This is a genomic window from Haliscomenobacter sp. (genome assembly GCF_033763495.1).
Lineage (GTDB): Bacteria > Bacteroidota > Bacteroidia > Chitinophagales > Saprospiraceae > Haliscomenobacter.
The window spans coordinates 1-42,692 of record NZ_JANRKL010000004.1 but is presented as its reverse complement, the minus strand read 5'-3'; the positions used below and the strand labels follow the sequence as shown (position 1 = coordinate 42,692).

Here is a 42,692-nt window from a genome sequence, read left to right as displayed (position 1 = left end):
GCCATTTACGGTGCGGATAAGTATTTTGAACGCCGCAAATTTCCTCCTGGTCAGCACGGTGCCATGCGTAAGCGCCGTCAACGTTCTGATTATGCAGTTCAGTTAGCCGAAAAACAAAAGGCTAAATATATCTATGGTGTTCTGGAGCGTCAGTTCCGTGGCACTTTTGAAAGAGCTACTGCCAAGCACGGGGTAACCGGTGAATGGCTACTCAAATTGCTTGAAGCTCGTTTGGACAACGTGGTTTACCGCCTCGGTTTGGCTCGCACCCGCAGCGGAGCGCGTCAATTGGTCAGCCACAAACACATTCTGGTTAACGGTATCCTTTCCAATAGCCCATCACACCAATTGCGTCCTGGTGATGTAGTTTCGGTGCGTGGTAAGTCTCAGGGAATGGATGTTATCCGTGACAGTGTTGCCAACCGCAGCCCAGAATCACGCAGATTTACCTGGTTGGAGTTCAACCCTGATAAACTCGAAGGACGTTTCATTGAGTACCCTACTCGGGATGTAATTCCCGAAAAGATCAACGAACAGCTGATCGTCGAATTGTACTCTAAGTAATCGCAACGTTTAGGTGCTTAAAGGTTTTATTTTATAGCTGGAGAATGAACAATTCGAGGGTATAAAATAAAGCCTTTAGGTGCTTCAACATACTTTGTTTGGAGATCAACGTTGGAAGACGTTCTGACGTGTAGAGACCGGTCAATTCATCCTTCTCAAAGTCCATTATCCGCATATGAGCATTCTTAATTTCCAGAAGCCGGACAAGATCGTAATGCAAAAAGCCAACGATTTTGAAGGTCTTTTTGAGTTTAAACCCCTTGAACCAGGCTTCGGTCAAACTGTAGGTAACTCCCTTCGCCGGGTGTTGCTCTCTTCCCTGGAAGGCTATGCAATTTCTGCAGTGCGCGTCGCTGGTGTCGATCATGAGTTCGGTACCATTCGTGGCGTTGTAGAAGATGTAGTGGAGATCATCCTGAACCTCAAGCAAGTTCGCCTGAAGAAAATGATGGGTGACGAAGACATCAGCACTGAAAAAATCTACCTGACCATCAATGGTAAGGAGGAGTTCCGCGCTGGTGACATCGAAGACCACACCAACGTTTTCCGGGTGATGAACCCTGAATTGTTGTTGTGCACCATGGAGCCATTTGTCAACCTGGAGGTGGAATTAACCATCACCAAGGGCCGTGGCTACGTTCCTGCCGACGACAACCTGCCTAAAGATGCACCCATCGGCGTTATTCCGGTTGATGCCATCTACACCCCGATCAAAAATGTGGCTTACCGCATCGAGAACACGCGGGTTGGGCAACGTACCGACTACGAAAAGTTGACCATTGAGGTGAAAACGGACGGAACCATCCACCCCGAAGACGCCATCAAGGAAGCTTCCCGTATCCTGATCCAGCACCTGATGCTGATCACCGATGAAAACATCACCTTCGATGACGCTTCCAGCCGCGAAGACAACATTGTGGACGAGCACATCCTCCACATGCGCAAGCTGCTGAAAACTTCACTAGAAGATTTGGACCTGTCCGTTCGTGCGTACAACTGTCTCAAAGCTGCCAAGATCAACACCCTGGCCGAATTGGTACACTACGATACCCACGAGTTGCTCAAGTTCCGCAACTTTGGTAAGAAGTCTTTGGTGGAAATCGAAGAACTCCTCCAGGAAAAGGGACTCACCTTCGGCATGGACCTGTCCAAGTACAAACTTGACGAAGAGTAAAGAAAAGATTGTGTGTTTGGGTGTGATCGTGTGGGTGTGAGCCCCGCTGCCTGAGCTACTACCTTCGACCTTAAACTTTGGCAACCCACGGTTTTAACCGTGGGAGCCCACCCACAGAATCAACCCATGGCTTTAGCCGTGGGCTACAGTGTGGGAGCCTACACCACCCTTGCTTTAGACCTGGGAGTGTAGTGGGAGCCTACATACATCACCACTCCATGACTCAGTCGTGGAACCTTGCAATAACCGTCGCTTCCCGCGATCGTGTTGCGAAGACAAGAACTCAATAAAATGAGACACGGAAAAAAACACAACCACCTTGGCCGTAAGGCCGAGCACCGTCAGGCTCTGTTGATGAACCTGAGCATCGCGCTGATCACACACAAGCGCATCACCACTACTTTGGCCAAGGCAAAAGCACTGCGGGTGCATTTGGAGCCGCTGGTAACCAAAGCCAAAGACGACTCTACCCACAACCGCCGCGTAGTGTTCAGCTACCTCCAGAACAAGGAGGCGATCAAGGAGTTGTTTGATGTAATCGGCCCAAAGGTTGGCGACCGCCCCGGTGGTTACCTGCGCATCATCAAGATTGGCTTCCGTCGCAGTGACGCATCAGACATGGCGATCATCGAGTTCGTAGACTTCAACGAATTGTACAACCCAGGTGCTGAGGCTAAAGCGGATGGCAAACGCCGTCGCCGTGGTCGTGGTGGCAAAGGTAAAACTGAGGCTGCTCCTGCTGCTACAAGTACCACCACCGAAGTTGTTGAAACAACGGAAGAAGTTGCTGAAGAAGCAGAAGATAAGGAATAAACCAGACCAATACGGATTATTCAGAAAAGGGCGATGCCAGGGGAAACTTGGTGTCGCCTTTTTTGTTTGGGGAAAGGGAAAAGTGACCTTCCGGACAGGAGGCACTAATCGATATATTTTTACTCTTGTGGCCAATTGTAAGTCGCCGCCCCCGAAAAAAAAACCATCAATCTTTCATTTTTCCTCCCCTTTTTCCCCATCAATCATTAATTTTGCACCCAAATTAAAGCAATGGAAGAGAAGTTCAGTAAAGAACCCAACTATACCCCCGCGATTCTATTACTGGAAGATGGTACCGTTTACCACGGGAAGGCTGCCGGAAAAATTGGCACCACCACCGGCGAAATCTGCTTCAACACTGGAATGACGGGCTACCAGGAAATTTTTACCGATCCTTCTTACTTCGGTCAATTGTTGGTGACCACCAATGCACACATTGGCAACTACGGCACCAAATCCAGCGAAGTAGAGTCGGGCAGCATCAAAATTGCCGGGCTCATTTGCAAAAACTTCACTGTACAATATTCCCGCGATCAAGCAGACGACGATATCCAGGACTATTTCGAAAAAGAAGGTCTTGTAGGCATCTCCGACGTAGATACCCGCGCAATAGTGCGGCACATCCGCCACAAAGGTGCCATGAATGCCATTATTTCTTCTGAAATTTTGGATATTGCAGAGTTGAAAAAAATGTTGGCAAAAGTGCCTTCTATGGATGGACTGGAGTTGGCCTCCAAAGTAAGCACTACTGAGCCATACTACGTTGGTGATCCCAATGCCAAGCACAAAGTGGCAGTATTGGACTTTGGCACCAAACGCAACATCCTGGAATGTATGTCCGAACGTGGGTGCTACCTCAAGGTTTTTCCCGCCAAAACCACTTTGCCTGAACTACAGGAATTCAATCCAGACGGTTTCTTCTTTTCCAATGGCCCTGGCGACCCCGCTGCAATGGATTATGCCATCACCACTGCCAAGGAAATTCTGAAGCAGGAAAAACCCATTTTCGGGATTTGTTTGGGTCACCAATTGTTGGCACTGGCACTGGACATCCCTACCTACAAGATGTTCAATGGCCATCGGGGCATCAATCATCCCGTGAAAAACCTGCTGACCGGACATTGTGAGATCACCAGCCAGAATCACGGCTTTGGGGTGGATCCACAGGCAATCCGGGACAAGGAAGCTACCGTAGAAGTGACCCACATCAACCTCAATGATGATACCATCGAAGGGATTCGGGTGAAGGGAAAAAAAGCCTTTTCGGTACAGTACCACCCAGAGGCAGCCCCTGGACCACACGATGCACGTTACCTGTTTGATGATTTTATCAAACTGATGGAATAGAAGATATAAACACAAACACCTGCCGGATGGCTATAAGCCCCAATGGCTTCTAAAAACTTCGGCACACCTTTTTCACCAAACAACACAAGGACTTATGAGTACCATTGTTGATGTTCACGCCCGGCAGATTCTCGACTCCCGCGGCAACCCAACGGTAGAAGTGGAAGTAACCACCGAAGACGGTTATTTTGGCCGCGCTGCCGTTCCATCCGGTGCTTCAACGGGCAAACACGAAGCTGTAGAGCTTCGCGACAATGACAAAAGCCAGTACCTTGGCAAAAGTGTAAACAAGGCAGTTAGCAACGTAATAGAAGAAATTGCGGATGAACTGATTGGTTTGGATGCAACCGAGCAAGTTTACATCGATAAACTGCTCATCGAGCTGGACGGTACCGAAAATAAAAGCAAACTGGGTGCCAACGCCATTTTAGGGGTATCTCTGGCCGTTGCCAAAGCCGCCGCTGAAGCTTGCGGCCAACCGCTGTATCGCTACATCGGTGGGGTAAATGCCAGCACTCTCCCTGTGCCGATGATGAACATCCTCAATGGTGGTTCACATGCCGACAACAGCATCGACTTTCAGGAGTTCATGATCATGCCGATTGGTGCACCTACCTTCTCTGAGGCACTGCGTTGGGGAGCCGAAGTGTTCCACAACCTGAAAACGGTACTCAAGAAAAACGGCTACTCTACCAACGTAGGTGATGAAGGTGGTTTTGCCCCCAACATCAAGTCAAACGAAGAGGCCATTGAAATTGTACTGAAGTCGATTGAAGTAGCCGGCTACCGCCCCGGCGAAGACATCGTGATTGCGATGGATGCTGCCGCTTCCGAATTCTACAACGAAGAAGAAAAAGTATACCATTTCCACAAATCCAGCGGCGACAAGTTGACCTCATCCGAAATGGTGGGTTACTGGAAAAGCTGGGTGGACAAATACCCGATTGTATCCATCGAAGACGGTTTGGCTGAAGACGACTGGGATACCTGGGTGGAAATGACCAGAGTATTGGGTAGCCGCCTGCAAATTGTAGGTGACGACTTCTTTGTAACCAACACCAAGCGCCTGCGCGAAGGCATCGCCAAAAATGCCGCCAACTCGATTTTGATCAAAGTCAACCAGATTGGTTCTTTGACTGAAACCATCCAGGCGGTAGATTTGGCCACCCGCAATGCATATACTTCCGTCATGAGCCACCGCTCTGGCGAAACCGAAGATACTACCATTGCCGATTTGGCCGTTGCATTGAATACAGGCCAGATCAAAACGGGCTCCATGTCGCGCTCTGACCGGATCGCTAAATACAACCAGCTCCTGCGTATTGAGGAGGAATTGGCGGAAGCAGCGATCTATCCTGGTGCGGGTATTTTCCGTTGGCGGTAGGGGCAACCCATTAAAACCTGAAAATTCATGAGTGCTAATCCAATCCAACCCTTCATCAACCTGATTCCGGCTCCATTTCGGAACCGATATATCTTGTTGTTGACAGTTTTTTTCTTTTGGATGATCTTCATCGACAAACACGATGTGATCACACAATGGAGATTGCAAAAAACCAAGGATAAGTTGGAGCAGGACAAGGAATACTACGCCAAAAAAATTCAGGAGGCTGAGCGGCAACGCAAAAACCTTCAGAAAAACGGTGAGCAGTTTGCCCGGGAGAAGTACTACATGAAGAAGGAAGGGGAAGATGTATTCATCATTGAAGAAGAAAAATAAATAGCAAGGGATTCAGTTTAACCCTATTCGGTCCCTGAGCGAAGCCGAAGTGCCGAATAGGTTAAACTGAATCTCCCAAACACTTAATCACATGTCGGTTCTCGTTAATAAGAATTCCCGGATCATTGTACAGGGGTTCACGGGCAAGGAGGGTACTTTCCATGCCACACAAATGTTGGAGTACAAGACCAACCTGATTGGCGGAGTTACTCCGGGTAAAGGTGGAACAACACATTTGGACAAACCCGTTTGGGATACCGTTGACCAAGCGGTAAAGCAAGGGGGAGCCGACGTATCGGTGATTTTTGTACCACCTGCATTTGCGGCAGATGCCATTATGGAAGCTGCTGACGCGGGTATCAAAGTCATCATCTGTATTACGGAAGGGATTCCGGTACAGGATATGGTGAAAGTAAAGGCCTACATCGCCAACCGCGATTGCCGTCTGATCGGACCAAACTGCCCTGGGGTAATCACTCCTGATGAAGCCAAATGTGGCATCATGCCTGGCTTTATTCACAAAAAAGGAACCATTGGTATTGTTTCCCGTTCTGGTACCTTGACCTATGAAGCGGTAGATCAAGTGACCAAAGCTGGCCTGGGCCAGTCAACCTGTATTGGAATCGGTGGCGACCCCATCGTAGGTACTTCTACCAAGGAAGCGGTTGAATTGCTGATGAACGACCCCGAAACCGAAGCCATCATCATGATTGGTGAAATTGGTGGGGGCATGGAAGCTGAAGCTGCCCGCTACGTGAAAAAATATGGCACCAAGCCTGTAGTAGGATTCATCGCGGGGCAAACTGCACCCAAAGGCCGGAAAATGGGCCACGCGGGAGCCATCATCGGCGGCGCTGATGATACTGCTGAAGCCAAAATGAAAATTATGGAAGAGTGTGGGATTCATGTGGTGCATTCACCAGCAGATCTGGGAAGTACCGTGTTGAAAGCACTGGGAAGATAGTAAAAGAGCACAGTTGGGGTAGAGGTGTGATGCATCGCATCTTTACCCCATACTACCAAAAATTTTCTCCATCGGCATTTCGATTCCCAGTACCTCATCTCTTAACATCCCTTCCTTTACAAAAATGGCCAAATCTGGAGTTGCATTTTCCTCTGGAAGCTCAAAGGTCAACTCTGGAAAAACCTCATACTGTTCTGCATATTGGTTTGACCAAAATACGGTCAGGCGTCTTTGCAAAAGGGAATGAATCTTATTCGGCATAGGTTTTCCACGTTCCAGTTCATACTCCGACTTGCTTTCCATTCCTATCGCGGCGGTCATAATTCAACATTTTCTATAAGTATAGTTCTTTTGGTCGATTTTTAAAATTTTTTATTGAATTTTATTTGCTGCATTTAGCCTCTTTTCTTGGGTTAGCTTCCTTATCTTCACCCCGTTAAAGACCGTCCAAATTCAACCTACATGAGTCAAAAACGCCAAGGCTCTGCCCTCACTTTCATTTTCATCACTATGCTCATCGACGTTACTGGTCTGGGCATCATCATACCGGTTTTGCCCAAACTCATTATGGAGTTGAGCGGCGAAGGCTTGAGTTCAGCCGCTCGTTATGGGGGCTGGATGATTTTTGCCTATGCTTCCATGCAATTTATTTTTTCTCCAATTTTGGGGGGATTGAGTGATCAGTACGGGCGTAGACCAGTGCTGTTGTTTTCCTTGTTGGGCTTTGGGATTGACTATATCGTGCTGGGTTTGGCTCCAACTCTGGGCTGGTTGTTTTTGGGGAGGATTATTGCAGGGATTACCGGAGCAAGCTTCACTACGGCGGGCGCCTATATTGCCGATGTAAGCCCGCCCGAAAAACGGGCCCAAAACTTTGGATTGATTGGTGCTGCATTTGGTTTGGGCTTCATTTTGGGGCCTGTATTGGGAGGCTTTTTGGGAGAATATGGTGCAAGAGTCCCTTTCTTTGTATCGGCAGGGCTAACCCTGATTAACTGGTTGTACGGTTATTTTGTATTGCCTGAATCACTCTTGCCCGAAAACCGCCGCCCCTTTGAATGGTCCCGTTCCAATCCGGTCAACTCTTTGCTGAATTTGCGGCGTTACCCCATTGTACTTGGATTGGTTTTTCCCAATGTGTTGATCATGATTGCGGGTTTTGCCACCCAAAGTACCTGGACTTTTTACTGTATGGATAAATTTGGATGGACCGAAAAAATGGTGGGCCTTTCGCTGGGCTTTGTAGGGATCATGGCTGCTTTGGTGCAAGGTGGGCTTACCCGGGCCATCATCCCAAAGTTGGGCAATTACCGATCAATTTCGGTAGGTTTAATCTTGTACTGTATTGGTTTTGTGTTGTATGCCATAGCCAACCAAGGCTGGATGATGTTTGCAGTTACCGCTCTCGCTTCTTTGGGGGGGATTGCGATGCCTGCTTTGCAGGGGGTGATGTCGAACCAGGTTCCGATGAATGAACAGGGTGAATTGCGTGGTGCACTCACCAGTGTGATGAGTTTAACCTCGGTAGTCGGACCTTTGATTATGACCCAATTGTTTGGCTATTTTACTTCCCCAGTAGCCCCATTCCAATTACCTGCCGCCCCTTTTTGGTTAGGAGCAATCCTTGTTTTTTTTAGCTGGTTGCTGATTGTTAACGGTTTACGTGGGCTGAAAATTTAAACAATTGCTGATTCCATGAATTGTAAAAACCATTTCAAATTATTGTTGCTATTGGTTCTTGCCTTTATTAGCCACAATTATTCATAACTATGCAACGCATTCCTTCTATCTATTTTGGCCCCAGTGAATTGGGGGGGCGTGGAGTTTTTTCAACTGAACCCATCCAGGCTGATTCGCTGATTGAAATTTGTCCGGTTATTGCCTGCCCCAAGGAAGACTTGCCAGTTATCCACAAAACTTTCCTACATGATTACTATTTTTTGTGGGGTGAAAATGACGATGAGTGTGCAATTGCTCTAGGCTTTGGCTCACTGTACAACCATTCACGGCATTCAAATGCCCGGTATTGGTGTGACCCAGACAATGACATTATTGAAATTTGGAGCATTAGGGACATCGAAGCAGGGGAGGAGATTACCGTGAATTACAATGGGGACCCAGAAATCCAGGATCCGGTATGGTTTGAAGAGGGGGGAAGTAGTGAACCACCCGCTGCGATCAGCTAAACATATAAGTTTTAGCTGATCGCCAAAAAAAAGTTGTGGAGCTCCGGCAATACTATCACCGTGCCCCACAATACTTCATATCGAATGCGATAAAAAGTCGCATCCTTAACCCTAATTTCAGGTAAAACCTGTTATTCTTACTGTCTTTCACCCCCCAAGAGGGCTGAATTACAAAATAGTCAAAACTTTGGATTTGCGGAAAATCCCCATTTCATTTTGGGTACTCAGTTGGTAGGCATAAACACTACTCGGCAGCCCTTTCCGCTCCAAGAAGCATAGCCTAGTAATTTACCCCAACACCTCCAATTGTTTTGAAATCCAGGAGCGATAGGACAATGGAGCGTTGCTTTCTATCAATTTTTGAATGTCCTGGAGAATGGCATCTCGTTCCTCTTTATGGACTTTACTTTGTAACAAGAAAAGTTTGGAGGCGACAATTCGAAAATTTTGGTGTTGAGTAGCTCTATCTTCACTCATACGATTGCTTTCGATCAATCGTTGACAAAATTTCTTTAGGTTGTCAATGTTTCGCTCTAGTTCATCGACGGTATCGCCGTCTTTTTGTTTCATTAGCATGATGTCGTAACTGAGCATGACCCTCAATTCTTTGGCGCGTAAATCGTATTTAAGGCTTTTTTTGGAATTCAAAGGAAAAGCACTATTCAATAAGGCCAAAGCTTCCTCTATTTTATTCTCTTTTTGCAAAGCGGAGGTTTGACACAAACTCAATACCTGGTCATTGATTTTTTGATCCAGCATTTTGGTGTACGTCTCTTGAAAAAACCTTAGCTCTTTCTTTTTCTTCAAGGCGAGGGCAAGCAAGTAAAAATTCAGGTATTCATCCTCTGAAATTGTTCCATCCAGGCCATAGAGCCCTTTTTGGCTGATGTATTCATGCCACTCAAAAGTTTCATCCAGCCAGGGGCTACCTAGCTGAGTATAAACCAGATAGAGGTAGTTGCTGCAAGTTTTGGCTAAAATCAACTGATCTACCTTGGCCAGCTCATATTGCCTATCGAAAAAGGTTTTTTTGAAATCGAAATAATCAGGGGAGGGTAGTTCATCTGCACATTTCAAAATCTTGATCATGGTAATGTACAGTTTGATCAAAGTGGGAAATTTAGTTTTTGTAGCCAAAATGTGCTCAAAAGCACGATCAAATTGTTCAAGCATCGACTCATCCGGTGAATCGCGATTGAGCATTTCCAGGTAATTTCTGAGAACGGTAACTTGATTGAAGGTGTCAAAGGCGACAATGTTGCGATCAAAAACACTTTGGGCTGAATTGTGGTCGGTATACTTGTGGTAATAGCACTGATGTTCCAGCCACCATTTGTCAGCAGCCACCATAATCGTCAGTTGGCTTTTATTGAGGCTGGTGCGAAAATCGGCAGCAGCCTTTAAAAACAAGTCATTGTTCTTCCGCTCTTTGAGACTTTTGACCAGCAATCGTTGGTAAACCAGTTTTTCACCCATAACTTGTTGATAAACCAAAAAGTGCTCAATCAAGCCAATTAAGGTTTTTAATTGTTCAATGAATTTAGACTGATGGATCGACAAATGATCGGCCTTTCGCCCCGATGAGTATTTTCTGATCAGCACTTCACTAGAGAAATCTACATTTTTATTGTTTTTAAACTGTGCGCTTAGATATATACTTAACTCTAAAACTTGTCTGTTGCAATTGTGTATAGGGCTACTCATGAAGTCCTTTAATAATGAGCGTTCTGATGTGTTTAGCCCCAACCAATAGGAATGATATTGCTCAAGTAGCGTTCCTACTTCTTGTTCGAAAGTTTCAGCTTCAGTCATAGAAATTTAAACTTTGGTGAATTTTCTGCAACCTGTTGTTTTTTAATCGGTTGTTTTAGTTTAAAAAAGTAAAAATTCTGTTCAAAAATCAAACAAAACAATAGCGTCTTTTTGCCTGTAAGCTCAAGGCTCTATTTTTGGTACAACAAAAAAAAATGGAACCAAAGTTTATCCTCATCCAAGAAAAAAGGTATAGCTCCGTCCATCCTGGCTTAATCCAAGAAGCCCAGACTACTTCCCCTTCGAACGGAGTTCTACTTGCTCTCCACATTCTTGGAGCAAAAACAAATTAAACTTTGGTATTCGGGAGCCAGAGGGCTTTTGGGTCCTCTTGGTTCCCATTTAAAAGTAGTTTTTTTTTGTAAAGCACGCTCAAAATTATTGCTCAGGTTAAACCAATTTTGCCTAATTGTTGAACAACCTGGGCGTTTAAGCCGAGGACGCTGATCAGCTCCTCGGCTGTTTTTTACCTATTCTTGGGCTGAATAATGCAGCTCTGGCAAATTCCGCAATCGCTCCGCCGCATATTCTGCAGTCACATCCCTTTGAGGTTCAGCAAAAAGCTCATAGCCAACCATGAATTTTTTGACCGTGGCAGACCTCAATAATGGTGGATAAAAACACATGTGCCAGTGCCATTCGGGATGCTGCTGTTCATCGGTAGGCGCTTGATGAATGCCTGCTGAATAAGGAAAAGAAGTTTCAAATAAATTGTCAAATCGAATGGTCAGGGCTTTCAGGATTTGGGCAAAAGTATTTTTTTCGCCTTCGTTCATCTCCGTGATGTCACACATCTGGCGACGAGGGATGATCATGGCTTCGTAAGGCCAGATGGCCCAAAAAGGCACCAGGGCTACAAAATTCTCGTTTTCCAGGATGATGCGGCTGCCCTCTTTGAGTTCCTGGGTAAGGTAGTCGCCCAACAAGCTGCGCTGGTTTTGTCGCCAGTATTGATCCTGCTGAATGGTTTTTAACCTGGTTTCCTGAGGGATGGTGGATTGAGCCCAGATTTGACCATGCGGGTGAGGGTTGCTACACCCCATGATTTCACCCTTGTTTTCAAAAATCTGTACATGCTGAATAAAATCAATAGCACCCAATTCCTGGTACTGTGCTTGCCACAGTTCAATTACTTTGCTGATGGCAGACACCTCCATTTGTGGCAAGGTGAGGCCGTGATCAGGAGAAAAACAAACCACTTTACAAATGCCCCGTTCTCCTTTGGCCTGGAGCAATCCTTGCTGAAAGGAAGCATCGGATGACGCTTCCAGCAGGGCGGCAAAATCATTGGTAAAAACAAAAGTATCTGGATAATCGGGGTTTTTGAACCCTCCAGCCCGTTCGTTGCCGGGGCAAAGGTAGCAGGTCGCATCATAACTTGCTTTACGACTGGTATCCGCTTTTTCAACCTTGCCCTGCCAGGGGCGTTTGGTGCGGTGCGGAGAAACCAGTACCCACTCACCAGTGAGGATATTGTAACGGCGGTGGGGGTGTTCGTAGAAGTCTAACGTTTGCATGTTCATTTGTTTGGCGTAAAAATACACATTGGCCGATGCTAGGATAAGTTTTTTTCACAAATAACCGTTACAATTGTCCCCGTCAATTGTGACCACATCCAACCCTTGTTTTACAGTGAATTGTTCACTTTTGCTTTTGCAATGGAACAATTGCCTGTAAGTGGGTTAAAGATCACAACAAACTTCTGATTTTCTATTTTTATTGGGATGAGGTACATTGACCTCATCCCTGTAAATTGAACAAGCCAAGCAAAATGAGTACTTTTTTTCAGCAACGTTTGATCCAGTTGGAGGCCCAACACCGGGATCTGATCCACACCCCCAATCAGGCAATTCTTCCCGGCAACGGCATTTTTGAGCGCTACCAGAATCCCGTGCTCACTGCTGCCCATGCCCCCCTGTTTTGGCGCTACGATTTGAACCCCCAAACCAATCCATACCTGATGGAGCGGTTTGGAATCAACGCAGTATTCAATGCCGGGGCCATCAAATGGCAAGGGAAATATTTGGTTGCCGCCCGAGTGGAAGGCATGGATCGAAAATCGTTTTTTGCGATTGCCGAAAGCCCCAATGGAATTGATCAGTTCCAGTTTTGGGATTACCCCATCACCATGCCTGAAACCGCCGATCCCGATACCAATGTGTACGACCTGCGCCTGGTAGCCCACGAAGATGGCTGGATTTACGGACTTTTTTGCTCCGAACGCAAAGACCTTTCGGTTCCACCATCGGATACTTCCTCGGCTGTAGCACAGGCTGGTATGGCCCGCACCAAGGATTTGGTCAATTGGGAACGACTGCCAGATCTCAAAACCGGCTCAGCCCAACAGCGCAATGTGGTGTTGCATCCCGAGTTTGTCAATGGAAAATATGCCTTTTATACCCGGCCACAGGATGGATTCATCAGCACGGGTACCGGCGGTGGCATCGGCTTTGGATTGGCCGATTCGATGGATAATGCTGTTATTGAAGCGGAGACCATTATCCACGAACGGCGATACCATACGGTTTATGAAGTAAAAAATGGACAGGGCCCTGCACCGATCAAAACGCCCCGGGGCTGGCTGCACCTGGCTCATGGGGTGCGCAATACTGCAGCTGGGTTGCGCTATGTTCTGTACCTGTTTATGACCGATTTACAGGATTTAACCAAAGTCATTCATCAACCTGCCGGGTATTTCCTGGCACCAGAAGGTTTGGAAAGGGTAGGGGACGTATCCAATGTAGCCTTTTCCAATGGTTGGATTCTGGATGATGACGGCTCGGTTTTTATTTATTACGCATCTTCCGACACCCGGTTGCATGTGGCTACTTCTACGCTGGATCGCCTGGTAGATTATTGCATCAACACCCCCGAGGATGGATTCCGCTCGGCAGCGAGTGTGGAAACGCTCAAGGCCATTATTCAACGAAATAAGATAGAGATGAAAGAGGAGAGATAAAAGATAAAAGGCTACCGCAGCGGCGGCGATAATTTGAATCTCTCATCTCTCATCTCTCATTAAATTATGTTCTCCAACGATAAAGCCATTTTTCACCAATTTCACGCCGACCTCAAAAACGAGCTGACTGAAATCCTGCATTTCTGGTCAACCCAAACGATTGACCATCGGCAGGGTGGATTTATTGGCAAAATGGACAACCAAGGCCTAGTGGATTATACGGCGCCGAAGGGGCTGGTGCTCAATGCAAGAATTTTATGGACTTTTTCTGCCGCATACGCCAATCTCCATGATCCGATGTATTTGGCGGCGGCACAGCGAGCCTTCGGCGTTCTTTCCACTCAGTTTTATGATGACCAATTTGGAGGGTATTATTGGTCTATTTCTTCGGATGGCTCGGCCTTGAATACCCGCAAGCAAATTTATGGACAGGCTTTTGTGTTGTATGCCCTGGCAGAGTACCTGCTGGTATTGGGTGAGGAACAACAAGCACCAGTATTGCAGCAAGCCTTTGAGGTTTTTAAGTGGATTGAAAAACACAGTTTTGACCCACAACACAATGGATACTGGGAAGCGGTGGCCCAGGATGGATCAGCCCTGGAAGACTTGCGCCTAAGCCCCAAAGATCGCAACGATCCCAAAACCATGAATACGCATCTGCACATTCTGGAAGCTTACGCTAATTTTTACCGTACTTGGCCCGACCCGAAATTGCATCAGCAGCTCAAGAACCTGATTGATCTATTTTTAGATAAAATTATCGCCCCTGAAACCAATCACCTGATTTGTTTTTTTGACGCCCGCTGGAATCCTTCTCCGTCTCCAGTATCCTTCGGACATGACATTGAAACAGCCTGGTTATTGTTGGAGGCAGCAGAAATTGCAGGGTATCGAATTGAAGATGCCCGCCGAATGGCCATAGCTGTAGCTCAGGCAGCAGGAGAGGGCTTTGATGCTCAAATTGGAGCCTTGTTGTACGAAGATCATTTGCCCGAAAAACACTGGTGGGTGGAAGCAGAGGCTATGGTGGGTTTTTTGAACGCCTGGGAATTGACCCAAGCGGAGCACTTTTTGGAAAAATCCTTGTCTTGTTGGGCCTACATCCAAAACCATTTAAAGGACAAATTACATGGAGAATGGTATTGGGGAATCGACGCCCAAGGAAAAGTAATGGCTTCTGAAGATAAAGTGGGTTTTTGGAAATGTCCTTATCACAATACCAGGGCCTGTTTGGAGGGGATGCGGCGTATTGGTGAGTATTTATAAATGCGATTAGAGTGTTTCATACATAATCAATAGTGTGTTAACCAGCCGTTCAGCAGTGCTTCCTGACGGCTGGTGTTTTTACAAGTACTATATTTTTCTTTCTACCATTTCAAAAATGGCAATGGCCAACAAAATGGCCTCCTCTTCTTTGCTTAAATCATTGCGTACAAAGTCAAAACAACGTTGGCTCAGGGTGTCCTTAGCACCAGGCCGGGGCACAACAATATTGCCAATGGCTCGACCCTGAATGTTCATCTCCATTTTTTCGGGTTTAGACTTGTCCAGTTGGGCAATCGTTTTCTGGCTGCGTGCACCAATGAGTACGCCTGTTTTTTCATTGTAAACGCCAAGTTGTTGCTTGTCAATGGCCAGATTGACCTCATCCCCTTTGATCCAGTAATTGTATTCGTGGTGATAGGTTTTTGCAAAAAGCAGGGCATCCCGTTTGTTGGACAAATACTTGCGGTAATAATAAGCCGCCGCGGGTTCCTCAAAAATGGTTACAAAAACGCCTCGCTGATCGGTGGTGCCCCGCTTTTTAACACTTTTGTCGATCTCCTTGGAAGACAAAGACTCGAGGTCTTCGGTACGTAGAGGGGCCAGATCGGGCATGCTGTTGAGTACTTCCTGGCGAATCACCTTGAGGTCAGCCTGAATTTTTTTTTCTCCTGGCTTAAAATTGGGGAAACTTTGTGAAAACAAATAGAAGCCTGCTCCGGCTACCATTATGGCTGAAATTGCGAGAATGCCCATTTTTTGTTTTTTAATTCGTCCTGCCAGCCTGCACATCTGTTTGAAGGCCATAGGTTTTTGGCTTTCGCAGTTGTTGCAAACGGGTTTCGAGTGCAATTTTATCCGCTTTAGTCAAGATCACCAAATCTGAGCGGCAGATTTGTGTCAATTCGGCAATAATCTTTTCGCGCGTTTCCCAGAAGGCGGCGCGAGAAGCAGTAATGTCATCAATGCAACGATTTTTGGAAACAATAAGATCATTGGCAAAAGCTGTTTTTCGACGGTACAAGGCGTCCAACTGTTGAAGTGCCTGAAAATGCAGACCACGACCCAGTAGGCTATGGGCTACCTCATGGTCAGTTTCGATGAGGTAATTGGGATAGAGGTACTCGATGCTATCTTGTGGGAACTGCTGAATGCACCAGTCAAAAAAATCGTCATCACTCTGTCCTTTGGTTTGTTGTGCTTTCTGTTTATACAACCCATAATGGGTAAAGAAATAGTAGGCATCCCTCTTGGGTTTTATCTGAGTGACTACCCCTGGCAAAACCTGGGGCAACCAGGTCAAATTGGGTAGGGTATAAGTAGGATCAACCGCCAGTGCGAAGGAGGTATGTAAGTTCAACGAATCCAACACTTCGCGGAACTGATGGTAGGCCTGAGCCAATTCCTGGTCTGTTTGGGCAGCTTGAAAATTGCGCTTGTATTGATCCATTTTTTGAGCTAAAGAGGCCCCAAAAAGCGCTGCCAGGCGTTTAGGGATTATTTGTTCGGAGGCCTGTTCTTGCAGATTGTACAACACTGCACCATACACCCAGCCGACTTCCCCTTGCTGTGTACGCACCTTGAGCCAGGGCTCGATATACCCTTGGCCATTCATGGACAAAGGAGTCAAAAAAGGGCTTACCTCGCCCAGGTCCTGAAGTAGCTCACCCTGTTGAAGCTTACGGATGGCTTTGCCTTGGCTACCTGGTGTGGAAAACAGCCGTAAACCGGGTTTGTATACCAGAATCTGGGAAGAATCTTTAGGCAATGAAGTTTGCTTGGAAGAGCAAGAAAATAAGTTAAAAAGGAAAACAAGGCAGCATAAAGATTGGACAAATGCCTTGAAAATGAGCTGCATATCGGCAAGAATTTGATCGAGCGCAAAAAATAGAGATGGGGACAAAAGACAGTATTCAGTGGTTCTTCACTTCTGGCCGCACAATCAGTAATTACTGATGCCTCTCGTCCCCTCTGTCACAACAAAAAGGTTGTTGCTCAGGGGCAACAACTCACCCAATTAGCCTAAATAAGATCTTAAATTGTTGCGGTTGTATGATTTGCGCAAGCGGCGGATGGCGCGCTCCTTGATTTGGCGTACCCGTTCGCGGGTCAAACCATACATCTCACCAATTTCTTCCAGCGTAAGTGGTTTTTGGCCCTCCAACCCGTAATAAGCTGAAAGGACTTCAACTTCACGGATATTGAGGATCGACAAACCTTGTTTCACTTCGTCCTTGAGGGACTGTTCCATCAGGCGGAAGTCGGGACCCATGTCGTCCTGGTCTATAATGACGTCCAACATAGTTGAATCCCCTTCTTCACCACTCAATGGTGCATCCACGCTCACGTGGCGGCCATTGCCTTTGAGCATGTTCCCCACTTCTTTGGGGCTCATTTCGAGCAATTCGGCCAATTCTTCGTTGGTCGGTTCACGTTCAAACTCCTGGATAAAGGAGAGGTACGCTTCATTGACTTTATTGTAAGAACCCACTTTGTTGAGTGGCAAACGAACGATGCGCGAGTATTCTACGATGGCTTGCAGAATGGATTGGCGAATCCACCACACTGCGTAAGAGATGAATTTAAAACCTTTGGTTTCATCAAAACGCTTGGCGGCTTTCATCAAACCTACGTTGCCTTCGTTGATCAAGTCACTGAGGGATAGTCCTTGGTTTTGATACTGCTTGGCTACAGATACAACAAAACGCAAATTGGCTCGCGTCAATTTTGCCATAGCATCATCGTCACCTTGTCGAATACGGCGCGCCATTTCCGCTTCGTCATCGGCAGTAAGCATTGGGATCTTACCGATGTCGTTCAGGTATTTGTCCAAGGCCAAACTTTCGCGGGCCGTAATTTTGTTCGTAATTTTTAGCTGACGCATAACTTAGGAAGTTTTGGAATTAAGTTTTAACAAATGGGGTTGTTTTTTAAGTTCAACAAAGAGTAAACAACGGTTCAGGGCATCATGTTCGCGTTGACCGCTTTACATTCTACTCCCCTTATCATACGCTTTCCTCTTAAAAATAGTTTCAAAATTTGAGAAAAACTTGATTTTATGAGAAAAAAATTGCAAATCGAAGGTTTTTTCTATGATCTGCACTTTTTACAGTTGTTTAGACGCAAATTGTACGATAAAGGTGTGGTGAAAAGTATGACAAATTAAGAAAGTTACACTCCTATGAGACTAAAATAGCAAGATCACCTACCGAATAGGAGCTTATTTCGACAAAGTGGAATCCTTAGGTGTATGCAACAGAAAAAGCTAGCTTCGTTTTAAATTAAAAACCATGCATCCAATCAAGTACAGGCCTGGAATTTTGCCTTTTTTATTGTTTATCTCTGTTGGCTTGATGTTTTCTTTCCAATCCAAACCTCAACGGGAAAAAGAGGGCAGTAAACCCAAAATCGCTTTCACCTTTGACGACGGCTCCATCAATGATTTTGGCGGATACAAACTGGAAACCTGGAATCAACGCTTGCTGGACAACCTGAGCAAACACCAACAAATTGGGGCTTTGAGTCAAGCGCCATACTACTGGATATTTTACTCGGAGGACATGAATTGCCACGTGCTTTAGCGCGTGGTTAGCAGGATTTTTTGAAAATGGGCTTGCCCTCGCTTAAAAATTAATGCCAGGACTAAAGTGCATCAAAAGGCAATCTCCATCCACGCGCTAAAGCACGTGGCAATTGAAGCGCCCTTCGCTCAATTAGGTAATGAAGTAACTCCGGCCTTCCAGAACTGCCCCAACAAAAAAGCCTTCCGCTCACTACAAGCAGAAGGCCTTCCTTTTATTCTCACTCAGCATCAGGACTAATCCCGATCCCGGTTATTACCCCAGTTGCCACGGTCGCCGCCGCGATCGCGATCACCGCCACCACGACGATCTCCACCGCCACCTCTGCGGTCACCACCACGGTCGCCGCCGCGACGATCGCCATAATCGCCACGTGGTTCACGTCTTTCGCCGCCATTGTCGCCGCCGTTGTCTTCCATACCTGGAGGTCTTGGCAACAAGGATTTGCGAGACAAGCGCATTTTGCCGGTCTTTTTGTCTACTTCAACCAGTTGGACTTTGATCTCGTCACCTTCTTTCAGTACATCTTCCACATTGTCGATGCGGGTATGGCTGATTTCGGATACGTGCAAAAGACCACTCTTGCCGTTGAAATCGACAAATACGCCGTAAGGCATTACCGACTTCACCACGCCGCGGAACACGTCACCTACCGTAGGGTTGAAGGTGATGCGGTTGACCCACTCGATGGCTTTGTCGATGGCATCTTTATTGGCAGAAGCGATGGTCACGTGACCTTTATCGCCTTTTTCTTCAATGTTGATTTGCGTGCCAGTAGAAGCCTGGATTTCCTGGATGACTTTGCCACCTGGGCCGATCACTGCTCCGATGAAGCTCTTGTCGATGATGATTTCCACGATGCGTGGCGCGTGTGGTTTGTAATCTTCACGAGGTGCTTCGATGGTCTTTTTCATCTCATTGAGGATGTGCAAACGACCTTCGCGAGCCTGATTGAGGGCACGGATCAACAAATCGTAAGGCAAACCATCAATTTTGATGTCCATTTGGCAACCAGTGATCCCGTTTTCAGTGCCAGTAACTTTGAAGTCCATATCGCCCAGTGCATCTTCATCGCCCAGGATGTCGCTCAGGATCGCTACGCGGTCACCTTCCTTGATCATACCCATTGCGATACCAGATACAGGTGCCTTGATTTTCACCCCGGCGTCCATCAGTGCAAGTGTACCTGCACAAACGGTGGCCATAGAGGAAGAACCATTGGATTCCAGGATGTCCGATACAATCCGCACGGTATAAGGCAGATCGGTGGGCATTACTTTGCGCAAGGAACGAGCAGCCAGGTTGGCGTGACCAACTTCACGGCGGCCAGGGCCACGGGAAGGTTTAACTTCACCTACCGAGAAACCCGGGAAGTTGTAATGCAGGATGAATTTCTCGTGGTACAGCTCCTGAGCATTGTCGATCATCATTTCGTCCATCTTGGTACCCAAGGTCAATGAGGTCAAAGCCTGGGTTTCACCACGCGTAAAGATGGCAGAACCATGCGTAGAAGGCAGGTAATCCACTTCACACCAGATGGGGCGAATGTCGCTGGTGCCCCGGCCATCCAAACGGATACCATCCAGGATCACATCGCGTACGATCGATTTTTTCAGTTTGTCGTAGTAGCGTTTGAAGAAAGGCTTTTTCTCTGGCCATGCTTCTTCACCATAAGCAGCAGACAATGCTTCTTCGGCTTCTTTTTTGATGGCTTCAAACTGCTTCTTGCGGGTGTTTTTATCGGAAGCACTGCTGGCCAGGGTACGAATTTTGTCGCTAACCAATTCTTTGGTTTTGGCCAATACTTCTTCGTCTTCAGGCAGTGGTGCTACTTCACGTTTGTTGAGGGCTTTGTCCCCTACCAATTGCGCCAGTTCAATTTGCGCCTGGCATTGTACCTTGATGGCTTCATGAGCGATGCGCAAGGCATCAATCATCGCATCTTCCTGGATTTCTTTACCTTCTCCTTCAACCATGGTGATGTCCTGCATGGTAGCAGCTACGATCAAGTCGAGGTCGGCGCGTTTCAGGTCATCCTTATTGGGGTTGATCACAAACTCGCCGTCGATGCGGGCAACCCGTACTTCGGAGATAGGACCCTGGAATGGGATATCCGAAACGCTCAGTGCAGCGGAGGCGGCCAATGCTACAAAAGCATCAGGCAATACGTTTTTGTCAGTCGAGATCAGGTTGATGATGATCTGAGTGTCATTCATGTAGTGGTCTGGGAAGAGCGGGCGAATCGCGCGGTCTACCAAACGAGAGATCAGTACTTCGTAGTCGGAAAGTTTAGTCTCGCGACGAAAGAAGTTGCCAGGAATACGTCCTGCTGAGGCAAATTTTTCTTGATAGTCCACCGAAAGTGGGAAAAAATCTTGACCTGGGCGGGCTTCTTTGTCTGAGGTAGCTACGGCGAAAATCATGGTATTGCCGCACCGTACCACTACCGAGCCGTCGGCTTGGGTAGCTAACTTACCAGTTTCGATGGTCACTTCACGACCATCGGGCAAGTTGAAAGACTTCGTGATTGGAATCTGTTGTCCCATAAATTGAAATCGCTTTTTGAATATGTCTTAACCTTCTTGTATCCTAAAGTTGTTGAAACTTGAAGTGTTGAAGCGTAAAATGCAGGACGGACAAAAAAGTTGAAGAAAAATGAGGAGAGAAGATTGCACATCAAGAAAAGTTGCTCTTTGACCTCAAAAATCAGTCTGCACAGCACCAATACATACACCTCAAAACAAAGGAAGCGCTCTCGAAAAGAGAACGCTTCCTTGTTCGTATGGGAATTACTTACGAATACCCAATTGTTCGATCAGTTCGCGGTATTTGACAATATCCTTTTTAGCAAGGTATTGCAACAAACGCTTTCTTTTACCAACGAGCATCAACAATGTGCGCCGGCAAGCGTGATCTTTACGGTTTTCATTCAAGTGCTTGGAAAGCTCTTGAATCCGATAAGTAAAAAGTGCCACCTGGCCCTCGGTAGAGCCAGTGTTTCCAGCGGCTCCGCCATACTGAGTGAAAATCTCAGCCTTCTTCTCTTGAGTTAAATAAACTGCCATTTTGTTGGAATTAATACCGTTAGTGATCACAAGAATCAGTTACAGCGCCGCAAAGGTAAGGCTTTTGGGGAAAAGAACAAAAATAAAATGCAGGAAGATTCCTTCTATTTGGCACTGTACCAAAAGGGAATAAAACTTTCGCGTTTTTTGCCCTCATAACGATACTCAGACTGAATGTAGATCAAGTTTTCACCAGATAAGAGCAATGAATCGGGAATGTAGGCCAAAAATCCATACTCATTGGCATTGTGGTGATTGTAGGAGCGCAGCTGATCAGGTACGAATTTCCGGCCATTCAACTCAATGTGAAAGTATTTTTTGCCCTGTTCTTTGAACCAGGCCCGACTCCTGAGTAGGTTTTGGCTGTCGTTGAGGGTACTATCCTTTTGGTATTCGCCGTATTTTTTGTTCAAAACGACCTCTTCACGGGTAGGGAGTGGCAAAAACAACTTAATTCCAGATCCAGTTATTTCTGAGCTGGGAATGATCGGGTTTTGGATAAGCCGATCTGCCTTGAGGTGGTCTTCATAATGAACAGAATAGAAACGGTCTTCTCTGTCAGCATTGCTAAAGTAGTATTGCTGGTTGGTATACATTACATTGCTTTGCAGAAAAACGACAATAAAAGCAGGCAAGACGAGTAATATGTATCCTACCATACCAAATGTATATGCCCTTTTATTAAGGTTGGTAATAAAGGTACTGTTGATGTAAAATACGGGTTGATATAAAAAATTGAATATGATTCGACTACTACTTTTGACAATCAGGGGGTAATGAATCTTTTGTACCCATGTCTTGTCGCGCAACCTTTTTGTATTCAATACAGCTCCAATTATTCCCGGTACTAGTAAAGAGGACAGCATTACAAAAAAAATAGTGTTGATGGGAAACTGCGATAACAACTGATGAACACCGTAGGCAATGACAGCCAAGGCCAATACAATTGAGGCAATACTGGTAAAGATCATGGCTACACTGAAGGAAAAGGCAAAGATGATGCTGCAAGTTTGGTCAACTCTTGCCGCATAGCTGCGCAGGTCCCCAAAATCAGCTTTTAATTGTTTCAAATAATGCCGGCTGTAATTCTCACTTTCCTCGTTGACACCATGGGGATAAACTGAGGACAAGCCAAGTAAACCCACCCAAATCGAGCGTAGAATAAAGTGTAAAATAAAATTGATCATCAAGATCGTAATGGCAAAGGTGAGATAGGTAAAAAAGAGGTAAAGAATCTGCAGGATTTCATCACCAAAGTTCAATAAACTGTAATTGACCATCTTAGTGAGCAACCAGGGCAATTGTAAAGAGCCGTAAATGGCGGCTCCGGAAATGATCAACTCAGCCGACCAGCTTTCTTTTTCCAACTGTTCGAACCAGCTCTGTTGGTTTGGATTGGGTTCTAGGTTATCCATTTTCTTGGGTGCTTTTGCGGAATCGGTAGAGATATTGGGTGCGGTTTTTTTTGTCGTCTTTGACGATCAAGGTTTGGGTTTCAAACACAAAACCACAGCGTTGAACCATTTTTTTTAAGGTTTCAGGGCTGTACATGGGGTGTTGGCAGCCAGGGTGCAGGTCCTTTGTGTGCCGGGGTACCAATTCACTGATGTACAATCGTCCATTAGCATTCAAACTGCGGTAAATATCGCGCAACATCTCGTCGGGATGGCTAAATTCATGAAAAGTTTGGAATAAAATCACTTTATCCATTTGTCCATCGGGCAAACCCGTTTTTTTGATGCTCCCCAAAGAGGTGCTGATGCTGTTGCTGATCCGTTGGCCTTTGACGATGGAATAGTAGCGCTGCACATAACTGGCCTGCTGGGCATTGCAGCAAGCAGAGTCGATGTCTACCGCGAAAAACTTGACCCCTTCCGTAAACAAAGACAAGGCACCCTCCCAGCGGAGCGCTCCAGCACCGATATCGGCGACCTTTTCCCCCTTTTTTAAATTCAGACCTTCAACGTGTTTCATCAAATGCACATCAGCTTTGGCCTCAGCCAACGAGGTATGCTGATAAAAGTAGCAAGAATTAAAATCCTTGCCCTCGCTTTGATTTTTTTGGCCCCACAACAGCGTTGGGAGCAATAAGACTACAATAAGTTGGTAAATCCGGTATGCTGGCATTGATTCGTCGACGGTGTTTGATGTCTTAACAAAATAGGCAAAATAGAGATTAAAAAATCAAGTACCTTTATTTAAATTTTTGCTTCATGACCAAAATCGTAATAGAAATCGCCAATTTTCAGGATGCGGTTCTTCTTGCAGAATTTGCAAAAAGGCTAAATGGGGTAGTGCATCTAAGTGATGAAGCAGAGGAGTCGGCTGAACTCTCGGCATTTACTTGGCTAGAAGAACTTGCCCAAACAAATCCATTTGCAGAGATTGAAGATGCCGTCGAGTGGCAAACCCAGCAACGCCAGGATAGAGTGCTCGCGCGTTAAAAAATGAAGAATTATGCTTATTGATAGTAACATCGTTATTCTGGCGTCTAAGTTGCAAAACGTAGAGTTGTTGTCAAAGCTAAAAAAAGATGAGCCCAATGTTAAAGTATCTATCATCACAAAGATTGAAGTATTGGGTTATCATCAATTGAATCAGGTTCAAAAAAAATTTCTCGAAAATTTCTTTAAAGCAATAACCGTCCTACCTGTAAATGAAAATGTAGCTGAAATGGCAATCCTCATTCGACAAAAGCGGCCAGTTTCAATAGCTGATGCCTTGATTGCAGCTACAGCAATAGTCTTCGAATTAGAGCTCCTAACAGAAAACACTAAAGATTATCGAGGCATCCAAAATCTGGAATTGTTGAACATTGAGGATTTTCTGAAAGCTTAAAACCAGTTTAATCGGTATCGTTTTAAAGTCTTTAATCACTCAAAAGCTATTCGCATGAGAGGTTTTACTCATAAATTTGTAGTTGTTTTTACTTTTTTGGGATTAGTGAATCTGGCTGGTGCCCAGAATTTTGTTGACCCCCAACTCCTGACCAGCATTGAATACCGCAGCGTTGGTCCAACTCGTGGAGGCCGGGTTACCAGCGTGGCTGGACACCCCAATACTCCTGGAGTGTTTTTTATGGGATCAACGGGTGGAGGCTTGTGGAAAACCATCGATTATGGTAGCAACTGGAACAATGTTTCGGATGGTTTTTTTAACACCCCTTCAATTGGTGCCATTGGCATTGCTCCATCCAAACCGGATGTGATCTATGTGGGTACAGGTTCTGATGGTCTGCGCAGCAATGTGATTGCAGGCAAAGGAGTCTACAAATCCACCAATGCAGGCCGCAGTTGGGAAAAAGTAGGTTTGGAAAAAACCGGGCATATCGGTGCCGTTGAAGTACATCCGACCAACCCTGATGTTGCCTTTGTCGCCGCCATAGGTAGCGCCTTTGTACCCAACGTAGACCGTGGCGTTTACCGCACCAAAGATGGCGGAAAGAGTTGGGAAAAAGTCCTTTTCCTGAGTGACACCATCGGTTTTTCCGATCTGGAATTTCACCCCACCAACCCCCAAATCATTTACGCAGGGGCCTGGCGTGCCCAACGCACCCCCTGGACCATTATCAGTGGAGGTAAAGTTGGAGGGGTGTACAAATCAGAAGACGGCGGCAATACCTGGCGGCAAGTTGCCAAGGGTTTACCTGCCGATTTGATTGGTAAAATTGATTTTGCCGTTTCACCTGCCGATCCGCAACGGGTCTATGCCCTGATCGAAGCCTTGCCGGGTGGCGGGTTGTACCGCTCCAATGATGCCGGGGAATCCTGGTCTCTGGTGAGCTCCAGCCGTTTTTTGCTCGATCGGCCCTTTTATTATTGCAATGTCACCGCCAATCCTTTGAATGCGGATAACGTTTTTGTGAGTGCAACCGGATTTTGGCGTTCCAACAACGGAGGACGCACCTGGACTGCCCTCAACACCCCACACGGTGACGACCACGACTTGTGGATCAATCCCCGGGATACCCTGGAATGGATCGAATCCAACGACGGTGGTGCCAACATTACCCGCGATGGAGGAAAAAACTGGTCGACCCAGCTCAACCAACCAACTGCCGAGTTGTATCAGGTGGAAATTGACGATCAGTTTCCTTATTGGTTGTACGCAGGCCAACAGGACAATGGCACGGCCATCACCGTGCCTAGTTTGCCTCCCTACGACTCGCCCGTTGGCCCCATGGGGTATTATCTGCCCGCTGGAGGTTGTGAAACTGGCCCTGCGGTGCCCAAACCCGGCAACCACAACATCGTTTATGCCAACTGCAAAGGTTGTTTCAGTGTATATGACAAACGCAATGGCCAGGAACGCAATTATTTCATTGGTGCTACCAATATTTATGGCCACAAACCCAATGACCTCAAGTTCCGCTTCCAACGGGTGACACCTATCCACGTTTCCCCCAACAATCCCAAAGTGGTGTATTACGGTTCGCAATATTTGCACCGCACCTTGGATGAAGGCTTGACCTGGGAAACCATTTCTCCCGACCTCACCGCCAATGAACCCGATAAGCAGGTGATTTCTGGTAGCCCTATTACCCGCGACGTGACCGGGGAAGAATACTACAGTACCATTTACGAAATTCGGGAATCAAAAAAATTGGCTGGCTTGATCTGGGTAGGTGCCAATGATGGTCCCATCCACGTTACGCGCAACAATGGCAAAACCTGGCAAAATGTGACCCCTGCAGGAATGCCTAAGGGCGGCAGAGTGGATTGTATCGACCCCTCGCCACATCGACCCAATAAAGCCTATGCCGCAATCCTCTTGTACCAATTGGGCGATTGGCGACCTTATTTGTACAAAACTGAAGACTACGGCCAATCCTGGACCCTGATCACCAAGGGAATTCCCGTAGATTATCCTGTACGCACCGTTAGGGAAGACCCCAGCCGGGAGGGCTTGCTGTACGCAGGTACAGAGTACGGCATGTTCGTTTCCTTTGATGATGGACTGAATTGGCAACCCTTCCAGCAAAATTTACCCATTACCCCCATTACGGACATCAAAGTACACCAGGGGGATTTGGTCATTTCCACCATGGGAAGAGGGTTCTGGATTTTGGACAACTTATCGGCTTTGCATCAATTGGCCAAACCCAACCTGACTCAATCGGTGGTTCTTTTCAAACCTCGCGACCAATACCGCTTGCGTTATTGGCCCAACCGCAAAGGCAGCGAACCCCATTACCCGAGCCCGGGCATTCAGATTGATTATTGGCTAAAAGAAACGCCCCAAAGTTCCATTACCTTGGAAATTCTCAATGCGCAAATGCAAACCATTCGGGCATTTACCTCTCAAAACAACCCAAGGGATACCCTTAAAATACCCAGCAAAGCAGGTATGGCGATGGGCTTTGTGATTGCCGGATTTAGTGATGCTCTGCGTACCACACCCGGTGTTCAGCGCTTTGTTTGGGATTTACGGCATTTGGGGGCCTGGGACCGCAGTGGTGTTCGCACCAGCCGTGGAGCCCCCATGGCTGCGCCTGGGCAGTATTTTGTTCGGCTAACGGTAAATGGTGTGGCCTCTTTGCAGGGATTCAAAATATTGCCCGATCCGCGCCTGATCAATGCGGGAGTGACAGCTAAGGATCTTCAAATGCAGGAAGCATTGTCTTTACAAATCATTGAACTGGATAGCCGTAGCCGCATTCTGGGAGCAACCGTGACACAGGAGCGCGCAAGCGCACAGCAAAAAAATGACAAACAGCTGAGCTCATTTTACGACGAATTACATGCTGAATTGTTCACCGCAGAAGGGCGCTACATGACACCCCGACTGATTGACCAGATCAGCTACCTGCGCAGCATGCTTGATCAGGGTGATCAACGCCCTGGTAAGGATGCCTATACTCGGTATGAAGAATTGAAAAGTTGGTACAACCGCCTCGCCAAACAAGCCGTGGATAAGGTAGGTAACCGCAAGGAATTTAATTTGATCGATTGATGATATCTTAGGGGCACCCCTGGCGGGTGCCCTATTACGTGGGCACCCCAAAACGAAAAAAGGCGATCATTTTGATCGCCTTCGTTGCAGCCCGTACGGGAATCGAACCCGTGTTACAGGAATGAAAATCCTGCGTCCTGACCCCTAGACGAACGGGCCATCTAGGTAAATTATCTTATGAAACTCGGACAAGTGAAAAAAAGTTCCAACTTGTGGAGAAGTAGCCCGTACGGGAATCGAACCCGTGTTACAGGAATGAAAATCCTGCGTCCTAACCCCTAGACGAACGGGCCATTGGAGGCATCAAACCCTGAAAAAGTGACTTCAATGTTTGTGTGCTTCCCAATTGGGACTGCAAAGATAAATTCGACTTGCTGAATTACACAAGAACTCGGCCAAATTTTTTTTCATTTTTTTCATTTTTCCTGTTTTATCACTAACCATTCTCCCTGACCGGGGTGAAAATGAGTAAATTGTCTTCTGAAAAAAAACTTAAACAAGCGCATGAAAAACGAATAATGAATATTTTTTTACCTTTGCGCTGCATTTTGGGCCCTTACCAACCGAATAGACTTTATGAACTGTTCATAAAGTACAAATACCTAGCTGAACAAGCGCAAATGAGTGTTCACTATACACCAACTATTACTCATCAAATCAAACACATCCACTCATGGCAAAAAGAATTGCTATCAACGGATTTGGACGCATTGGCAGGATTACCCTGCGCAACCTGTTGAAAATGAGCGACGTTGAAGTCGTTGCCATCAATGACCTGACTGACAACCTCACGCTGGCTCACTTGTTTAAGTATGACTCTGCCCAAGGGAAGTTCGATGGCACTGTAAGTGCTGATGATAAATACCTTCACATCAATGGAAAGTCAATTTTGGCTTTGGCAGAAAAAGATCCAACCAAATTGCCTTGGGGCGATCTGAACATTGATGTAGTCATCGAGTCAACTGGTCGTTTTACCACCAAGGATGAAGCTGGATTGCATCTGACTGCTGGTGCCAAAAAAGTAGTTATCTCGGCTCCTGCCAAAGGTGACCTACCTACCATCGTTTTGGGCGTAAACCAGGACAAAATCAGTGCAGACCACCACATCTATTCAAATGCTTCTTGTACCACCAACTGCCTTGCGCCAATGGTGAAAGTATTGGATGACCTGCTGGGCATTGAGACTGGGTTCATGACCACGATCCACGCATACACTGCCGACCAGCGTTTGCAGGATGCACCACACTCTGACTTGCGTCGTGCGCGCGCTGCTGCAGTTTCCATTGTGCCTACCAGTACTGGTGCTGCTTCAGCAGTAGGTTTGGTATTGCCACACTTGAAAGGCAAACTGAATGGCAACGCCATGCGTGTACCAACCATCACCGGTTCGGTAACAGACTTTTCTGCAGTGGTAAAAAAGACCGCTACCGTAGAAGAAATCAACGCTGCTTACAAAGCTGCTTCTGAAGGTGCCCTGAAAGGTATCCTGGAATACTGTGTAGACCCAATCGTTTCTGCGGACATCATTGGCAACCCTCACTCTTGTATTTTCGACATGGACATGACCATGGTCAGCGGCAATCTGGTTAAAGTGGTAGGCTGGTACGACAACGAAGCGGGTTATTCTGCTCGTTTGGCTGATCTGGCAACACGTATTTAATAAAGGCTCCAAGGTTCCAAGTTTCTGGGCGGTTGGTCACTGAGCGGAGTCGAAGTGGCTGACCGCCCAGAAACTTTGGAACCCTGGAATCTAGGAACCTTCGAACCTTTAACCATGCAGAACATCAACTTCTCCAATAAAAAGGCATTGGTGCGGGTGGACTTCAACGTGCCACTTGACAAAAAGACCTTTGCCATCACGGACGATACCCGTATTCGGGCAGCCATTCCTACCATCAAATACATTTTGGACCAAGGTGGCTCAGCGATTCTGATGTCGCACCTGGGGCGCCCTGATGAAAAATTGCTCCCGGATGGTTCCATCGATGTAGCACGTTTCACCATGAACCATACGGTAGCCCATACCGCTGAATTGCTGGGAGTTCCCGTATTGTTTTGTGAAGAGTTCGTTGGACCCAAGGCTGCGGCTATGGCTGCTGCACTGCAACCTGGTCAGGTCTTGATTTTGGAAAACACCCGTTTTCTGAAGGGCGAGGGCAAAGGAGATGTAGAGCTGGCCAAAACCCTGGCGTCTTACGGAGACATTTACATCAACGATGCCTTTGGTTCCGCTCACCGGGCGCATGCTTCTACCACTACTGTGGCTCAGTTTTTTAGCGCTGAAAACAAAGGCTTTGGCTTTTTGATGAAAGCCGAATTGGACAACGCCGACCGGGTGTTGAACAACCCTGAGCGCCCGCTCACCGCGATTGTCGGGGGGGCAAAAGTTTCTGATAAAATCTTGCTGCTGGATCGGATGCTCGACTACGTGGACAACCTCATCATTGGTGGGGGAATGGCGTATACTTTTGTCAAGGCACAGGGTGGCCAAATTGGCAATTCCCTTTGTGAAGACGATCGCCTTGAATTGGCCAATCAATTGGTAGCAAAGGCTCAGGCCAAAGGGGTAAAACTGCTCCTGCCTGAAGATTCCCTGGTAGCCGATGCTTTTAGCAATGATGCCAATCGTAAGGTAGTCGCCAGCAATGTGATCGAGCCCGGTTGGATGGGGTTAGATGTTGGCGAAAAAGCCTGCGCTGAATTCAGTGCAACGATTCTGAATTCCAAAACCCTGCTTTGGAATGGGCCGATGGGCGTTTTTGAATTTGAAAACTTTGCCAAAGGAACCCAAACCATAGCTGAGTCAGTAGCCAAGGCTACGGCCAATGGCGCCTTCTCTCTGGTGGGAGGTGGCGACTCCGTGGCCGCAGTAAACCAAATGGGTTTGGCCGATGAAGTCAGTTATGTCTCAACAGGTGGTGGTGCCATGCTGGAATTGCTTGAAGGCAAGGTTTTGCCTGGGGTGAAGGCAATAAAGGAATAAGGTTGATGCCTCGGCTACGCTCGGCAACCGGTCGCTGAGTCGGTCACTGAGCGTAGCCGAAGTGCCGAAGCGACCGGTTGCCGAGCGTAGCCGAGGCATCAACTTTTTCACCCCAACAATATCCGCAATGCGTATACCGAGAATCCTGCACAAACGACCATGGGAATGCCAAACAACAACAGATTGAGTTGGCTTGGATTGGCGTTGACGATTCGCAACATGATGCACATGCAGGGAAGGGCTACGATAAAAGCCCTGAATTTGTTCCATTCATCAGTAGAAATACCTTGCAGTGTATATTGCTGAACTTGTGGAGGCAACAGTACAAAAAGTAAAACAACTGCAACAATGACGGTAAGAACACCCAGTGAGGTTTGAAATTCATAAGACCAGTCGGGGATTTTCCAAACCATAATTAAGGCGAGGATTGGCACTAAAATATACCATTCCAAGCCTTCTGCTATTTGAGTCATGAGCAATGCACCCAGGGCTGAGCTGAGCAAAATGCCAGAATATACTAGGTTCGTTGGGCTGAGCTGTACGCCATGAGCCGAACAGATGTTTGTAAATAGGAAGTACATGTGCGTTCATTTAGGGTGTAACAAAGCTAAGATTTTATGCTTACCTTGATCAGGATAAATTAATCTTTTATATTATGCTTGAATTGTTTTTTTGGTTGAACGTTTTTATCGTTGTTTATACTTATGTGGGGTATGGGCTTATTTTGCTGGTACTCAACACACTATTTTTCAGGAAAAACCAATTAACAAAAATTAAAAACCCCGAAGTAAGCATTCTGATTGCTGCCTACAACGAAGAAGACTGGATTGTTGAAAAAATCAACAACACCTTGTCTCTGGATTATCCCGCTGAATTATTGAAAGTGATTGTAATTACGGATGGCTCTACAGATAAAACGTTTCAAAAAGCTAAAAGTTGCACTGTTCCAGCCGGAATCAGCTTTGAAGTATACCACCAACCTGAACGAAAAGGAAAATTGGCGGCAATCGAACGCATTATGCCTCTCGTAAAGACTCCTGTAGCCATTTTTACTGATGCTAATACAGTACTTAACCGCCAGGCTATCCGGCAATTGGTTTGTCATTACAATCATCCAAAGGTAGGAGCAGTGGCTGGAGAAAAACGTGTAAGTAGTGCCAACAAAGACGAAGCAAGCAGTGCTGGTGAAGGTATCTATTGGAAATATGAGAGTTTGCTCAAACGTTGGGATGCCAATTTGTACTCAGCTGTAGGGGCTGCAGGAGAGTTGTTTTCTATTCGTACTGCCCTTTACGAAAGTATCCCAGCAGATACCTTGATCGAAGATTTTTACCTCACCATGACCGTGCTGCGCAAAGGGTACCGGATTGCTTATGCTGCTGATGCCTATGCTTCAGAAGGAGCCTCTGCCTCAGTAGGGGAGGAACTCAAGCGGAAAATTCGCATTGCAGCAGGTGGCATACAAGCCTCCTGGCGTTTGCGTGACTTGTTGAATCCTTTTCGGTACGGTGTGTTTAGTTGGCAATTTTTTTCACACAAAGTCTTGCGCTGGACCTTGGCACCCCTGGCTTTGCCCATTGTGTTTTTATTGAACCTCTTTCTGGCTTTTTCGATGAATCCCTGGTACGTCAGCTTGTTTATCTTACAAATTCTGTTCTATTTATTGGCTTTACTGGGCTGGATTTTTGAAAAAAAACAAATCAAAATCAAGGCTTTTTTCATTCCTTATTATTTCTGTGTGATGAATTTTTCGGTTTTTTTGGGCTTCGCCCGTTTGCTGAAGAACCAACAAACAGTATTGTGGGAAAAAGCGGAGCGCAAGCGGAACCAATAGGTACAATTATTTCAATTTTATTGAAAAATGATTTTATCTTTTCCACCGAAAAGACCAAATCCAATTTGGTTAACCATCTAGATACAAACATCTTAGTCCTAACCATTAACTCATGGAGAACCATCGCCACGAACAACTCAAGCCGTACATTCCGGCTGAAGTGACCAATGTCAAAGAATTTACCGTACGTGCCATCGTCTTGGGAGCCGTTTTTGGAATTATTTTTGGCGCTGCCACCGTTTACCTGGCCCTCAAAGCGGGTTTGACGGTTTCAGCCTCTATTCCAATTGCTGTGTTGGCCATCTCTTTAGGCCGGCGTTTTTTGGGCACAACCATTTTGGAAAACAACATCATTCAAACCACAGGATCGGCTGGTGAATCCATTGCTGCGGGGGTTGTGTTTACCATTCCTGCTTTCTTGTTTTTGTCTGATCCATCCGTTGGCGATCAGTATTTCAAATACACCACCATTTTTACCCTTGCAGTATTTGGGGGGATTTTAGGTACCCTGATGATGATCCCGTTGCGACGATCTCTCATTGTAAAGGAACATCACAATTTGCCCTATCCCGAAGGGACCGCTTGCGCCTCTGTGCTGATTGCGGGGGAGAAGGGTGGTGACTTTGCCAAAACGGCTTATCAGGGTTTGGGCGTGGCCTTTTTGTACGCCCTGCTGCAAAAAGTTTTTCACGTCATCGCCGAGACACCCGCATGGGTGACCAAAGCGACACACAAATATTTTCCTGCTGCTACCGTCAATGGTGAAATCACCCCAGAATACATGGGCGTAGGCTACATCATCGGCCCCAAAATTGCGGGCGTATTGGTTGCGGGCGGGGTATTGGCCTGGTTGGGGTTGATTCCATTGTTGGCTACTTTAGTGCCTACCGAAATCATTGCAGCACAATTGGTTAAATTGGGTTACCTCTCCGATCTCGCATCTGCGGGTGGTCCGGGTGCCTGGGATCCTGCGACTAAAACCTTTGGCAATATTGCTGCCGCTATTTACAGGGCCTATGTTCGTCAGATCGGGGCGGGTGCTGTAGCCGCAGGTGGGTTTATCACTTTGCTCAAAACCATTCCGACCATTGCTGCTTCGTTTAGCGAAAGCATTGAGTCTTTCAAAAATCGCTCCGCAGCGGCAAGCCGTGCCCGTACCGAGCAAGATTTGTCGATTGCTGTGGTGGGAATTGGTAGCCTTGCCTTGGTTATTCTGATGCTGGTTTTACCACAAATTCCAGGCAATTCTTTTGGCGGAAAATTGCTGATTGGCCTGCTGGTGATCGTTTTTGGCTTTTTCTTTGTGACGGTATCCAGCCGAATTGTTGGTTTGATTGGCACCAGTTCCAACCCGGTTTCAGGTATGACCATTGCTACCTTGATGGGTACGGCGTTGATTTTTATCGGCTTCGGCATGACGGGTAAAACTTTTGAACCAATGGTTTTGGTGGTGGGCAGTATGATCTGTATTGCTGCCGCCAATGCGGGAGCAACTTCTCAGGATTTAAAAACAGGATACATCATTGGGGCGACGCCAAAATACCAACAAATTGCCTTGTTTGTGGGAGCAATCGTTTCTTCGATTGCTATTGGAGCTACCTTGCAAATCCTGGATACACCTTCTCCGGAACAAGTTTCCCAAGGCATCCAGCACGCCATCGGCAGTGACAAATACCCCGCACCACAAGGAACCTTGATGGCCACTTTGATCAAAGGATTGTTGAGTTTCAACCTCGATTGGCAGTTTGTATTGGTGGGCGCTTTTTTATCCATCACCATTGAATTGTGTGGCGTGAAATCTTTGTCTTTTGCAGTAGGTGCTTACCTGCCGCTCTCAACAACCTTGCCCATTTGGGTTGGTGGGGTTATCCGAGGTATCGCCGATAATGCAGCCAAGAAAAAAGGCAAAGCGGTAGAAGAGGAAGACTTGAGCAAAGGAAACTTGTTTGCAACTGGTTTGGTCGCAGGTGGTGCTTTGATGGGGGTAATTGTGGCGATTTTGTCGGTCAATGAGGGCATTGCCGCAAATATTGCCAAACTCAATCTGGAGCCCATGCTGCATGGCGCTTTAGGCGAAGGAGGATTCCAAATCCTGGGAGTATTGTTCTTCGCGGCAATGGGGTTGATTTTGTATCGAATTTCCAGGAAAGATTAACATAAAACTGCAAAATAGGGCTTTGCTCGACCGCCCCGAAAATCTGAAACTTTCGGGGCGGGATTTTAGATTTTTGATGATCAATCTACCACACCAACATTTTACTCCCCTTCGCCGCCAAGTGCACATCCTGGCTTTTTCCGTTGTAAACCACCTTTGTTTGCCCACCTCGTGGTGAACTAATCTCGGTTTTGCTCAATTTTCCATTCACCCAGGTCAAATTCAAAACAAACCCGCCGCGTGCGCATACCCCGCGTACCGATCCATTGGCCCAGGCATCGGGCAAAGCGGGCAGGAGGGTGATTTCATTGCTGCGCGACTGTACCAACATCTCCAATACAGCGGCCGTACCTCCAAAATTGCCATCAATCTGAAAAGGGGGGTGTGCGTCCATCAAGTTTGGGTAGGCCCCGCCACCACCGTTGTAACGTGTACCAGGATCGGGGCTGACATAGCGCATCAACTCGCGGTACATTTTGTAGGTGCGGTTGCCGTCGCGCAGGCGGGCCCAGAGATTGGTACGCCAACCTTTGGACCAGCCGGTGGTTTCATCACCCTTTACCTCCAGGGTTTGTTTGCATGCGGCTGCCAGTTCTGGAGTCTGATCCACACTGATGTGGTGGCCCGGATACAAACCAAAAAGATGGGACTGGTGGCGGTGTTTAGGGTCTTCATCGGCCCAATCGTGGTACCATTCTTGCAAGTGGCCTTTTTTGCTGATTTGATAAGGATACAATTTGCTCAGGGCAGTAGTTAGCTTTTGCTGAAAATCGGTATCCAGGTTGAGCGTTTTTGCAGCGGCGATGGTTTGAGCAAAAAGTTCCCGGATCATGCCCAAATCGGCGGTAGCGCCATAAAGTGTTGCCCCTTTATACCCCGTACTGGTGATGAAAATATTCTCAGGCGAGGTGGAAGGAGAGGTGACGAGATTACCCTTGCCATCCTCAACTAAAATATCCAAACAAAACTGGGACGCCCCTTTGAGCAGCCCATAACCATAATTCTTCAGCCAGACGGTGTCCCGGGAATAATCAAAGTGTTCCCACAAATGGGTAGCCAGCCAGGCCCCCCCCATGTTCCAGTTGGCCCAACTGGGCGAACCTTCTCCAAAATGCCCCACCGGATTGCTCATTGCCCAAATGTCCGTATTGTGGGCAGCACACCAGCCGCCGGCATTGTAGAAGGTTTTGGCGGTGACGGCACCCGTTTTGGCAAGGTTGCCCAAAAAGCCCAGGAGTGGCTGATGCAACTCCGAAAGATTACAGGACTCCGCGGGCCAATAGTTCATCTCGGTATTGATGTTGATGGTGTAATTGCTGCTCCAGGGCGGGCGAATCTGGTGATTCCAGATGCCCTGTAAGTTGGCGGGTACATTGGGTGTGCGCGAACTGGCAATCAGGAGATAGCGGCCAAAATTATAGTACAAAATCTCCAGATCAGGGTCTTTGGCGCCTTCGGCAAAACGTTTCAACCGTTCGTCGGTAGGCAAAGTGGCATTGCTGCTGCGCCCAGCCAATTGGAGTTCTACCCGATTAAAAAAACCTTGATGGTCTTTGATATGAGCAGCCCGTAGATTGGCGTAACTGATTTTTTCGGCTTTTTTGAGCCAGTCATTGGCCAACGCCACTTCGTTTTTACCATTCGTGGCCGGGTTTTGGTCAAAACCATTAAAACTGGTAGCAATGGAAACCATGATGATCGCCTCACGCCCTCCCTGAATCCCAATGCTGCTGTCGGTACGAATCACTTTGCCATCAGCTTTAATGATTTTGGCCAAAGTTAAAAAGCGCATGCTTTTTTGAGGGTCATACTGCACCGGGTTATCGGAGCGCCGATAGTTGGGTTCGGCATGAGAAGGAGCTTTTCCACTGGCGCTAAGTACATTGGCTTCGGTTTTGACCTGATTGGGCAACAGACTATTGAAGCGGAGCTTAAAACTTAGTTTGCCAGCCTGACTGGCGCTCAATTTGATCAGCATCACCTGTTGCGGGTAGGAAATAAAATACTCACGGGTATACGTAACTCCGGCTTCCTGGTAAGTAGTGCTGGATATGGCGGTGCTAAGGTCTAGTTGTCGACGGTAATTGTTTGCCTGAGTACCGTGATTCATGTCTATGTACAAGGTGCCTAAGGGTGCATAAGACTCAGAGTATTTCCCTTGCAGGTGGCGCTGATTGAGGCTATCCGCTGTACGGTAATTTTCCTGACGCAAGGCCTCACGAACGGCGGGTAGGTATTTGTAGGCTTCGGCGTTCATGTAGGGGTCAACCGGTCCTCCGGCCCAAAGGGTGGCTTCATTGAGGAAAATTTTATCTGATTGAACCCCCCCATGCACCGTAGCGCCTATGCGGCCATTGCCCAACACCAATGCTTCTTCAAAATGATTGGCGGCTTGGGAGTAGTACATCGTGCGATCGGGTGCCTGCGCCCAGAAGCTTGTAGGAAGCAGGACCCACAGCAAGAGTAAATAATTTTTCATAAAGGAAATGGTTTGCAAAATGAAATAGCATAAGGCTTTTGCCCTACTAGCATGCAGCCAAATGTAGCAAATTCGATTTTATTTCTTTCCCGATGCCAAGTGTTGGTTTAATTTTTTTTGTTTTGAAACTTATGCGTATTTTTGAAAATACATCAAAACTAAAACACTCAATATGCACAATGAAGACGAACTTCTCGACGATATCAGTTTCGAGGAGCAAAGTGAACAAAACACCCAGTTGATTACGGCTTCAACAGGGAAAAGATTCCTGAATAATTTGATTGACGGAATTGTCATTCAATGTTTCGCTGTACCAATCCAACTTGGGATGAGTTTGGCCGATGACAACCTAACCAGTCTTGTGCTCACCTTTGGGGCACAGTTTGCGTATTACACATTGTTGGAATCGCTAAACAATGGGAAAACCCTGGGGAAAATGGCAACGGGTACAAGAGTAGTCTCGGATTACGGTTACCAGGCTGAAGGTGGAGCCATCGCGATCAGAAGTTTGTGTCGCTTTGTGCCCTTCAATGCCATTTCTATTTTCTTCAACGAAAACAGCATCATGTGGCACGACAAATGGTCTTCCACCATAGTCATTGATGAAAAACAATCCACCTTACCAGAGTAATACTTATATAATACGGCGAAAAAAATGCCATATCCGCAAGGGTATGGCATTTTTTTTTTATCTATTAGGCCGGATTGAAAAAAAAATGATAAAATTGAGTCATAATCTGGTATTTGAGACCCCGGAGGTTACCTCTTTGCCAAAAGATGAATTAATTTCAAGCCCTGAAGTAGCATCTTTGCCAATTTAGAAACGGTAATCTAAAAGAGGTAGTCTTGCTCAAATCAATTATGGTTCCTGAGCCCAAAAAGCACCTTCATCATCATTGATCTTTGTTTGTTATGGCTGAAGTAGAAGACCTCAAGGCGTCGATTATTGACATCAAAAAAAGTCGCCTTAAACGCAGCATCCTCAGTGAATTGTATTTTTCTGGATCTAGCACCCTTGCCGAATTGAGCCGCTTGCTGAATACAAGTGTTCCCTCCACTACTACCCTTGTGAAAGAGCTGAGCATTCAAGAGCACTGGATTGTAGAAAGTGGAATCGGTGCAACCAAATTTGGCCGTAAACCCATTTTTTACTCCTTGAATCCAGATTACCATTGGGTGTTGATTCTCGATATTTCAACGCATGCGACCAAGCTGATGGCTTTTAACCTGCAAAATGAAGTATTGCAGGAGAAAGACATCAATTTGCCCATTGAGCGCAACCCAGATTTTTCCAATCGCCTTCGTGAAGAGATAGCAAGGTTTTTGGAAGACCTGCGCCTGCCTCATCCTTCCTTAAAAGCGATTGGGGTTTCGATGCCAGGCCTGATCAATCCAGAAACAGGCCAAAACTACACCTATCCCATGGAACAGGGTGGGGGATCGATCAAGTTGGAGCTGGAAGCCCAATTTGGAGTGCCAACCCATGTCATCAATGACTCTAAGGCAACCGTGCTCGGAGAATACCGTTTCGGCCTGGGCCGTGGCAAAAAACACGTTTTAGCCATCAACATCGATTGGGGAGTGGGTTTGGGAATTATGGTTAATGGCGAACTGCTGAATGGTGCCTCAGGTTTTGCTGGGGAATTGGGGCACATTCAAATGGACCCCGATGGAGAGTTGTGCCAGTGTGGTAAGGTAGGCTGCCTCGATGTCATTACTTCAGCATCCACGCTGCTCCGAAAAGTAAAAGAGGGCATCAAACAAGGTAAAGCGTCCAAGCTGGCCAATTTGGGCGATGCTGATGTACACATCGAAACAGTGGTAGATGCTGCCAATGAAGGAGATGGCTTCGCTATTGATTTGCTACACCAAATTGGCATTCAATTGGGGCGTGGTTTGTCTATCGCAGTTCACTTGTTCAACCCCGAGATCATCATAGTGGATGGGGTGTTGGCAAAAGCGGGCCGTTTTTTTATTAACCCTATTGAACAAGCCATCAACAAATATTGCCTGGCTGACTTTAAAAATGACTTGTCCATTCAAGTTTCAGAGCTGGGCGATCGCTCTAAATTATTGGGTACTTTATCCTTTGTTATGGAAGGCATTTTGGAAGAACTGGTCTGAATTGTGCCTGTATTTGGCAAATTTTCCGCAGGCTCTTTTTCAATTGTCAAAAAATTACTATTATTGGAAGGGAGTAAAAAAGCCTTAGTCGTGAGGCAAAAAATGAACATTTATTTTTTTTAGGCCCCATTGCAAATACACAAATTTACCAAGGATGAAAGTACAACAGATCTTGGATCGAAAATTGAGAAATGAAATTCTAGCCATTTCTCCGGATGCTTCGGTATATAAAGCACTTGAAGAGCTGGAACGGCACAATATCGGGGCATTGCTGGTGATGGAAGGGCCAAAATTAGTGGGTATTTTTTCAGAGCGGGATTATGCCCGCAGGGGAATTTTGAAAGGAAAACCTTCCCGTGAATCTTTGGTCAAGGATTTGATGACTTCTCCGGTCATCTCAGTAGCCCCCCAGGCAAAAATCGAGGAATGCCTCACGATCATGACCGAAAAACATTTTCGCCACCTGCCCGTAGTGGTCGATGATCAAGTTTTGGGTATGATTTCATCTTCTGATATTTTCCAGGCCATTCTTACTCAATACCAGAATTTGGTATCTTCTTTGGAAGGGTATATTTCGGGGAGGCCCATGTAAATTAAAGATGAAAGATAAGAGTTGAAAGATGAAAGCGGTGACCCAATTCTTTCATCTCTCATCTTTCATCTCTCATCTCTCATCTCTCATCTTTAACCTTTCGTCATCTGCACATCCAACTCCAGCTTCACTTCATCGCTCACCACGATCCCGCCAGCTTCAGTAACTGCGTTCCAGCTTAAGCCGTATTCCAGGCGATTGATGCTCCCTTTGATGTCAAAGCCCGCTTTGGTGTTGCCGTAGAAATCTACCATCGAACCCGTATATTCTACATCCAGCACAACTGCTTTGGTGGTAGCCCGAATCGTGAGATCACCGTGCAATTTGTATTTTTTATCGCCCACTTTTTCAATACTTGTCGATACAAAAGACAATTTTGGGAACTCTTCAGCGGCAAAAAAATCAGGTGATTTTAAGTGCCCATCCCTTTGTTCATTGCCTGTGCTGATGCTTGCTATATCTGCGCTAAATGTAACTTTAGCATCGGCAAAATCATTGCTTTCGTCGCCTTCCAAACTGGCGTCGAATTGACTGAAACTGCCTTTAACCGTAGAAATCATCAGGTGGCGTACTTTAAAAGTGATTTCGGAGTGGGATGGATCAATGCTCCAGGTTGCCATATTTTTTTGTTTTAATGGTTGCAAAATTGATTGATGCTAAGATAACGTTGTGAAGACAATTAATGTTTATACATTGAATTATTTTTTTGTAATTTTTTTTTCTCGCTTACCTTTGGAGCATTCTCAGCATCACTTTAACCGGACAAAAACCATGTTAACAATTTACGGAATATCCAATTGTGATACAGTCAGAAAAGCATTGAAGTGGTTGGATAAAAACGGATTAGCTTACACCTTTTTCGATTATAAGGCACAAGTCCTACCCAGCACAAAACTGGAAAGCTGGATGCAACAAAAAAGCTGGACGGAAATTTTGAATACCCGCAGTACTACCTGGCGGGAACTACCTCAAGCATTAAAAAATACAGTAGTGGACGCTCCCAGCGCGATCAAAGTGATCCCGGAAAATTTTTCCATGATCAAAAGACCCCTGGTGGAGCAAGATGGCAAAATCATTTTGCTGGGATTTGACGAAAAACAATGGGTTGCAGCCCTGAGCTGAATTTATAGGTCGAAAAAATACAGGACCAATACAATCATTACCGGGAGGGCAGCCAGCAGTACACCCAAAAGGGGCCATTGCAAAACGTAGCGGACTACAATGCTGCCTACCAATATAAGCATTAGCACTATTGCATAGGTAAAATTATCATTGTTGAAAGCCCCGGCATTTTCCCGATAGACTGCAGCCATAATGACGATGAAGGTCAGGAGTAAGTCAATGACCCACAACACCCAAAATGCGATATCCATGTCAAACAATTAACCTATACTGGAATGTGTAGTTTAGTTTTTTACACTATTGGCAGCTTCGGCATGGGTTGGATAACGGATCAAAGAGGTACGATCGTCCCAAAAGAAACCCCTTACCACAGCACCTGGGCTTTCAGGTGTATTGGTAAAACTCCGGCCTAAATCCCCTGGATGAGCAGGCTGTCCCGGGTCGAGAATTTTTGCAATCGACCAAATTCCTTTGCGTGCTTGCCCCTGGTGGATGATTTCACTCTGGCGACCCGAAATCGAAACATCAAAAATGAATAACAACAGGTAACCTTTGGGGCCCTTGGTAGGCATACTTACGCCATTCGCAGCGAATTGACTGATGTTGATGTAACCTACTGGCAGAACAGGGAGGTCTCCATCACGCCCAGGTTTGCGCAGAGGAATGTTTACGTTGGCATGATTTTGTGGGTTTACGCTCCAGTCAACACCACCTTGCGCAAAAATTGAAGTAGTTGCAACAAGCAGAATAAAGGTAAGAATAGTGGTTTTCTTCATGTGATTACAATTGAGGCAGTGATCTAGTGAATGTTAGAATAAAGTATAAAGCCATTGTGAGAGATTATACTTTATCGGCTGTTTAACGCAAGTCCTTGCATTAAAGTACAAATAAAGATAGATAATAACATTGAAATTTACAAAACTGGAGTAGAGAGCTCCCATCTGGCCACGGGGGAAACCTCCTGCCCAACAAATTTTCCCTGCAAAAATTTATAGTATCCGGTAATGCCGATCATCGCGGCATTGTCGGTACAATATTCAAATTTGGGGATATAAGTATTCCAGCCTTTGAGCTGGCCTTCCTCAACCAGGGCTTGCCGCAACCCTGAATTAGCAGATACCCCTCCGGCCAGGGCCACCTCTTTTATGCCCGTTTCTGCTGCGGCCAAACGCAATTTGTTCAGTAGAATACTGACAATGCGGGCTTGTACCGAGGCGCAAATGTCCTCCAGATTTTCGGCTACAAACTGTGGATTTTCGGCTACCTGTTTTTTCAAAAAATACAAAATGGACGTTTTAAGCCCACTAAAACTAAAGTCCAGCCCAGGAATTTTAGGCTCGGGGAAAGTGAAACGGGGAGTTCCTGTTTTGGCCAGCTTGTCGATGATTGGACCAGCAGGGTAGTCCAGGCCCAACATCTTGCCTGTTTTGTCAAATGCCTCACCCGCAGCGTCGTCGATGGTTTGGCCAATGACTTCCATGTCGAGGTAATCCCGTACAATCAGAATTTGGGTATGGCCGCCCGACACCGTCAGGCAAAGAAAGGGAAATTGGGGTTTGGGATCTTCAGCAAAATGTGCCAATACGTGGGCCATCATGTGGTTGACCTCAATCAGGGGCAAATTGCGACTCAAGGCAAAACCTTTGGCAAAAGAAACCCCTACAATCAAGGAGCCGATCAACCCAGGCCCGCGGGTAAAAGCTACCGCATCGATTTCGGTTTTGTCAATACCTGCAGCTCGAATCGCCATTTCAACCACAGGTAAAATATTGATTTGGTGCGCCCGCGAAGCCGCTTCGGGCACCACCCCACCGTAGATTTGGTGGATCTCCTGGTTGGCAGTTTTGTTGCTCAGTACCTGTCCGTCGCGCACAATTGCGGCAGAAGTATCATCACAAGAAGACTCAATGGCTAAAATTGTAAGCGACATAGGTACAGATTATTAAAAATTGGCCTTAATTTGCCAACGATATTGAAATCATTCCCAAGAACATCGGATTTGA

At 46.5% G+C, this 42,692-nt stretch carries 39 protein-coding genes and 2 tRNA genes; 23 read left to right on the top strand and 18 right to left on the bottom strand.

Translation table 11 applies throughout. From position 1 onward, the window contains the following. The 7 genes from rpsD to sucD all read left to right on the top strand — a co-directional run. The coding region (rpsD, locus tag SFV55_RS00325; protein WP_413776671.1) for a 30S ribosomal protein S4 at positions 1-564 on the top strand (564 nt) is incomplete at its 5' end. Positions 565-739: 175 nt separating this feature from the next. After that, positions 740-1,738 carry a DNA-directed RNA polymerase subunit alpha gene (locus SFV55_RS00320; protein WP_320027443.1) on the top strand — a complete coding sequence of 333 codons (999 nt, stop codon included), beginning with the start codon at positions 740-742 and terminating at the stop codon, positions 1,736-1,738. A gap of 291 nt (positions 1,739-2,029) precedes the next feature. Continuing rightward, positions 2,030-2,551, top strand: a complete 522-nt coding sequence (gene rplQ / locus SFV55_RS00315; protein ID WP_320027442.1) for a 50S ribosomal protein L17 — start codon at positions 2,030-2,032, stop codon at positions 2,549-2,551. 231 nt (positions 2,552-2,782) lie between these two features. After that, on the top strand, positions 2,783-3,898 hold the full coding sequence (gene carA, locus SFV55_RS00310) for a glutamine-hydrolyzing carbamoyl-phosphate synthase small subunit (protein WP_320027441.1): 1,116 nt from the start codon (positions 2,783-2,785) through the stop codon (positions 3,896-3,898). A gap of 94 nt (positions 3,899-3,992) precedes the next feature. After that, a complete protein-coding gene (gene eno, locus SFV55_RS00305) occupies positions 3,993-5,282 on the top strand; it encodes a phosphopyruvate hydratase (protein ID WP_320027440.1) in 1,290 nt (429 codons plus the stop codon). A 27-nt stretch (positions 5,283-5,309) separates the two neighbouring features. Continuing rightward, complete coding sequence (locus SFV55_RS00300) at positions 5,310-5,618, top strand: hypothetical protein (RefSeq protein ID WP_320027439.1); 309 nt, start codon at positions 5,310-5,312, stop codon at positions 5,616-5,618. Between the two features lie 91 nt (positions 5,619-5,709). Continuing rightward, complete coding sequence (gene sucD, locus SFV55_RS00295) at positions 5,710-6,582, top strand: succinate--CoA ligase subunit alpha (RefSeq protein WP_320027438.1); 873 nt, start codon at positions 5,710-5,712, stop codon at positions 6,580-6,582. Positions 6,583-6,624: 42 nt separating this feature from the next. Here the strand turns inward: sucD and SFV55_RS00290 are convergent, their stop codons facing one another. Next, positions 6,625-6,903, bottom strand: coding sequence for a hypothetical protein (locus SFV55_RS00290; RefSeq protein WP_320027437.1), 279 nt, complete (start codon positions 6,901-6,903; stop codon positions 6,625-6,627). Between the two features lie 141 nt (positions 6,904-7,044). Between SFV55_RS00290 and SFV55_RS00285 the strand changes: the two genes are divergently transcribed. Both SFV55_RS00285 and SFV55_RS00280 read left to right on the top strand, forming a co-directional pair. Beyond that, the gene (locus tag SFV55_RS00285) at positions 7,045-8,262 is read left to right on the top strand and encodes a TCR/Tet family MFS transporter (RefSeq protein WP_320027436.1); all 1,218 of its coding nucleotides are present in this window, start codon (positions 7,045-7,047) and stop codon (positions 8,260-8,262) included. 89 nt (positions 8,263-8,351) lie between these two features. Beyond that, on the top strand, positions 8,352-8,768 hold the full coding sequence (locus SFV55_RS00280) for an SET domain-containing protein (protein WP_320027435.1): 417 nt from the start codon (positions 8,352-8,354) through the stop codon (positions 8,766-8,768). Between the two features lie 288 nt (positions 8,769-9,056). Here SFV55_RS00280 and SFV55_RS00275 read toward each other — a convergent pair whose 3' ends face one another. Both SFV55_RS00275 and SFV55_RS00270 read right to left on the bottom strand, forming a co-directional pair. Next, the gene (locus tag SFV55_RS00275; protein ID WP_320027434.1) at positions 9,057-10,277 is read right to left on the bottom strand and encodes a hypothetical protein; all 1,221 of its coding nucleotides are present in this window, start codon (positions 10,275-10,277) and stop codon (positions 9,057-9,059) included. A 773-nt stretch (positions 10,278-11,050) separates the two neighbouring features. Next, a complete protein-coding gene (locus SFV55_RS00270) occupies positions 11,051-12,097 on the bottom strand; it encodes a UDP-glucose--hexose-1-phosphate uridylyltransferase (RefSeq protein ID WP_320027433.1) in 1,047 nt (348 codons plus the stop codon). 254 nt (positions 12,098-12,351) lie between these two features. On the opposite strand from SFV55_RS00270, the gene SFV55_RS00265 reads away from it, so the two are divergent. Together SFV55_RS00265 and SFV55_RS00260 are read left to right on the top strand one after the other, a co-directional pair. Next, the gene (locus SFV55_RS00265; RefSeq protein WP_320027432.1) at positions 12,352-13,539 is read left to right on the top strand and encodes a glycosidase; all 1,188 of its coding nucleotides are present in this window, start codon (positions 12,352-12,354) and stop codon (positions 13,537-13,539) included. A gap of 66 nt (positions 13,540-13,605) precedes the next feature. After that, positions 13,606-14,805 carry an AGE family epimerase/isomerase gene (locus tag SFV55_RS00260; protein WP_320027431.1) on the top strand — a complete coding sequence of 400 codons (1,200 nt, stop codon included), beginning with the start codon at positions 13,606-13,608 and terminating at the stop codon, positions 14,803-14,805. 87 nt (positions 14,806-14,892) lie between these two features. Here SFV55_RS00260 and SFV55_RS00255 read toward each other — a convergent pair whose 3' ends face one another. From SFV55_RS00255 to SFV55_RS00245, 3 genes are all read right to left on the bottom strand, one after another. After that, a complete protein-coding gene (locus tag SFV55_RS00255; protein WP_320027430.1) occupies positions 14,893-15,558 on the bottom strand; it encodes a hypothetical protein in 666 nt (221 codons plus the stop codon). 10 nt (positions 15,559-15,568) lie between these two features. Then, positions 15,569-16,570, bottom strand: coding sequence for an SH3 domain-containing protein (locus SFV55_RS00250; protein ID WP_320027429.1), 1,002 nt, complete (start codon positions 16,568-16,570; stop codon positions 15,569-15,571). 249 nt (positions 16,571-16,819) lie between these two features. Then, the gene (locus SFV55_RS00245; protein WP_320027428.1) at positions 16,820-17,686 is read right to left on the bottom strand and encodes an RNA polymerase sigma factor RpoD/SigA; all 867 of its coding nucleotides are present in this window, start codon (positions 17,684-17,686) and stop codon (positions 16,820-16,822) included. 406 nt (positions 17,687-18,092) lie between these two features. Here SFV55_RS00245 and SFV55_RS00240 point away from each other — a divergent pair, with 406 nt between their 5' ends. Then, complete coding sequence (locus SFV55_RS00240; RefSeq protein WP_320027427.1) at positions 18,093-18,383, top strand: hypothetical protein; 291 nt, start codon at positions 18,093-18,095, stop codon at positions 18,381-18,383. A gap of 236 nt (positions 18,384-18,619) precedes the next feature. On the opposite strand, the gene pnp is transcribed toward SFV55_RS00240, so the two are convergent. The 4 genes from pnp to SFV55_RS00220 all read right to left on the bottom strand — a co-directional run bounded on the left by pnp (position 18,620) and on the right by SFV55_RS00220 (position 23,575). Further along, positions 18,620-20,929, bottom strand: a complete 2,310-nt coding sequence (gene pnp / locus SFV55_RS00235) for a polyribonucleotide nucleotidyltransferase (RefSeq protein WP_320027426.1) — start codon at positions 20,927-20,929, stop codon at positions 18,620-18,622. 243 nt (positions 20,930-21,172) lie between these two features. Further along, positions 21,173-21,448: a 30S ribosomal protein S15 gene (rpsO, locus tag SFV55_RS00230; RefSeq protein WP_320027425.1), complete on the bottom strand. Its 276-nt coding sequence runs from the start codon at positions 21,446-21,448 to the stop codon at positions 21,173-21,175. Positions 21,449-21,552: 104 nt separating this feature from the next. Further along, positions 21,553-22,863 (bottom strand): hypothetical protein, encoded by a 1,311-nt coding sequence (locus SFV55_RS00225; protein ID WP_320027424.1) that lies wholly within the window; start codon positions 22,861-22,863, stop codon positions 21,553-21,555. Continuing rightward, positions 22,856-23,575, bottom strand: a complete 720-nt coding sequence (locus SFV55_RS00220; protein WP_320027423.1) for a class I SAM-dependent methyltransferase — start codon at positions 23,573-23,575, stop codon at positions 22,856-22,858. The genes SFV55_RS00225 and SFV55_RS00220 overlap by 8 nt, the downstream gene beginning before the upstream one ends. Before the next feature lie 86 nt (positions 23,576-23,661). Here SFV55_RS00220 and SFV55_RS00215 point away from each other — a divergent pair, with 86 nt between their 5' ends. Genes SFV55_RS00215 through SFV55_RS00205 form a run of 3 tightly spaced genes read left to right on the top strand, consistent with a single transcriptional unit; the run spans position 23,662 to position 27,400 of the window. Beyond that, positions 23,662-23,892 carry a hypothetical protein gene (locus SFV55_RS00215; protein WP_320027422.1) on the top strand — a complete coding sequence of 77 codons (231 nt, stop codon included), beginning with the start codon at positions 23,662-23,664 and terminating at the stop codon, positions 23,890-23,892. A 13-nt stretch (positions 23,893-23,905) separates the two neighbouring features. Then, positions 23,906-24,286 carry a type II toxin-antitoxin system VapC family toxin gene (locus tag SFV55_RS00210; RefSeq protein ID WP_320027421.1) on the top strand — a complete coding sequence of 127 codons (381 nt, stop codon included), beginning with the start codon at positions 23,906-23,908 and terminating at the stop codon, positions 24,284-24,286. Positions 24,287-24,340: 54 nt separating this feature from the next. After that, a complete protein-coding gene (locus tag SFV55_RS00205; RefSeq protein ID WP_320027420.1) occupies positions 24,341-27,400 on the top strand; it encodes a VPS10 domain-containing protein in 3,060 nt (1,019 codons plus the stop codon). A gap of 87 nt (positions 27,401-27,487) precedes the next feature. On the opposite strand, the gene SFV55_RS00200 is transcribed toward SFV55_RS00205, so the two are convergent. Both SFV55_RS00200 and SFV55_RS00195 read right to left on the bottom strand, forming a co-directional pair. Then, a tRNA-Glu gene (locus SFV55_RS00200) sits at positions 27,488-27,559 on the bottom strand. A 62-nt stretch (positions 27,560-27,621) separates the two neighbouring features. Next, positions 27,622-27,693: transfer RNA gene (locus tag SFV55_RS00195), tRNA-Glu, on the bottom strand. Positions 27,694-28,073: 380 nt separating this feature from the next. Between SFV55_RS00195 and gap the strand changes: the two genes are divergently transcribed. Both gap and SFV55_RS00185 read left to right on the top strand, forming a co-directional pair. Further along, a complete protein-coding gene (gene gap / locus SFV55_RS00190) occupies positions 28,074-29,060 on the top strand; it encodes a type I glyceraldehyde-3-phosphate dehydrogenase (RefSeq protein ID WP_320027419.1) in 987 nt (328 codons plus the stop codon). 114 nt (positions 29,061-29,174) lie between these two features. Further along, on the top strand, positions 29,175-30,383 hold the full coding sequence (locus SFV55_RS00185; protein WP_320027418.1) for a phosphoglycerate kinase: 1,209 nt from the start codon (positions 29,175-29,177) through the stop codon (positions 30,381-30,383). 107 nt (positions 30,384-30,490) lie between these two features. Here SFV55_RS00185 and SFV55_RS00180 read toward each other — a convergent pair whose 3' ends face one another. Next, the gene (locus SFV55_RS00180; protein WP_320027417.1) at positions 30,491-30,964 is read right to left on the bottom strand and encodes a hypothetical protein; all 474 of its coding nucleotides are present in this window, start codon (positions 30,962-30,964) and stop codon (positions 30,491-30,493) included. Positions 30,965-31,038: 74 nt separating this feature from the next. On the opposite strand from SFV55_RS00180, the gene SFV55_RS00175 reads away from it, so the two are divergent. After that, a complete protein-coding gene (locus SFV55_RS00175; protein WP_320027416.1) occupies positions 31,039-32,217 on the top strand; it encodes a glycosyltransferase family 2 protein in 1,179 nt (392 codons plus the stop codon). Between the two features lie 112 nt (positions 32,218-32,329). Beyond that, positions 32,330-34,372 (top strand): OPT family oligopeptide transporter, encoded by a 2,043-nt coding sequence (locus SFV55_RS00170; protein ID WP_320027415.1) that lies wholly within the window; start codon positions 32,330-32,332, stop codon positions 34,370-34,372. Positions 34,373-34,457: 85 nt separating this feature from the next. On the opposite strand, the gene SFV55_RS00165 is transcribed toward SFV55_RS00170, so the two are convergent. Then, positions 34,458-36,851, bottom strand: a complete 2,394-nt coding sequence (locus tag SFV55_RS00165) for a glycoside hydrolase family 95 protein (RefSeq protein WP_320027414.1) — start codon at positions 36,849-36,851, stop codon at positions 34,458-34,460. A gap of 172 nt (positions 36,852-37,023) precedes the next feature. Between SFV55_RS00165 and SFV55_RS00160 the strand changes: the two genes are divergently transcribed. The 3 genes from SFV55_RS00160 to SFV55_RS00150 all read left to right on the top strand — a co-directional run bounded on the left by SFV55_RS00160 (position 37,024) and on the right by SFV55_RS00150 (position 39,567). Further along, complete coding sequence (locus tag SFV55_RS00160) at positions 37,024-37,482, top strand: RDD family protein (RefSeq protein ID WP_320027413.1); 459 nt, start codon at positions 37,024-37,026, stop codon at positions 37,480-37,482. Between the two features lie 281 nt (positions 37,483-37,763). Then, positions 37,764-38,975 (top strand): ROK family protein, encoded by a 1,212-nt coding sequence (locus SFV55_RS00155; protein ID WP_320027412.1) that lies wholly within the window; start codon positions 37,764-37,766, stop codon positions 38,973-38,975. A gap of 154 nt (positions 38,976-39,129) precedes the next feature. Next, positions 39,130-39,567: a CBS domain-containing protein gene (locus SFV55_RS00150; protein WP_320027411.1), complete on the top strand. Its 438-nt coding sequence runs from the start codon at positions 39,130-39,132 to the stop codon at positions 39,565-39,567. A gap of 92 nt (positions 39,568-39,659) precedes the next feature. Here SFV55_RS00150 and SFV55_RS00145 read toward each other — a convergent pair whose 3' ends face one another. After that, positions 39,660-40,187 carry a YceI family protein gene (locus SFV55_RS00145; protein ID WP_320027410.1) on the bottom strand — a complete coding sequence of 176 codons (528 nt, stop codon included), beginning with the start codon at positions 40,185-40,187 and terminating at the stop codon, positions 39,660-39,662. Between the two features lie 151 nt (positions 40,188-40,338). Between SFV55_RS00145 and SFV55_RS00140 the strand changes: the two genes are divergently transcribed. Further along, positions 40,339-40,689: a Spx/MgsR family RNA polymerase-binding regulatory protein gene (locus SFV55_RS00140; protein ID WP_320027409.1), complete on the top strand. Its 351-nt coding sequence runs from the start codon at positions 40,339-40,341 to the stop codon at positions 40,687-40,689. Positions 40,690-40,691: 2 nt separating this feature from the next. Here the strand turns inward: SFV55_RS00140 and SFV55_RS00135 are convergent, their stop codons facing one another. From SFV55_RS00135 to tsaD, 3 genes are all read right to left on the bottom strand, one after another. Next, a complete protein-coding gene (locus SFV55_RS00135) occupies positions 40,692-40,940 on the bottom strand; it encodes a hypothetical protein (protein ID WP_320027408.1) in 249 nt (82 codons plus the stop codon). Between the two features lie 33 nt (positions 40,941-40,973). Next, complete coding sequence (locus SFV55_RS00130) at positions 40,974-41,465, bottom strand: hypothetical protein (RefSeq protein ID WP_320027407.1); 492 nt, start codon at positions 41,463-41,465, stop codon at positions 40,974-40,976. A gap of 137 nt (positions 41,466-41,602) precedes the next feature. Next, positions 41,603-42,619 carry a tRNA (adenosine(37)-N6)-threonylcarbamoyltransferase complex transferase subunit TsaD gene (gene tsaD / locus SFV55_RS00125; protein ID WP_320027406.1) on the bottom strand — a complete coding sequence of 339 codons (1,017 nt, stop codon included), beginning with the start codon at positions 42,617-42,619 and terminating at the stop codon, positions 41,603-41,605. Between the last annotated feature and the right edge of the window lie 73 nt (positions 42,620-42,692).

Bases quoted from the DNA above. Each gene is read 5' to 3' on its own strand.
- SFV55_RS00320 (WP_320027443.1), top strand. From the start codon at position 740: ATGAGCATTCTTAATTTCCAGAAGCCGGACAAGATCGTAATGCAAAAA.
- rplQ (WP_320027442.1), top strand. From the start codon at position 2,030: ATGAGACACGGAAAAAAACACAACCACCTTGGCCGTAAGGCCGAGCAC.
- carA (WP_320027441.1), top strand. From the start codon at position 2,783: ATGGAAGAGAAGTTCAGTAAAGAACCCAACTATACCCCCGCGATTCTA.
- eno (WP_320027440.1), top strand. From the start codon at position 3,993: ATGAGTACCATTGTTGATGTTCACGCCCGGCAGATTCTCGACTCCCGC.
- SFV55_RS00300 (WP_320027439.1), top strand. From the start codon at position 5,310: ATGAGTGCTAATCCAATCCAACCCTTCATCAACCTGATTCCGGCTCCA.
- sucD (WP_320027438.1), top strand. From the start codon at position 5,710: ATGTCGGTTCTCGTTAATAAGAATTCCCGGATCATTGTACAGGGGTTC.
- SFV55_RS00290 (WP_320027437.1), bottom strand. From the start codon at position 6,903: ATGACCGCCGCGATAGGAATGGAAAGCAAGTCGGAGTATGAACTGGAA.
- SFV55_RS00285 (WP_320027436.1), top strand. From the start codon at position 7,045: ATGAGTCAAAAACGCCAAGGCTCTGCCCTCACTTTCATTTTCATCACT.
- SFV55_RS00280 (WP_320027435.1), top strand. From the start codon at position 8,352: ATGCAACGCATTCCTTCTATCTATTTTGGCCCCAGTGAATTGGGGGGG.
- SFV55_RS00270 (WP_320027433.1), bottom strand. From the start codon at position 12,097: ATGCAAACGTTAGACTTCTACGAACACCCCCACCGCCGTTACAATATC.
- SFV55_RS00265 (WP_320027432.1), top strand. From the start codon at position 12,352: ATGAGTACTTTTTTTCAGCAACGTTTGATCCAGTTGGAGGCCCAACAC.
- SFV55_RS00260 (WP_320027431.1), top strand. From the start codon at position 13,606: ATGTTCTCCAACGATAAAGCCATTTTTCACCAATTTCACGCCGACCTC.
- SFV55_RS00255 (WP_320027430.1), bottom strand. From the start codon at position 15,558: ATGGGCATTCTCGCAATTTCAGCCATAATGGTAGCCGGAGCAGGCTTC.
- SFV55_RS00245 (WP_320027428.1), bottom strand. From the start codon at position 17,686: ATGCGTCAGCTAAAAATTACGAACAAAATTACGGCCCGCGAAAGTTTG.
- SFV55_RS00240 (WP_320027427.1), top strand. From the start codon at position 18,093: ATGCATCCAATCAAGTACAGGCCTGGAATTTTGCCTTTTTTATTGTTT.
- pnp (WP_320027426.1), bottom strand. From the start codon at position 20,929: ATGGGACAACAGATTCCAATCACGAAGTCTTTCAACTTGCCCGATGGT.
- rpsO (WP_320027425.1), bottom strand. From the start codon at position 21,448: ATGGCAGTTTATTTAACTCAAGAGAAGAAGGCTGAGATTTTCACTCAG.
- SFV55_RS00225 (WP_320027424.1), bottom strand. From the start codon at position 22,863: ATGGATAACCTAGAACCCAATCCAAACCAACAGAGCTGGTTCGAACAG.
- SFV55_RS00220 (WP_320027423.1), bottom strand. From the start codon at position 23,575: ATGCCAGCATACCGGATTTACCAACTTATTGTAGTCTTATTGCTCCCA.
- SFV55_RS00215 (WP_320027422.1), top strand. From the start codon at position 23,662: ATGACCAAAATCGTAATAGAAATCGCCAATTTTCAGGATGCGGTTCTT.
- SFV55_RS00210 (WP_320027421.1), top strand. From the start codon at position 23,906: ATGCTTATTGATAGTAACATCGTTATTCTGGCGTCTAAGTTGCAAAAC.
- SFV55_RS00205 (WP_320027420.1), top strand. From the start codon at position 24,341: ATGAGAGGTTTTACTCATAAATTTGTAGTTGTTTTTACTTTTTTGGGA.
- gap (WP_320027419.1), top strand. From the start codon at position 28,074: ATGGCAAAAAGAATTGCTATCAACGGATTTGGACGCATTGGCAGGATT.
- SFV55_RS00185 (WP_320027418.1), top strand. From the start codon at position 29,175: ATGCAGAACATCAACTTCTCCAATAAAAAGGCATTGGTGCGGGTGGAC.
- SFV55_RS00180 (WP_320027417.1), bottom strand. From the start codon at position 30,964: ATGTACTTCCTATTTACAAACATCTGTTCGGCTCATGGCGTACAGCTC.
- SFV55_RS00175 (WP_320027416.1), top strand. From the start codon at position 31,039: ATGCTTGAATTGTTTTTTTGGTTGAACGTTTTTATCGTTGTTTATACT.
- SFV55_RS00170 (WP_320027415.1), top strand. From the start codon at position 32,330: ATGGAGAACCATCGCCACGAACAACTCAAGCCGTACATTCCGGCTGAA.
- SFV55_RS00165 (WP_320027414.1), bottom strand. From the start codon at position 36,851: ATGAAAAATTATTTACTCTTGCTGTGGGTCCTGCTTCCTACAAGCTTC.
- SFV55_RS00160 (WP_320027413.1), top strand. From the start codon at position 37,024: ATGCACAATGAAGACGAACTTCTCGACGATATCAGTTTCGAGGAGCAA.
- SFV55_RS00155 (WP_320027412.1), top strand. From the start codon at position 37,764: ATGGCTGAAGTAGAAGACCTCAAGGCGTCGATTATTGACATCAAAAAA.
- SFV55_RS00150 (WP_320027411.1), top strand. From the start codon at position 39,130: ATGAAAGTACAACAGATCTTGGATCGAAAATTGAGAAATGAAATTCTA.
- SFV55_RS00145 (WP_320027410.1), bottom strand. From the start codon at position 40,187: ATGGCAACCTGGAGCATTGATCCATCCCACTCCGAAATCACTTTTAAA.
- SFV55_RS00140 (WP_320027409.1), top strand. From the start codon at position 40,339: ATGTTAACAATTTACGGAATATCCAATTGTGATACAGTCAGAAAAGCA.
- SFV55_RS00135 (WP_320027408.1), bottom strand. From the start codon at position 40,940: ATGGATATCGCATTTTGGGTGTTGTGGGTCATTGACTTACTCCTGACC.
- SFV55_RS00130 (WP_320027407.1), bottom strand. From the start codon at position 41,465: ATGAAGAAAACCACTATTCTTACCTTTATTCTGCTTGTTGCAACTACT.
- tsaD (WP_320027406.1), bottom strand. From the start codon at position 42,619: ATGTCGCTTACAATTTTAGCCATTGAGTCTTCTTGTGATGATACTTCT.